45 protein-coding genes and 1 pseudogene (1 of these 46 only partly in view) are annotated in these 56842 nt (G+C 70.5%); 18 read left to right on the plus strand and 28 right to left on the minus strand.

Annotated elements, in window-relative coordinates:
• Positions 1 to 37: 37 nt before the first annotated feature.
• The 3 genes from H537_RS53675 to H537_RS0132245 are packed head-to-tail and all read right to left on the minus strand — an operon-like array spanning position 38 to position 5674.
• Entirely contained in the window at positions 38 to 562 is a 525-nt protein-coding gene (locus H537_RS53675) for a hypothetical protein (protein ID WP_156902071.1), read from the minus strand.
• Positions 559 to 2802 (minus strand): M23 family metallopeptidase, encoded by a 2244-nt coding sequence (locus tag H537_RS51725; RefSeq protein WP_084151107.1) that lies wholly within the window; start codon positions 2800 to 2802, stop codon positions 559 to 561. The genes H537_RS53675 and H537_RS51725 overlap by 4 nt, the downstream gene beginning before the upstream one ends.
• Position 2803: 1 nt before the next feature.
• Positions 2804 to 5674, minus strand: coding sequence for a type VI secretion system Vgr family protein (locus tag H537_RS0132245; RefSeq protein WP_084151108.1), 2871 nt, complete (start codon positions 5672 to 5674; stop codon positions 2804 to 2806).
• 292 nt (positions 5675 to 5966) lie between these two features.
• On the opposite strand from H537_RS0132245, the gene H537_RS46755 reads away from it, so the two are divergent.
• A complete protein-coding gene (locus H537_RS46755) occupies positions 5967 to 8015 on the plus strand; it encodes a hybrid sensor histidine kinase/response regulator (protein ID WP_051243926.1) in 2049 nt (682 codons plus the stop codon).
• A gap of 119 nt (positions 8016 to 8134) precedes the next feature.
• Here H537_RS46755 and H537_RS53680 read toward each other — a convergent pair whose 3' ends face one another.
• The gene (locus H537_RS53680) at positions 8135 to 8467 is read right to left on the minus strand and encodes a hypothetical protein (protein ID WP_156902072.1); all 333 of its coding nucleotides are present in this window, start codon (positions 8465 to 8467) and stop codon (positions 8135 to 8137) included.
• A 31-nt stretch (positions 8468 to 8498) separates the two neighbouring features.
• On the opposite strand from H537_RS53680, the gene H537_RS53685 reads away from it, so the two are divergent.
• The 6 genes and pseudogenes from H537_RS53685 to vapC all read left to right on the plus strand — a co-directional run bounded on the left by H537_RS53685 (position 8499) and on the right by vapC (position 17904).
• Positions 8499 to 8804: a hypothetical protein gene (locus tag H537_RS53685; protein ID WP_156902073.1), complete on the plus strand. Its 306-nt coding sequence runs from the start codon at positions 8499 to 8501 to the stop codon at positions 8802 to 8804.
• A 500-nt stretch (positions 8805 to 9304) separates the two neighbouring features.
• Positions 9305 to 10849: pseudogene (locus tag H537_RS46760) on the plus strand (methyl-accepting chemotaxis protein); the annotation flags it as partial.
• A gap of 423 nt (positions 10850 to 11272) precedes the next feature.
• The gene (locus tag H537_RS0132265; RefSeq protein WP_029001180.1) at positions 11273 to 15922 is read left to right on the plus strand and encodes a PDDEXK-like endonuclease domain-containing protein; all 4650 of its coding nucleotides are present in this window, start codon (positions 11273 to 11275) and stop codon (positions 15920 to 15922) included.
• Between the two features lie 249 nt (positions 15923 to 16171).
• The gene (locus H537_RS0132270) at positions 16172 to 17263 is read left to right on the plus strand and encodes a hypothetical protein (RefSeq protein WP_029001181.1); all 1092 of its coding nucleotides are present in this window, start codon (positions 16172 to 16174) and stop codon (positions 17261 to 17263) included.
• A 48-nt stretch (positions 17264 to 17311) separates the two neighbouring features.
• On the plus strand, positions 17312 to 17506 hold the full coding sequence (locus H537_RS0132275) for a type II toxin-antitoxin system VapB family antitoxin (protein ID WP_029001182.1): 195 nt from the start codon (positions 17312 to 17314) through the stop codon (positions 17504 to 17506).
• Positions 17503 to 17904, plus strand: a complete 402-nt coding sequence (vapC, locus tag H537_RS0132280) for a type II toxin-antitoxin system VapC family toxin (protein WP_029001183.1) — start codon at positions 17503 to 17505, stop codon at positions 17902 to 17904. The genes H537_RS0132275 and vapC overlap by 4 nt, the downstream gene beginning before the upstream one ends.
• Positions 17905 to 17956: 52 nt before the next feature.
• Here the strand turns inward: vapC and H537_RS0132285 are convergent, their stop codons facing one another.
• The 10 genes from H537_RS0132285 to H537_RS0132330 all read right to left on the minus strand — a co-directional run bounded on the left by H537_RS0132285 (position 17957) and on the right by H537_RS0132330 (position 27504).
• Complete coding sequence (locus tag H537_RS0132285; protein WP_051243929.1) at positions 17957 to 18367, minus strand: cupin domain-containing protein; 411 nt, start codon at positions 18365 to 18367, stop codon at positions 17957 to 17959.
• A 170-nt stretch (positions 18368 to 18537) separates the two neighbouring features.
• Positions 18538 to 19215, minus strand: coding sequence for a GNAT family N-acetyltransferase (locus H537_RS0132290; RefSeq protein WP_029001185.1), 678 nt, complete (start codon positions 19213 to 19215; stop codon positions 18538 to 18540).
• Between the two features lie 59 nt (positions 19216 to 19274).
• Positions 19275 to 19979 carry an aspartate/glutamate racemase family protein gene (locus H537_RS0132295; protein ID WP_310733038.1) on the minus strand — a complete coding sequence of 235 codons (705 nt, stop codon included), beginning with the start codon at positions 19977 to 19979 and terminating at the stop codon, positions 19275 to 19277.
• Entirely contained in the window at positions 19972 to 20445 is a 474-nt protein-coding gene (gene frp, locus H537_RS56365) for a fluorescence recovery protein (protein WP_169517135.1), read from the minus strand. The genes H537_RS0132295 and frp overlap by 8 nt, the downstream gene beginning before the upstream one ends.
• Positions 20337 to 21869 carry an extracellular catalytic domain type 1 short-chain-length polyhydroxyalkanoate depolymerase gene (locus H537_RS51730; RefSeq protein WP_029001188.1) on the minus strand — a complete coding sequence of 511 codons (1533 nt, stop codon included), beginning with the start codon at positions 21867 to 21869 and terminating at the stop codon, positions 20337 to 20339. The genes frp and H537_RS51730 overlap by 109 nt, the downstream gene beginning before the upstream one ends.
• A 30-nt stretch (positions 21870 to 21899) precedes the next feature.
• Positions 21900 to 22322, minus strand: coding sequence for a ribbon-helix-helix domain-containing protein (locus tag H537_RS0132310; RefSeq protein ID WP_029001189.1), 423 nt, complete (start codon positions 22320 to 22322; stop codon positions 21900 to 21902).
• 178 nt (positions 22323 to 22500) lie between these two features.
• Positions 22501 to 24633: an alpha/beta hydrolase domain-containing protein gene (locus H537_RS0132315; RefSeq protein WP_029001190.1), complete on the minus strand. Its 2133-nt coding sequence runs from the start codon at positions 24631 to 24633 to the stop codon at positions 22501 to 22503.
• A gap of 146 nt (positions 24634 to 24779) precedes the next feature.
• Positions 24780 to 25763 (minus strand): Bug family tripartite tricarboxylate transporter substrate binding protein, encoded by a 984-nt coding sequence (locus H537_RS0132320; protein ID WP_029001191.1) that lies wholly within the window; start codon positions 25761 to 25763, stop codon positions 24780 to 24782.
• Between the two features lie 26 nt (positions 25764 to 25789).
• Entirely contained in the window at positions 25790 to 26161 is a 372-nt protein-coding gene (locus H537_RS0132325; protein WP_029001192.1) for an AtuA-related protein, read from the minus strand.
• Positions 26158 to 27504, minus strand: a complete 1347-nt coding sequence (locus tag H537_RS0132330) for an acyclic terpene utilization AtuA family protein (RefSeq protein ID WP_029001193.1) — start codon at positions 27502 to 27504, stop codon at positions 26158 to 26160. The genes H537_RS0132325 and H537_RS0132330 overlap by 4 nt, the downstream gene beginning before the upstream one ends.
• A gap of 104 nt (positions 27505 to 27608) precedes the next feature.
• On the opposite strand from H537_RS0132330, the gene H537_RS0132335 reads away from it, so the two are divergent.
• Positions 27609 to 28523: a LysR family transcriptional regulator gene (locus H537_RS0132335; protein WP_029001194.1), complete on the plus strand. Its 915-nt coding sequence runs from the start codon at positions 27609 to 27611 to the stop codon at positions 28521 to 28523.
• A gap of 1 nt (position 28524) precedes the next feature.
• On the opposite strand, the gene H537_RS0132340 is transcribed toward H537_RS0132335, so the two are convergent.
• From H537_RS0132340 to H537_RS46775, 4 genes are all read right to left on the minus strand, one after another.
• Entirely contained in the window at positions 28525 to 29634 is a 1110-nt protein-coding gene (locus H537_RS0132340; protein ID WP_084151110.1) for a hypothetical protein, read from the minus strand.
• Between the two features lie 168 nt (positions 29635 to 29802).
• Positions 29803 to 30480 carry a hypothetical protein gene (locus tag H537_RS55175; protein ID WP_064736084.1) on the minus strand — a complete coding sequence of 226 codons (678 nt, stop codon included), beginning with the start codon at positions 30478 to 30480 and terminating at the stop codon, positions 29803 to 29805.
• Positions 30481 to 30523: 43 nt separating this feature from the next.
• Positions 30524 to 32326, minus strand: a complete 1803-nt coding sequence (locus H537_RS0132350) for a CHASE domain-containing protein (RefSeq protein WP_156902074.1) — start codon at positions 32324 to 32326, stop codon at positions 30524 to 30526.
• A gap of 37 nt (positions 32327 to 32363) precedes the next feature.
• The gene (locus H537_RS46775; protein WP_051243935.1) at positions 32364 to 33311 is read right to left on the minus strand and encodes a helix-turn-helix transcriptional regulator; all 948 of its coding nucleotides are present in this window, start codon (positions 33309 to 33311) and stop codon (positions 32364 to 32366) included.
• A 204-nt stretch (positions 33312 to 33515) separates the two neighbouring features.
• Here H537_RS46775 and H537_RS0132360 point away from each other — a divergent pair, with 204 nt between their 5' ends.
• Positions 33516 to 34205: a helix-turn-helix transcriptional regulator gene (locus H537_RS0132360; RefSeq protein ID WP_029001197.1), complete on the plus strand. Its 690-nt coding sequence runs from the start codon at positions 33516 to 33518 to the stop codon at positions 34203 to 34205.
• A gap of 233 nt (positions 34206 to 34438) precedes the next feature.
• Here H537_RS0132360 and H537_RS53690 read toward each other — a convergent pair whose 3' ends face one another.
• From H537_RS53690 to H537_RS53705, 4 genes are all read right to left on the minus strand, one after another.
• Entirely contained in the window at positions 34439 to 34903 is a 465-nt protein-coding gene (locus H537_RS53690; RefSeq protein ID WP_156902075.1) for a hypothetical protein, read from the minus strand.
• Positions 34904 to 35056: 153 nt separating this feature from the next.
• Positions 35057 to 35422 carry a DUF6984 family protein gene (locus tag H537_RS53695; RefSeq protein ID WP_156902076.1) on the minus strand — a complete coding sequence of 122 codons (366 nt, stop codon included), beginning with the start codon at positions 35420 to 35422 and terminating at the stop codon, positions 35057 to 35059.
• Between the two features lie 77 nt (positions 35423 to 35499).
• Positions 35500 to 35835: a hypothetical protein gene (locus H537_RS53700; RefSeq protein WP_156902077.1), complete on the minus strand. Its 336-nt coding sequence runs from the start codon at positions 35833 to 35835 to the stop codon at positions 35500 to 35502.
• 222 nt (positions 35836 to 36057) lie between these two features.
• Positions 36058 to 36849: a DUF4261 domain-containing protein gene (locus H537_RS53705; protein WP_156902078.1), complete on the minus strand. Its 792-nt coding sequence runs from the start codon at positions 36847 to 36849 to the stop codon at positions 36058 to 36060.
• A 101-nt stretch (positions 36850 to 36950) separates the two neighbouring features.
• Between H537_RS53705 and H537_RS53710 the strand changes: the two genes are divergently transcribed.
• The 3 genes from H537_RS53710 to H537_RS0132375 all read left to right on the plus strand — a co-directional run bounded on the left by H537_RS53710 (position 36951) and on the right by H537_RS0132375 (position 37831).
• Positions 36951 to 37175: a hypothetical protein gene (locus tag H537_RS53710; RefSeq protein ID WP_156902079.1), complete on the plus strand. Its 225-nt coding sequence runs from the start codon at positions 36951 to 36953 to the stop codon at positions 37173 to 37175.
• A gap of 7 nt (positions 37176 to 37182) precedes the next feature.
• Positions 37183 to 37248, plus strand: coding sequence for a hypothetical protein (locus H537_RS56925; RefSeq protein WP_375136349.1), 66 nt, complete (start codon positions 37183 to 37185; stop codon positions 37246 to 37248).
• Positions 37249 to 37453: 205 nt separating this feature from the next.
• Positions 37454 to 37831, plus strand: a complete 378-nt coding sequence (locus H537_RS0132375) for a VOC family protein (RefSeq protein WP_029001199.1) — start codon at positions 37454 to 37456, stop codon at positions 37829 to 37831.
• 108 nt (positions 37832 to 37939) lie between these two features.
• Here the strand turns inward: H537_RS0132375 and H537_RS46780 are convergent, their stop codons facing one another.
• From H537_RS46780 to H537_RS0132395, 4 genes are all read right to left on the minus strand, one after another.
• Positions 37940 to 38239 (minus strand): DUF3072 domain-containing protein, encoded by a 300-nt coding sequence (locus H537_RS46780; RefSeq protein WP_084151120.1) that lies wholly within the window; start codon positions 38237 to 38239, stop codon positions 37940 to 37942.
• Positions 38240 to 38304: 65 nt separating this feature from the next.
• Positions 38305 to 40263, minus strand: coding sequence for a M1 family metallopeptidase (locus H537_RS0132385; protein ID WP_064736085.1), 1959 nt, complete (start codon positions 40261 to 40263; stop codon positions 38305 to 38307).
• The gene (locus H537_RS0132390) at positions 40263 to 40835 is read right to left on the minus strand and encodes an NnrU family protein (protein WP_029001201.1); all 573 of its coding nucleotides are present in this window, start codon (positions 40833 to 40835) and stop codon (positions 40263 to 40265) included. Before H537_RS0132390 ends, H537_RS0132385 begins: the two co-directional genes overlap by 1 nt.
• 100 nt (positions 40836 to 40935) lie before the next feature.
• Entirely contained in the window at positions 40936 to 41388 is a 453-nt protein-coding gene (locus H537_RS0132395; protein ID WP_156902080.1) for a hypothetical protein, read from the minus strand.
• A 436-nt stretch (positions 41389 to 41824) separates the two neighbouring features.
• Between H537_RS0132395 and H537_RS0132400 the strand changes: the two genes are divergently transcribed.
• From H537_RS0132400 to H537_RS46790, 3 genes are all read left to right on the plus strand, one after another.
• Complete coding sequence (locus H537_RS0132400) at positions 41825 to 43894, plus strand: diguanylate cyclase domain-containing protein (RefSeq protein WP_156902081.1); 2070 nt, start codon at positions 41825 to 41827, stop codon at positions 43892 to 43894.
• A 186-nt stretch (positions 43895 to 44080) separates the two neighbouring features.
• Complete coding sequence (locus H537_RS46785; protein ID WP_051243941.1) at positions 44081 to 47332, plus strand: bifunctional diguanylate cyclase/phosphodiesterase; 3252 nt, start codon at positions 44081 to 44083, stop codon at positions 47330 to 47332.
• 329 nt (positions 47333 to 47661) lie between these two features.
• Complete coding sequence (locus tag H537_RS46790) at positions 47662 to 48648, plus strand: alpha/beta hydrolase (RefSeq protein ID WP_051243943.1); 987 nt, start codon at positions 47662 to 47664, stop codon at positions 48646 to 48648.
• A gap of 42 nt (positions 48649 to 48690) precedes the next feature.
• Here the strand turns inward: H537_RS46790 and H537_RS49920 are convergent, their stop codons facing one another.
• Positions 48691 to 49827, minus strand: a complete 1137-nt coding sequence (locus H537_RS49920; protein ID WP_084151114.1) for a hypothetical protein — start codon at positions 49825 to 49827, stop codon at positions 48691 to 48693.
• 329 nt (positions 49828 to 50156) lie between these two features.
• Here H537_RS49920 and imuA point away from each other — a divergent pair, with 329 nt between their 5' ends.
• The 3 genes from imuA to H537_RS0132430 are packed head-to-tail and all read left to right on the plus strand — an operon-like array spanning position 50157 to position 55715.
• On the plus strand, positions 50157 to 51032 hold the full coding sequence (gene imuA, locus H537_RS46800) for a translesion DNA synthesis-associated protein ImuA (RefSeq protein ID WP_238446889.1): 876 nt from the start codon (positions 50157 to 50159) through the stop codon (positions 51030 to 51032).
• The gene (locus H537_RS55180; RefSeq protein WP_029001205.1) at positions 50992 to 52476 is read left to right on the plus strand and encodes a Y-family DNA polymerase; all 1485 of its coding nucleotides are present in this window, start codon (positions 50992 to 50994) and stop codon (positions 52474 to 52476) included. The genes imuA and H537_RS55180 overlap by 41 nt, the downstream gene beginning before the upstream one ends.
• The gene (locus H537_RS0132430) at positions 52473 to 55715 is read left to right on the plus strand and encodes an error-prone DNA polymerase (protein ID WP_029001206.1); all 3243 of its coding nucleotides are present in this window, start codon (positions 52473 to 52475) and stop codon (positions 55713 to 55715) included. The genes H537_RS55180 and H537_RS0132430 overlap by 4 nt, the downstream gene beginning before the upstream one ends.
• A gap of 44 nt (positions 55716 to 55759) precedes the next feature.
• On the opposite strand, the gene H537_RS49925 is transcribed toward H537_RS0132430, so the two are convergent.
• Positions 55760 to 56842, minus strand: partial view of a diguanylate cyclase domain-containing protein gene (locus H537_RS49925; protein WP_051243946.1) — the 3' portion only. Its footprint extends 414 nt past the window's final position; only the last 1083 of its 1497 coding nucleotides appear in the window; its start codon lies beyond the right edge, outside the window; its stop codon occupies positions 55760 to 55762.

The raw sequence follows: 56842 nt of genomic DNA on the forward strand, positions 1-56842 counted from the left end.
TTTTGTCTGTTGTCATGTAATGCGTTGTGTGAAATATCTACTGACATTTAACTCTTGCCGTTCGAGTGGCATGTATGGCGTAGCAGACGGTTTTTTGTTCCTGGTATGCTTGTTTGTTCAGGTCATAGTGATAGTCTGTTTCTGACCACTGTGCGCGGGATTGCCGGGCGGTGGAGCGAATGATGAACATGCCGTTTGATGATGGCTTCAGTAGCTTGATTCCAGATGATGATGTATCGGGGTAAAAGACCAGTCTGCTTTTGCAGTTCTCCATGAGAAATATTGCTGTAAAATAGCTAGTGCCTTTTGTTTTGGGTGTGATCTGTATTGCGTCAGGTGCCGCTGTGTTTGCGTGTAGTTGTATGTTTGAGATTTCCAGTGCATTTGTGAAATTTTCTATCGTGCAGTCGATGTCGGGTCCGCAGATATAATCTTTAGTTTCTCCCATCGTGTACAGTTCTTGTACTGCCGTCTTGATGATTTCGGGGCACGGTTCCTCATGCGCGTTTGTGTTGGTTGTTATTATTATTGTGGCGGCAATGAGCTTTAAGAGACTTTTCATGGGAGTGGTCTCCTTGGTGTCGTGCTTACTTGAATGGTGTGGTCATTGGGCTCGAAGCTGCGTCTGCTTGTGCCGTTTGGCAGTATTCGGGTGCCAGTCCTCGTGGAGGAACGTCGCCAAGTGAATGTGACGGATTCTGTATTGGCTTGTCTTACGTCGTCCATGAGTATGTGCTTCAAATAAATGGCAGCCTGAAGCCGGCCTTCAAGCCCGTTGATGTTTTCGGCACTTACATTGCCGTTGGTGCCCCTGGCTGTTTGCATGAAGTTTTCGATTTCCAAGCCTGCGTCGGCATCTATCAATGCATTGCGCTGAGTAGCCACCGCCCCGGGGTTGATCCAATACACCATGGTGTCGATGCAGTTGGCGTCACTTCCAAGTATGAGCTGTCCAGGATCCCATCCAAGCGGCGCATACAGTCCAGTGGTGATGGTTTTTGGAAAGCGACGATAGTCTCCGAACCATTTGTAGTTGCTGAGGTGCGTAAGCTGTATCAGACCGCGTCCCCACCATGGCGCGTATGGTTGTCCACTGCCTCCGCCCTCTTCCATCAAACGCAAGTATCCGGTTTCCTCCCAGACGTTGGCAAAGGCATGTACCTTTCGATGGTTGCTGCTAATGCCATATTTGCGCAATGAAATATTCAAGTGTGGTATCCATCTTTGGATGCGTTGTCTGATGATTGAATTTGCTCCTATGTTTTCTTCGTGGAAGCTGCTGTTGCGAAGTTTCAGGACTGTGAGAGGGATGGTCTGAGCCGCCTCATTGATGCTCAGCCAGTTGCACGATTTAAGGTGTTTTATAAATTGCTTTGGGTCGAGTGTCCAATGTGCTTCGAATATTTCTTGGCAATCGAAGCACAGTGCGTTTGCATGCTCGGTGAACTGCTTGTATTCCGCTGTCCCCATGGGTCTTTGGTTTGTTTTGTCCCCGTTCTGTAACCACTGCCAACGTGAATTCAGCGTCGTTGCATCCCATTCGCAAGATAACCTGCATATGGCCTTGCGCATACGGTTTGCAGTACCTTCTTGTGTAAGGGCTGCAATGCCGGCGATTGAGTCGATGCTGTCGGAATTGTCCTGATTCAGCCATGACCTCACTGTGGGCGAATCGCAGCGTGCATCGCCGTTCGTATCGTCGGCAATCAACTTCCATCCTTTCCATTGCGGGAAATCAGCATCGGTGTATTTTCGTACGTTTGCTGCGTTGAGATTGATCCAGCCCGTGCCGCCGGCATGAACGATTTGTCGCCAATGAGGTACATCAACTGGTGTCAAGGGGTCGGGTCCGATGACACGTCCAAAACGCAGCAATTCCAGCACGGCACTTGGGGCCGGTTGTGAGGCAGCGGGATAGGAACGGCTGATGGCCATGCTGTCTTGGTACAGCTTGTATTCCGCACCTGCCTCGACCCGTGCCGGTCCATAGGTTGAACCATCCAGCCTGTAACTCGTGACGAAGGCATGGCCACGTTGCTCTGCCGGACCTTGGCCACTGGCATAGCGTAAGCCCACCACCATGGCCTCTGGCGTTTGCGCGATTGGCTGCAGGGCTACCGTGGCTGCTGCATTCGGGCCATTGCGCTCGGCTATCCGAGCCACTGGACTGTTGGACAGCGGGCGTTGCCCGTAGAAAGGTGTATTGGTTGGAATATGGAAATAAATCTCGCCGTACAGCACATCCATGCGCCCATCGCGGTCCAGCGGCACGTCGCCTGAAGTGCGGCCGATAAGCCTTTGCAGGTTCGCTTCGTCGCATCGAATTTCGAAATGAATCTGGTTTGGGGTGCCGTAAATGTGTCCCGCCTGACCAATGGCGTCCTTGCGCCAGACGGGGCGGTTTCTCATCACCGCTGGGCGAATACTGTGCAAATGGTTGTAGACAGAATAAAAACGTACGGAGGTAGGCCGTCCCTGAGCGTCAGCACCGATTTCCGTCTCATGCCGGATCACGACCACGCCATTGCTGGTATAGCCACCGCCATAGCGCAACGGATGTTGAGGGTCATCGGTGGTCATGGGTTCGCGCACAAATACCACCGTGCCGTCGGCAATGGCGCGTACCGGCTCGGTCGTCGCCCCGTTCATTGGCGCCGTCAAGTGAATACCGCCATGCCAATCCAGTTGTGCACTGACCGGGTAGGCTCCCGTCCCGGGTTGGCCACCCTGCATGGCAATTTCAAACCACTGGTCTTCACTCAGGTTCCCACGAGGCGGCAAGAAAGGAGGGCTGATCAGCATGTCAAATTGAAATCCGTCGTTCGTTGGAAAAAGTCAGCGTGCCGCAGGGCATCAGCGGCATCTGGTAATTGAAATTGGCCGGCCCCACGAAACTCCTCCTCCCCGCCCGCACCGTGAGCGTCCCCGGCGCGATGAACTCGACGTTGCCGTTTTCCAGCACCACCGCTGCTCCGCCCGCCGTGGAGATCACGATGCGCTTCACCGCCGCCCAATCGATGGACCCGTGCGCGCTCTGCACGGTCACGTCCTTGGCGGCGGCCACCTGCAGCGGGCCGTCCTGCGCCTGCAGTTCCAGGTCGCCCGCGCCGGCGATCAGGCTCACGCCCGTGCCGGCCGCGTCCTGGCCGGGTTGGATGGCGCCACCCAGGATCCCGATGGCCTGACCGGCGTGGATGCGCGCCGCGCCGCCCACAGCGGCGTCCATGTCGCCGCCGCAGGCCAGGTGCACGTTCTCGCTGGCCGCCACCGCGAAGTCCTGTCCGGCCACCAGGCCCAGCCCAGCGCAGGCCGCGGCGCTCAGCACCGGCGCGCCGCTTAGCGGGACGGCGCCGTCCGCCTGGCTGCCGGACTGCGCTTCCGACACCGCCTGCTCGAAGCGGCGCCCGCTGCCCTGGGCGCCGGCCTGCGCCAGCCAGGCCGGGATCGGCGCCCGCTGGCCGTCCGCCACGCTGGCCCCGGCCTTGACGCTGCCCAGCAGCCCGGACAGGCCCACCGTTTGGTGCGTCTGCGCGGCCTGGTGCAGCGCCCGCGCCAGCGCCTCGAACTGCCGCGCCAGCGCGAGGCCCACGGCGTTGTCCTGTGCCGGCGCGGCCCAGTCGGCGGCGTAGGTGGACAGCAGCAGCCCGCGCGCGGCGCGGATCGCGCCGTAGGCGTCGGTCCTGAGCTCGAACCCGAGGCCGCGGAAGCTGCCGCGGTGGTTGTCGGCCTGGTGGATCAGGTGCCCCAGGTTGAGCTGGCTGGCGTGCTGCGTGGTGGCGAGCTGCAGCCGCTCCTGGCTCGGCGTGTCGTCGTGCACGAGTTGGCTGAAGCCCGATCCGCCCAGTTCCTTGCTCTTGTGGCCCGAGAGGGCTGCGGCGTTGTTCTGCCCGCCGTGGCGCACCAGCGCGGGGCTGGCGCCGTGCCAGGCCGGGCTGTGGCCGCCGCCCGGGTTGCCCTGGCCGGCGGTGCGCGCGTCGCTGCTCAAGGTGAAGACGTCCAGCGGCTGGCGCGGGCCCGTCCAGGCCTTGCCGCCCGGGGTGGGCAGCTCGCCGCCTTCGCCGCGGCCGTCGTAGAGGCTGCACACCACCACCGGGCGGTCGATGTCGCCGTCCATGCCCTGTACCAGCACCTCGTGGCCAATGCGCGGCGTCCACTGCGCGCCCATGGCGCCGCGCCCGCCCGAGCCCGCCAGCGGCTGCTGCACGCGCACCCAGCAGCTGGCGAGGCTCGTGCCTTCGGCGTTGTCCGCATCGCCCTGGAACTCGTAGCGGATGCGCACGCGCCCCAGCCGGTCGGTGTGCACCTCATCGGCGCCGCGCGGCTGCGTGCTGCCGTCCGGTCCTACCACGGTGGCCAGCAGCAGCCCCGGCTGCGGTTTGCGCGGCGTGCGTGAGCCGGCCATGCCGCTGGGCAGCGGCCGCCAGGGCAAGTCCGCCGCAATGGCGTCGAAGGAATTGGCGTAGCCGCGCTGCGCCGCGCGCTCCAGCAGCCCGGCCGGGATGCAGTCCAGCGGCAGCACCGGCTCGTCTCCCAGATGCTGCACCAGCGCGCGGCTGAGCCGGGCGGGCAGGTTGTTGAGGCCCACGTGCAGCACGCGCGTGAGCAGCAGCTCGGCGCCCTCCACGGGTTCGCCGCTGTCCAGGTCCTCCAGCGGATCGGCCAGCCGGACCACGGTGCCGGCCTGAAAGCTGCGCACCACGCCCTGGCCGTGCCAGCCGGCGCAGTGCGCGTCGATGGCCTGCTGCGCCAGCCACAGCGCGCGCTGCGCCTGCTCGGCCGTGGCCCAGGCCTGCGTGCCGGGGCCGTCGTAGCTCTCCAGCGCCGGGGCGTGCGCGCCGCCGCGCGGGCGTTCGGCCTGCACGCGCGCGCCCACGCCGCGGCCCAGGTCCTCGTGATGGCTCAGTGTGCTGAGCACGCTCACGGCGGCGCGGCAGTGGCCGTTGATCTCCTGCAGCGTGTCGCCGCTCTCCTGCGCGTGGGCATGCTGCAACCGCAGCGGGGCGCGTTGTGACGCGGCGTCCTCGGGGCAGCTGGAGCGGCGGCGGCTGTCGGCGAAGAGCACCAGCACGCCGCCGGGCTGCCCGGTGTCCGCCTCCTCGAAGCGCCAGGCGATGCCTTCTTCGGCCAGCAGCCGCTGCAGGAAGTCCAGGTCGCTCTCGCGGTACTGGACGGTGCAGGGCCGCACGCCGCGCTGGTGCGCGCGCTCCAGGTGCGCCTCCACGCACGGCGCCCAGCGCCAGCGCGCCCAGGCGCGGTAGCGGCCCAGGAGGCTGTTCACGATGTCCACCACGCGCTGGTCCTGCCAGACCTGGCTGCGCCGGCTCAGGCCCAGGAACCAGGCCCAGGGCCGCACGACGAGGCGGTAGCGCGCCAGCGAGCCGTCGCAGTCCTCGGCCACGGCCAGGTCCACCAGGCCGCTGCGTCGCTGGATGCGGCCGTCGTCCAGCCGGGTCAGCAGCGCCACGGGTTGGGCGCACAGCGCGTCCAGGTCCAGGCGGGGGTCCTCGCTCAAACAGCACAGCTCCAGGCGGAAGGGCTCGCTGAGTGCCTCCTCGGCCACCCAGGCCTCCACGCGCAGCCTGGAGAGCGCGCCGTCGCCCTGCAGGTGATACAGGCGCGGCTCCTCGTCCATGAGGCGCAGCACGTCCAGTGCCAAGGAAGGCAGGCCGCTCATGGCTTGCCCGCGCCGTGGCGCGTCCCGGTGAAAACGCTGTGCATGGCGCACGCCGACGCCGTCGCATGGTCCATGCGGCCCCCTCCCGTCCAGATGCGGCACCCGGGTGTTGGTTGGTGGAGCGACTGCAACTGCGACTGCGTGTCGGGTGCGCGCTTTATGGTCGGTCGCGCGGTGGTGCGTTGCCCATCGGGGACAACACGCGGGAGGCCGCGCCGGGCCGTGGAGGGGGCCTGGCGCGGGGGGACTAAGCTCCGGGCCGCGGGAAGGTCAATTGCTTCGCGCCACGGTCATGTCGGCATCTGAAATTCCCTTTGATGAAAACCTGGACGCCCAGGCCCCTGCGCCCAGTGCGGCGCTGGTGTGGCACACCAACGCCGTAGGGGCGATCGAGGTCGAGAACCCGTCCTGGAGCGCCTTCACCGGCCAGGATTTCCTGCACTACCGCGGCTGGGGTTGGACCGAGGCGGTGCATGCGGACGACCGGCCCGAGGTGCTGCGGCGCTGGCAGACAGCGGTGGCCAGTGGGGACGTATTCCTGCTGCACTACCGGCTGCGCCGGCGCGACGGCGAGTACCGCGAGGTGATGGCGCAGGGCGCGCCGGTGCTGGCGGCCGACGGCGTGGTGCGCGAGTGGGTGGGCACCTGCGTGGACGTCACGGCCGAGCGCCGCGCGCAGGCGGCGCTGCGCGCCAGCGAGGAGCGGCTGCGCTTCCTGGACAGCATCGGGCAGGCCACGCGCGCGCTCACCGACGCCACCGAGATCATGGCCGTGACCGCGCGCATGCTCGGCGAGCACCTGGGCGCCACGCGCTGCGCCTATGCCGACGTGGAGCCCGACAACGACCGCTTCACCATCCGCAGCGACTGGTCGCGCCCGGGCGTGCCCAGCAGCGCCGGCGTGTACTCGCTGGACCTGTTCGGCCCGCAGGCCACCTCCAACCTGCGCCGCGGGCGGCACCTGGTGGTCAACGACGTGGACCGCGAGCTGGGCGACGACGGCGGCGGGCGCATGTTCAACGCCATCGGCATCAAGGCCATCATCTGCGCCGGCCTGGTCAAGGAGGGGCGGCTGGTAGCGATGATGGCCGTGCACCAGGCGCATCCGCGGCGCTGGACGCCGCTGGAGATCTCGGTGGCGGCCGAGGTCGTGGACCGCAGCTGGGCGCACATCGAGCGCGTGCGCGCCGCGGCCCTGCTGCGCGAGCAGGACCGGCACAAGGACGAGTTCCTGGCCACGCTGGCGCACGAGCTGCGCAACCCGCTGGCGCCCATCAAGTACGCGATCGCGCTGCTGCGCCTGTCCATCGATCCCGCGCGCCAAGCGCAGGCGCACAACATCATCGACCGGCAGACCTCGCACATGGCGCGGCTCATCGACGACCTGCTGGACGTCTCGCGCATCAGCCGCGGGCTGATCACGCTGCAGCGCGAGCAGGTGCCGCTGCGCCGGCTGATGCTGGAGGCGGTGGAGACCGCGCGCCCGGCCATCGAGTCCGCGCGGCACCGCCTGACGCTGCAGTTGCCCGACGAGGGCGTGCTGCTGGACGCCGACCCCGCGCGCATCGTGCAGGTCATCGGCAACCTGCTCACCAACGCCGCGAAGTACACGCCCGATGGCGGCGAGATCCGCCTGGCGGGCTGGGCGGCCGGTGCGCGCGCGGTGGTGGAGGTGGTGGACAACGGCGTGGGCGTGCCGCCGGAGCAGCAGGGCCGGCTGTTCCAGATGTTCACGCAGCTGCACCACAGCGCCGGCCGTGCCAAGGGCGGGCTGGGCATCGGGCTGTCGCTGGTGCGCAAGCTCACCGAGATGCACGGCGGCAGCGTGCGCATGCACAGCGACGGGCTGGACGAGGGCAGCACCTTCAGCATCGAGCTGCCGCTGGCGCAGCAGGCGGCGCCGGTGGCCGGCGGGCCGCAGGGCTTGCCGCTGCAGACGCTGCCGCAGGGCGCGGAGGGCCTGGAAAGCGCGCCGCGCGTGCTGGTGGTGGAGGACAACCCCGACGGGCTGCAGATGCTGGTGTCGCTGCTGCAGGCGCTGGGCCTGCGCGTGGCCTGGGCGGCGGACGGGGCCGAGGCGCTGCGGCAGGCGCAGGCGTTCAGGCCGCAGCTGGTGCTGCTGGACCTGGGCCTGCCGGGCCTGGACGGCTACGAGGTGGCGCGGCGGCTGCGCGCCGACCCAGGGCACGCCGGCACGGCCCTGGTGGCGCTCACCGGCTGGGGTGCCGAGAGCGACCGCCGCCGCACCGCCGAGGCCGGCTTCGACGCGCACCTGACCAAGCCGGTGGAGCCTGACGCGCTGCGCGCGGTGCTGGGGCATTTCGCGCGGGTGGCGGGGTGAGGGGCGTGTCCGCCCCAATAAGGCCCACTGTTCCCGGTGCCGGAACCCGCCTGGTGTGAAATATCACCGCTCCGCCCCCCGGCGCCTTGTCAGGCAAAGCAATTCAAACCGTATTCATATCAAGTCAGGCCGCGATTCGTGAAATATTGCCGGGCCGATGGATTGCTTTGCGGATGGTGATTGATTTGCGAGAAGTGCTTGGGATGGTTTTTGGGGCACTGAGGTGAATTGCCGTGCAGCCAGCAGGCCTCATGCCGGAAATCCTGCCACTGTTTGGTCGGCCGTGAATTTTTTCTCGGATTTCTCTGGGTCGAATCGCTTGCGTCAGTGCCTGTTTTGGCGCGTTCCACGGGCAAACCGAATTTGGCCATGCCGCCGTTTGCCGCGTCCTGGAAGGCTCGGGCAGGCAGCGGGCCGGGGGCAGGCAGGGAATGGGAATGCACCTTGCCCAATGGTGGTTTCCATCACTTTCTGGAGAACACCATGCCTGGATTCCTGATCGGCATCGTCGTCGGCGCGCTGGCGGCGTCCGCCTACCTGAAGAAGAAGGGCGGCACTTCCTTGGCGTCCGCCAGCTCTTCGCCCTCGCGCTCCGCCGAGGCGACCGGCGGCCGTGTGGACGAGCTCTCCAGCGCGGCGCAGATGACCAGCCCTGAAACCGCTTCGCTTAACGCTGGCGACGGCACGCCCTCGGGCAGCTCGGCCACCTCCTCGGCTGCCACCTCAGGCATGAGCCGGCCGACGAGTCCGCAAACGCCGGCCACGGGCCTGTCCGAAAGCCGGCATTGACGCAGTGACACAGGCGCGGGGCCGGGGGAGCAATTGCGCCTCCGGCCCCTGCGCGCGCCCTGCATGCCGCGTCCACAAGGCCCCGCAACGCCCCGGACAAATTCAGGGACACCGCAAGAGTTATTCAATTCTTCCGGCTGTCCGCGAATGATTACACCAGCCTGACAACTCGATTTGACTGCAAGACATCAGCTCGCTTGCGATGGATCAAAGCGCGAGGGTAAATCCCATGAAGACTAAGAAAACAACGTCGTTACATTGACGCTTCGAGTTTGGCTGCTTTCTTGCTCCTGAAATTCGGTCCTGTTGCTTGACATTGGGCAAGCCCATTGCCAGTGAGGCTGCAGCCTCGGGGAAACTGGCTCTTCACACCGCCGCGCGGCCACACCGGGTGGTCACCGGCAGGTTGGTGAAATGGTTTGCATAGGGCAGCAGGACAGGTGTTTCTTGATTTATTTCAAGTGGAAGCAGTTGCCCGACGGCTCAAACATAAAAACAGCATGCGAACAAATTTGCCCATCACAGGCCGCGAATACACCATTCCGGCGGGCGTGACCTTGATGTCCACCACGGACCTCGACAGCCGCATCACCTACGCCAACGCCGCCTTCGTGCAGGCCAGTGGCTTCCAGCGCGAGGAACTGATGGGGCAGCCGCACAACCTGGTGCGTCACCCGGACATGCCGCCGGCGGCCTTCGCCGACATGTGGAGCACGCTCAAGTCCGGCCTGTCGTGGTCCGCGCTGGTGAAGAACCGGCGCAAGAACGGCGACCACTACTGGGTGCAGGCCAACGCCACGCCCATGCGCCGCAACGGCCAAGTGGTGGGCTACATGTCGGTGCGCACGCCGGCCTCGCCGCAGCAGATCCAGGAAGCGGAGCAGCTCTACGCCGATTTCCGCGAAGGGCGCACCAAGGGCCGCAAGCTCTACCACGGCGTGCTGGTGCGCAGCGGCCTGACGGCCTGGATGTCCGTGCTGCAGCTCCTGCCGCTGCGCTTGCGGCTGGGGTCGATCATGGCGCTGTCGCTGTTGCTGGCGGTGCTGCCCGCGCTGCTGCTGGGCGGCGCGAGCGCGATGCAGCTGGGCCTGGGCCTGGGCGGCGCGGTGGCCGCGATGGTGCTCAGCGGCCTGCTGCTGGAGCAGCAGGTGGTGGCACCGCTGCGCGCGGTGCTGGAGCAGGCTAACGCGGTGGCCTGCGGCGAGGCGCGGCGCAGCCCGCCGCTGAACCGCGTGGACGAGATCGGCCTGCTCATGCGCGCCGTCAACCAGGCGGGCCTGAACCTGCGCGCGCTGGTGGACGACGTGGCCGAGCAGGTGGGCGGCGTGGCCGTGGCCAGCGAGCAGATTGCCACCGGCAGCAGCGACCTGAGCGGCCGCACCGAGCAGACCGCGGCCAGCCTGGAGCAGACGGCCGCGTCGATGGAAGAGATCACGCAGACGATCCAGCAGAACTCCGCCACCTCGGTCGAGGCGCGCAAGCTCGCCGAGCAGGCCTCGTCCGTGGCGACGCAGGGCGGTGACGCGATGCAGCAGGTGCGCAGCCACATGAGCGACATCCAGCGCCACAGCGCGCGCATCGCCGACATCATCGGCGTGATCGACAGCATCGCCTTCCAGACCAACATCCTGGCGCTCAACGCCGCGGTGGAAGCCGCTCGGGCCGGCGAGCATGGCCGCGGCTTCGCGGTGGTGGCCGGCGAGGTGCGCGCCCTGGCGCAGCGCTCGGCCACGGCGGCGCACGAGATCAAGGCGCTGATCGGCGAGTCGGTGGAGCGCGTCAACGCCGGTAGCCACTACGTGGAGCAGGCGGGCACCACCATCGACCGCATCATCGAGCAGATCAACCACGTGTCGGCGCTGGTGTCCGAGATCTCCGAGGCCTCGGCGCAGCAGCGCCAGGGCGTGGAGCAGGTGCACCAGGCGGTCTCCGAGCTCGACAGCACCACGCAGCAGAACGCCGCGCTGGTGGAGGAGAGCACCGCGGCGGCGGTCTCGCTCAACACCCGCGCCGGCCTGCTGGCCGAGGCGGTGGCCGTCTATCGCGGCGTGGGCAACGGCACGCCCAGCATCGCGTCCGCGCCGCAGCGCGGCACTGCGCGGCAGCCGTCTCTCGGCCCCGCGCCGTCTGTTAAACCGCGGCTGCAGCGCGTGGCAGCCTGAGGCTCAAACGGCCCACGCAGCCCTCAGGGCTCGGCGGGCGCGGACAGTGGCCTTTCACGGGCCCGGGCTTCATGTCCGGGCCCGTTTCGCTTTGGCGCTGCTGCCTCGCTTCGAACGTGTCCCCACTGGCTCATCCCATGAGCCACCACCTCTGTTACCGTCCGTGTTTCGCCCGTCAGCCGGTTGCCGGGCGGTGGTTCACGGCGGCGCCGGCGGGGCGTGCCGGGCTTGCTCCAGCCCCGGCCGCATCGATGTGCCGGCAGCCCTGGCCCTGGACCGCCGTTGACCCTTTTGGAGCACGCACGCATGCCGACACCCCGGGAGCTCCTCGGCCGGTTGTTCGAGTACATCGCTGAACAGGCGCGGGACGTCGATCCGCGCAGCTTTCAGCTCTCCAGGCACGCCAGCCTCTTCAAGCGCGAGCCCGGCGAGCTCTTGTCCCTGCCGGGCCTGGAATTCGACCTGCTGTCCGAAGGCGAGCCGCTGTGGCTGCGGGTGCCGCGGCTGGAGCCCATGCCACCGCCGGCCGTGGCCGAGCGCTTCAAACGCCTGGTTGTCGTGGGAGACGATCCGGCCGGGCCACCGCCGTCCATCGACGAGGGCAACCTCGCCCGCGGGCTGGAGGACATCGCCCGCTTCGCGCGGCGCCTGGCGCCGGCGGCCACCGCCGAGGAGCCGGCGGCGTCCGACAGCCGCGCGTTGGCGCTGGCTGAGGCCGCGCCGCCCGGTGGCGACGCACTGGGCCAGCGCATCGGGCAGGCGCAGGCGCGCTTTCGCGCCGCGGTGCAGGAGGCGCTGGAGGACGCCACCGCCCGCTGGCAGGCCTGGGCCGCGGCCGAGGCACCCCGGCGGCGAAGCATCGAGATCTACGGCGCCCTTTTCGCGCTCACGCACCAGCTCGAAGCGCAGCAGACCGGCAAGCCGGTGGAGCTGGTCTGGGGCCTGGGCGTGGCGAGCTGGCGCCTGCACTGCGAAGGCCAGCCCTTCGGCTACTGCTACCCGCTGCTGACGCAGGCGGTGCAGATCGCGCTGGACAGCCGCACCCTCGCGCTGGAGCTGCGCCCGCGCACCACGGCGCCGCGGCTGGAACTGGACCCGCTCATCGCTTGCCGCGTCCCCGGCGCGGCCGAGATGGAGCAGGCCGGGCGCGAGTGGCTGTCGCAGCTGGCGGCGCCGCCGTCGCCCTTCCAGCCGGCCGCGATCGAGCCGCTGCTGCGCCGCATCGCCGGCACGCTGGATCCGCAGGGGCGCTACGCCGACGTGCTGGCCCGGGGCGAGGCGGTGCCCGCGCCGGGCGCGCAGCTGGTGGTCAGCGACGCCTGGGTGCTGTTCGCGCGGCCGCAGTCGCACAACTTCCTGATCGACGATCTGCAGCGGCTGCGCGCGCAGCTGGCGGACCTGGACGAGCTGCCCGGCGGTCCGGCGGCGCTGGTGACGCCGCCCGGCGACGCGGCCGCGGCGCTGGCGCCGCCGCGCTTCCGGGGGCTGTCCAGCCGCGCGGAGGACGGGGCCGGCGGCGCGGTGCGGGAGCTGTACTTTCCGCTGCCCTACAACCAGGAGCAGGTGACCATCGTCGAGCGGCTGGAGCACAGCGACGGCGTGACGGTGCAGGGGCCGCCGGGCACGGGCAAGACGCACACCATCGCCAACATCGTCTGCCACTACCTGGCCACGGGCCGGCGTGTGCTGGTGACCTCGCGCGGCGAGACGGCGCTGCAGGTGCTGCAGGACAAGATCCCGGCCGGGGTGCGCGCGCTGAGCGTGGCGCTGCTGTCCAGCGACCGCGAGGGCCTGCGCCAGTTCCAGGGCGCCATCGAGGCGATCCAGCACCGCGTCTCGCAGCTGGAGCCCGAAGCCGCGCGCCAGCGCATCGCCGCCACGCACGAGGCCATCGAGCTGGCGCACGCGGAGCTGGGCCGCATCGACCGCCGTGTGGACGCCATCGCGCAGGCGCAGCTCTGCACCGTGGACCTCGACGGCCGCGCGCTGCGCCCGCAGCAGCTCGCGGAGCTGGTGCACGAGGGCCAGGAGCGCTTCGGTTGGTTCGACGACGAGTTGTCCGGCGAGGCGTCCGCAGCGCCGCCGCTGGACGAGGAGGAGGGCCGGCAGCTGGCCGAGGCGCGCCGCGCGCTGGGCGCCGAGCTGGCCTACCTGCAGGAGCCGCCGCCGCCGGCGTCGGCGCTGCCGGACGCCGACACGCTGCTGGCGCTGCACAAGGCGCTGCAGCGGCTGCGGCGCGTGCAGAGCGAGCTGGCCTGCGGCGCGCTGCCGGCCTTGCAGGGCAGCCTCGACGAGGTGCGCACGCTGCTGGCGCAGGTGGAGGCGGCGCTGGAGCTGGCGCAGGCCTTCGAGAAGGCAGGGCAGGAGTGGGCGCGCACGCTGCGCCGGCGCCTGGGCGAGCCCGGGCTGGAGGTGGAGGCGCAGGCGCTGCGGTCGCTGCTGGCGGAGCTGCCGCGGCTGGCGCAGGCGCGGGGCGAGTTCCTGCAGCGGCCGGTGGACGTGCCCTTGGAGACGCTGGGTTGCGCCCGCACCCGCGAGGCCGTCGCCCGCGCCGTGAGCCATGGCAAGCCTTTCGGATGGCTGAGCTTCGGCGAGAGCGAGGCGCGGCAGCGCGTGGCCGCCATCCGCGTCGCGGGCCAGGCGCCCGCCGGCGCGCAGGACTGGGCGCACGTGCAGCGCTTCCTGGCCGTGCAGGCCGAGCTGCAGGGCATGCGGCTGCGCTGGCAGCGCCTGGCGGACGAGCTGGATCTGCCGCGGGTGCCGGACGATCCCGCCGCGCTGCGGCAGCTGGAGCGCCTGGCGCTGCTGGCCGGCCTGGCGCTGCGGCTGGCGTTGGAGGTGGACGCCGTGCTGCCGGAGCGCGCACAGCTGCTGCTGGCGCACCAACCGCTGTCCGCGCTGGGCGATGCGGGCGTGGTGACGGTGGACGCGCTGCAGCGGCTGCGCCAGCAGCTGCAGCGCCACCTGGCGCTGGAGGCCCTGGAGACGGCCCCGCAGCGGCAGCAGGCCCTGCTGCGCGGGCTCACCGGCGGCGGGCCGGTGGGTGCGCGCTGGCGCGCCTTCGTGCTGCGCGAGCTGGGACACGAGGCGCTGGACGCGCATGCGGTGGCGCATCGCGACGCGATGCTGCGCGCCGAGGTGCAGCGCGTGTCGGCCCTGGCGCCGGCGCTGGAGCGCGTGCGGGCGGGTGCGCAACGCATCGAGGCCGCCGGCGCGCCGCGGCTGGCGCAGCGGCTGCGCACGGTGCCCGCAGCGCCGGAGGGCGACCCGGCGCTGCCCGCCGACTGGCGCCAAGCCTGGACCTGGGCCCGCGCCCGGGCCCAGCTGGCGGCGATCGAGGCGCGCGAGGAGCTGCGGCGGCTGTGGATGCGCCGCGCCGAGTTGGAGCAGGGCCTGCGCAAGCTGTACGAGGATGCGACGGCGCAGGCGGCGTGGCTGTCCACGCGGCTCAACGCCTCGCCGAAGGTGCTGTCGGCGCTGGCGGGCTATGCCAACGCCATCCACCGCATCGGCCACGGCACGGGCCCGAACGCGGCGCGCTACCGGCGCGACGCGCAGGCCGCGATGCTGGACGCGGCGCCGGCGGTGCCGTGCTGGATCATGAGCCACGCGCGGGTGTCGGAATCGATGCCGGCGGACATCGGCGCCTTCGACCTCGTGATCGTGGACGAGGCCAGCCAGTCGGACCTATGGGCGCTGCCGGTGATCGCGCGCGGCAAGAAGGTGCTGGTGGTGGGCGACCACAAGCAGGTCTCGCCCGAAGGGGGCTTCATCGCCAGCACGCGTATCGACGACTTGCGCCGGCGCTTCCTGGCCGACCAGCCCTTCGCCGCGGCGATGACGCCGGAAAAATCCCTCTACGACCTCGCGGCGCAGGTCTTCGCCGGGCAGCAGGTGATGCTGCGGGAGCATTTCCGGTGCGTGGCGCCGATCATCGAGTACGCCAATCGCAATTTTTATGAGCACGCGGTGCTGCCGCTGCGCGTGCCGCGCGCGGGCGAGCGCATCGAGCCGCCGCTGGTGGACCTGTTCGTGGAGGACGGCGTGCGCGACGGGCGCGACCGCAACGACGCGGAGGCGCAGGCGATCGCCGACGAGATCGGCGCCATCCTGGCGGACGATGCGCTGGCGGGGCGCACGCTGGGCGTGGTGTCGCTGCTGGGGCTGGAGCAGGCACGGCACATCGACGCGGTGGTGCGGGTGCGCTTCGACGCGGCGGAGTTGCTGCGCCGGCATTTCACCTGCGGCGACGCGCGCACCTTCCAGGGCAGCGAGCGGGACATCATGTTCCTGTCGCTGGTGGTGGACGCGCGGCAGTGCAAGGCGCTGTCGGGCAACGGCGCGGAGCAGCGCTTCAACGTGGCCGCCAGCCGCGCGCGCGACCGCATGGTGCTGGTGCGCTCGGTGCGGCTGGAGGAGCTGTCGGAGAAGGACCTGCGGCGCTCGCTGCTGGCGCATTTCGAGAACCCGCTGCCGGGCGCCGAGGCGCGCGAGGACAAGCCGCTGCGCGCGCTGTGCGAATCGGGCTTCGAGCGCGAGGTGTTCGACGCGCTGGTGCAGCGCGGCTACCGCGTGCTGCCGCAGGTGCGCGCGGGCGCGTACCGCATCGACCTGGTGGTGGAGGGCGCGCACGACGCCCGGCTGGCCGTCGAGTGCGACGGCGACGCCTTCCACGGCCCGGAGCGCTGGCAGCAGGACGTGCAGCGCCAGCGCGTGCTGGAGCGCGCGGGCTGGGTGTTCTGGCGCTGCTTCGCGTCCACCTGGACGCTGCAGCGCGAGGCGATGCTGGCGGAGCTGCTGGCGCGGCTGGCGGAGCTGGGGATCGAGCCGGTTGGCCGCGAGGGAGAGCCGCCAGCTTCGCTGGTGGAGCGGCGGGCCTGGCGGCGGGCGGGGGTGTCGGCTGAGGCGCGGGAGGTGATGCAGGAGGTGGGGGTGGAGGCGGCGGCGGAGGGTTGATGCTGCAACGGCGAGGCGCTGTGCGGCCCATGGCATCACGCAAGCCGAGCCGGTTCGCTTCCTGATCCGGCACTCCCGTCCAGCGGCCTGCCAGCGTTCGATCACTTTCCCGGGACAGTGGTGTGCTTGCGCCGCAAACCAGTCGCCCTTCACGGCCGCTCCACGACCCGCACCCGGGCCGCCGCCCCGCATCAGGGACAATCCCGCCCTTGCAAGAGCGCGCCAGTGGGATCCAGGGAGTTTTGATCGATGCGGCAAGGAGGACTTTTCGACGCGGAGACGCCGCCGTCCGGCAAGGAAACGCCGGGCCCGTCGCGGCGCAAGGCGCCGGCGCCCGCGCTCGAACTCGTCCCCTACGGCAAGTACAAGGACCAGCCCCTGGGCGTGCTGCTGATGCACGCCGAGTATTCGCTGTGGCTCATGGGTGCGCGGCACTCGCATCTGCGCCGCCACCATCCGCAGCTGCTGCAGTGGCTCCATAAGCACTTCGGCCCGCCGGCCACCACGCCGGAGCAGAACCGGCTGCAGAACCGCTTCCTGCAGCCCGACTTCTGCCTGAAGCTGCTGCTGCGCGTGAACCCCGAGCTGCCCGCGCAGCTGGCCGCGGCCGTGTCGCCCGAAGCCATCGTGCGCGGCTGGCAGGCGCGGCTGCCCGCGCGCATCGCGCTGCGCTACCAGGACTACGGCCTGCACGAGCCGCTGGAGGAGGGCGACCCCATTCCCGAGGCGCACCTGCGCCACAAGTCGCGCGTGCTGCAGGCGCTGGAGCGTGAGCTGCCGCGCCTGGTGGTGGAGTGCCCCGGCACGCCGCTGGACGCCGTGCCGGCCGTCGCGCCCGAGGGCGAGCCGGTGCAGCGCTGGTGGGAGCCGGTGCTGCAGCTCGACCCCGCGCTGTTCGAGATGGACGGCGCGCACGTGCAGTTCACCGCGCGCGCGCAGTGCCGCGTGCGCGTGGACGGCGAGGCGCCCACCGAGGGCGCGCTGGTGGACTTCGGCTTCGAGGACGAGCTGCGCATCGAGCTGCGCGCCTATCTGGGCGACGACTACCCCTCGGTGCTGCGCACCATGCGCGCCAAGCGCTGCAACGTGCTGCTCATCGGCCAGTTCGAGGCCGACGGCGCGTGCTGGGAAGAGTTGATAGAGATCTACGCCCGCCGCGGCATCCGCGTGGCGCTGCTGGACGAGGTGCTGGTCACGGCCGTGCCCTCGGCCGTGCGGAAGCTGAAAGTGCCGGCCCTGGAGCCCGACGCGCTGCTGGACGCGGCGCGCGAGGAACTGGAGCGCTTCGACGCCGAGTGGCTGCTGCGCGGGCGGGGGCTGCAGCCGCGGCTGGGGATGTAGTTTGTGCAGCGCCTATGATGTGTATGAAAGCCCGCCCGGATACACATCATGCGCACCAACATCGACATCGACGACAAGCTGCTCAGCGACGCCATCCGGCTGTCCGGCGCCAAGACCAAGCGCGAAGCCGTGGAGCTGGGACTCCGCACCCTGGTCCGACTGCGTCAGCAGGAGGAACTGCGCAAGTTGCGGGGAAAGCTTGACTGGCAAGGCGACCTGGATGCGATGAGGACCGACCGGTGATCCTTGTCGACTCCAGCGTCTGGATCGATTACTTCAGGGGCACGCCAACGCCGCAGGCGGATGAACTGGACCGGTTGCTGGGCCATCAAGTCCTGGCCACGGGGGACCTGATACTGGCCGAGGTTCTGCAGGGGTTTGCCAGCGAACGTGATTTCAATCAGGCGAAGAAGCTGCTGACTTCGCTGGAAGTCGTGGACATGGTGGGTGCCGACCTGGCAATCCAGGCGGCAAGAAATTTCCGCACGCTTCGCGCACTGGGCGTCACCGTGCGCAAGACCGTGGACACCTTGATCGCTACTTCCTGCATCGAGCGCGGTCACGCCCTGCTGTTTTCCGACAGGGATTTCGATCCCTTCGTGCGCCATTTGGGCCTGGTTTCGGCCTTGCCCGCAACTTGACCGCTGCCACACGGCACCGCATACGGGCCGTGCGGCGCTGGTCTGCCAGTTTTCAGTTCGCCGGCGCCGGGATCACCAGCGGCTTGCCTTTCTCGACCAGGTACACGCCCAGCAGCTTGGCCGTGCCGGTGCCGTCGTTGTGGGCGTCGTGCGGCACGCCGGCCGGCACGGTGAAGGACTCGCCGGCCTTGACCAGGCGCGGCGCCTGGCCTTCCACCGTCAGCTGCAGCTGCCCTTCCATCACGTAGCCGACCTCGTCGCCCGGGTGCGTGTGGCGCCCGGCAGCGGCGTTGGCCGCCACGTCCGCGCGCACCACCACGGCCTCGCGGTTGGGCGCGAAGGAAACGTCGTTGCGCGCAACGAGCGTGCGCGTGATGCCGGAGGCCTGCGCCACCACGGCGCCCACGGCCACCAGCGCGGCAGCGGCCACGACGAGTTTCTTCACGCTGAACTTGTGCTTCATGTTGTATTGGCCTTCTTCTTGAATCAGGGAACGGGTCCGGCGGCGCTGCAGCGCGGCGCGCCGGTCCGCTGCGGTACGGCCTGGGCCGTGCGCCGCAGCGGCCAGGATGGCAGCGCCCCGGCGCAACCGCCTTGACGCCCGGCAACCGGTCCAGCCGGGCTTGAACGGGTTCACGCCGGCGCCACCACCCGCACCACGCTTTCCTTCCAGTCCTTGAAGCCCAGGCGCTGGTAGAGGCCGTGCGCGGCGTGGTTGTCGCTCATGACGTGCAGGAAGGGCGTCTCGCCGCGGCGCATCTGGCGACGTAGCAGTTTCAGCATCAACCGCCGCGCCCAGCCGCGGCCCTGGCAGTCCGGGTGGGTGCACACGCCACTGATCTCGCGCAGCGGCCCTGCGGCCATGCGCTCGCCGGCCATGGCGACCAGCCGTCCGCCCTCGAAGATGCCGAAGTACTCGCCCAGCTCGATGGTGCGCGGCCCGAAGGGCCCGGGCCGCGTGAGCGTGGCCAGCTCCAGCGCCTGCGCGGCATGCGCCGCGCCCAGCGGCACGGCCTCGGGCGCCTCGTCGGCCGGCGGCAGCTCGCCGTCCCAGACCATCTTGAACATGGTCGTCTCGGCCTCGATGCGCCAGCCCGGCGGCGCCTGGCCCGACCAGCCGTCGCAATAGAAATGCTCGCCGGCCTCGCAAAAGGGCCGCAGCGCCTTGAAATCGGGCCGCGCCTGGTCATCGAAGCCCACGATGGGCGAGAAGCCCGCGGCGTAGCGGCGCGCCGTGTCGGTGCCGTCCGAAAAGCGCCGCTGCGCCCCGGACAGGGCGTGCCAGACGATGTTGTCGAGGAGATGCGGCATGGCGTCCTGCGTGCAGGTCCCAGGGGCCGCGATGATGCACCCGCGCGGCGCAGCCCTCGTTACGAAGCCAGCGCCAGCTCCGCGGCCTTCACCGCGTGCAGCGTGGTGGTGTCCAGCAGCGGCACGGCGGCGTCGTGCGGTTTCACGAGCATCGAGATTTCGGTGCAGCCCAGGATGATGGCCTGCACTCCGCTGTCCACCAGCCGGGCCATGATGCGGCGGAACTCGCGCCGCGACTCCGGCAGCACCTGTCCCAGGCACAGCTCCTCGTAGATCACGCGGTGCACGATGTCGCGGTCCGCTTGGTCGGGCACGCGCACCTGCAAGCCGTGGCGCTGGCGCAGCCGCTCCTTGTAGAAGTCCTGCTCCATGGTGAAGCGCGTGCCCAGCAGGCCCACCGTGCTCAGGCCCGCCTGGCGGATCTCCTCGCCCGCCGGGTCGGCGATGTGGAACAGCGGGATGCGCACCGCCGCCTCCAGCTCCTGCGCCACCTTGTGCATGGTGTTCGTGCACAGCACCAGGAAGTCCGCGCCCGCAGCCTGCAGCGATCTCGCCGCGCCGGCCAGGATCAGCCCGGCCGAGGTCCAGTTGCCCTCGCGCTGCAGCTGCTCGATCTCGTGGAAGTCGACGCTGTAGAGAATCACCCGGGCCGAGTGCAACCCGCCCAGGCGGGCCTTCACGGTCTCGTTGATGATCCGGTAGTAGGGCACGGTGGATTCCCAGCTCATGCCGCCGATGAGGCCGATGGTCTTCAAATCAAGCATCCTCCTTGGGGTCACAGCGACGCGATGCGTTGGATGAGTTCCCGCTTTTCCCGAGAGCCTGCCAAGCATGCTCCATGCGGATCTTGCCCTCGCGCAGCAGGCGTACGAAGACGAGGGGCCGCTGGGAATAGCGATCGTCGTATTTCCGGTCGAGCTCGCGCCGCCTGCTTTCAAGATACTCCTGGATCGCCCACACGCCGTCGATGCCGGATGTCGCGGCGGCGCGAGTTTTGAAGTCCGCCACGATTTCCGCCAGATCCGCTTCCACGGCGGCGGCTAAAACTTGTTGCGCTAGCTTCTTTTCAGGCTTGGACCCATCGAGGTCGTGGTACGTGGCGGCTTCCAGGCGGTAGCGATTCAGTCCGGGCGGCGCAGCCGCTGCGCCTCGAAGAACTGCAGCATGGCCGCGGTGGCGTCCGGGCCGCTGGCATCGGTGTAGGAGCCGCCGGGACGGCCGCCGGACCACGCATGGCCCGCCCCGTGCACGGCCCAGTGCTCGGCGCGCAGCCGTCCGGTGGCGTCGTGCCAGACGCGGCGCGTGTAGGAGCGTCCGCCCGGGCTGCTTCCGCGCTCGGTGTGGCTGGCCGCCGCGGCCTCGGTACAGGCGGCCAGGGCCCGCTCGCCGTTGGACGGGTGCACGGTGCCGTCCCGGTCGCCGTGGAAGACGATGGTGGGCGGCACCGGGCCTTGGGCGGCCGGCTTCTCGTTGGCGTGAGCTTCGGCCTCGCCGTCCTCCAGGCCGTCCCAGCCGGGGAGCCCGGCCATGCCGGGCAGCTCACCCAGGTCGGGCATGCCCGGCAGGTCCTTGAGCTGCTTCAGGTCCTTCAGGCCCGGCAGGCCTTTCAGCTCCATCAGGCGTTTCAGCTCGGGCAGGTCGGCCAAGCCCGTGCCACCCGCCATGCCGCCAGCGCCGGCCGGCGCACCCTGCATTGCCGCCAGCGCGGAGGGCAGGTCGCGCGCCGCGCCGGCGGGCAGCCCGGAGTGCACGCCCACGGCGGCGAACAGGTCGGGATAGGCGGCGCCCAGGATGGCTGCCATCGCGCCCCCGGCCGACAGGCCCGCCACGTACACGCGCTGCGGGTCGATGCCATGGCGCTCGACCACGGCGCGCGTCATGCCCGCCAGCAGCGCGGGCTCGCCCCGGCCGCGCCCCTGGTGGTTGTGCTTGAACCAGTTCCAGCAGCGCTGCGGGTTGGCCTTCTGCGCCTGCGCCGGGTAGAGCACGTAGAAGCCCTGTTCGCGCGCCGCGGCGTTCATGCCGGTGCCGACGGCGAAGTCGTCCGGGTGCTGGGTGCAGCCGTGCAGCATCACCACCAGCGGCAGGCCCTTGCCGTGGCGTTCCGGGGGCACGTAGAGCTTGTAGTCGCGCGAGAGGCCGGCCTCGGTGTGGTGGCCGTCGAGAAAGCTGTCGCCGCCCGGGCGGCACGGTGCCTCGGCCGGCGCCCCTGCCGGCTCCGGCTCGGTGACCGGGCGTGGGAAGCCGCCATCGGGCCGGTCCGTGAGCTGCTTGGCAAGGGCGGAGAGCGACCGGCGCAGGAACGCCCCGGCTTTGGCCCTGGCGGGGTCCGCGGCCGGACGGGGAGCGCCAGCCGTATCGCGCGGGGGCGCGTCGGGTGGCACCGGCGTCGCCGCAGCCGGGGGGCTGGCCTCGGCCGCGCGCGGCGCGGCTTCGAAGGCGCTGCCCGGCAGTGCGCCGGGCGGGTGGTCGTCGAGCACGCGCGCCTGGATGTCGATGACGTCCCAGCGCCCGCCGGTCGGTGAGGCGTGAGGGGCCGGCGGCGGCACCTGCCCAGCCAGCGCGGCCTGGATCAGTGCGGCGGCGGCCTGGAGGTCGCCGGCGCGCGTGAGGCGCGTGGCTTCGGCCATGGCTTGCTGGAAAGCGGGGTTCATGAATGTTCCTGACAAGGTGAGGGAAGCGCCTCAGCGCATCCGGGAGGCCAGTGCCGCCTTGACGGCTGCGCTGGCTTGCAGCACGCCCAGCACCACGATGGATTCGATGGTGTCGAGCGCGAGCTCCGGGGTGACATCGGTGCCGATGCTGGCCAGCCCCAGCACCCGGATCTGAAGCCGCTGGCCGGCGGCCTGCACGGCGCGCAGGTCCTCGGCACTGAAGTGCTGGATGCCCAGCACCAGCGTCCGCCGCGTCACCGCCTGCTTCACCGCGTCGGCATGCGACGCGAGCTGGTTGCGGATGGCCGTGCGGATGAGATCGGTGCGGTTGGCATAGAAGCCTTCCTGCACCAGCAGGTCGATCTGGCCCAGGTCCACGACGCCGAGGTTGATGGTGATCTTCTCGTCGGTGGAGCGGGCGGCGGGGGCGGTAGTGGCGCTGCGGGGTGGCATGTCGGCCATCCTACAGGCATCCATGAACCATCCAAGTAGATGGTAATCATGGTGCAATGGGTATTCCGGTTGTGCCGCGACCCAAAGAAAAAGGCCGCCCAAGGCGGCCTGAAGAGCAGGAAACGGAAAGCTTGCGGCCGGCACGGTCGGGTGCCGGCCACCGGGGCGGGTCAGGCGCTCAAGGCAACACCGGCGCTGCCGCCGCCCGCTGCACGATCAGGTCCGCGTCGCGCTGCAGCAGCAGCCGCTGCGACACCAGCTCGGCTGCGGCGGCCTTCACCGCCGCCTCGTAGCCCGCCTGGGTGCCGTACAGCTCTTCCAGCGAGGGCCGCGCGTCGCCGGCCGCCAGGCGCGCCGCCATGGTCTTGTGGAACGGGATGAAGCTGCCGGTGAGGTTGGACAGGTCCACGATGCCCGGCGTGGCCACGTAGTTGAACTCGATGCTCGTGCCCAGCGGCGCGCGCGCCTCCACGCTGCGGATGCCCGCCCGCGTCAGCCCCGTGGCCGCGTCCACCTGCGGCACCAGGATCGCGTAGTCCTTGTTCAGGTAGGCCGGCGGCAGCAGCGTGGCGATGCCGGACTCGTCCTGCGGCCGGTACTGCGGGCCGAAGTCCAGCAGCGGGAAGCCGTTGTAGCGCGCCAGGTACGTGAAGTCCGGGATCGGCGTCGGCGTGCCGCTGACGGGCCAGGTGAGGCCCTTCATCGCGGGGAAGGCCACCGCGTCGGGCCGCACGAGCGTGCCGTCGGCGATCTTCGGCACCTGGCTCGCCGGCGGCTCGGTGCCGCGCACCACCCAGTCCTCCAGCGCCAGGAAGAGGGCGCGGAAGGTGTCGTTGAAGTGCACCACCGTGCCGGCCGGGTACACGTTGCGCGTGGGCGCGTAGCTGATGCTGCCCACCCCGCCCGCGCCGCCGTGCTGCGTGCTGCTGTAGTAGTAGATGCGCGCGTTGCCCGGCTGCGCCAGGTCGCGCAGCCCGTTGGCGTCGGTGAGCACCGGCGAGCCCTGCAGCTGCCAGAACTCGGTGCCCGAGAGGCCCAGGAAGAACTTGGGGCAGGTGGCGGTGGCTTCGCAGCGCGCCATCACGCCGCCCTTGCGGCCGCTGACGTCGTCCACGTAGTCCTTGTCCAGCCCGCGCGGCGCGGTCTGGCCGAAGGCGGTGTGGTCGGTGCGCAGCCCGCCGCCGCCGCCCGGCACCGCGAAGCGCGTGTTGATGTGGGTCTGCCGCGCCGCCACGTGCGCGTACAGGCCGTCGAACACCTTGGAGCCGTCCAGCGCCTGGTTGAAGCCCAGGTGCAGGAAGGTCTTCATCGCGTTGCCCGACTGCGAGGTGCCCTGGCCGATGGTGCTGGTGATCTTGCCCGCCAGCGGGTTGGCGGTGCCGGCGGCATCGGCCACCGCGCCGCGGAAGAAGCTCACCGTGTCGCGCAGCGCCGCCAGGCCCACGCCCATCACCTTCGGGTCCTTGGCGACGTAGACCAGCTCGTACAGGTACTTCGGGTCGAAGCCGCCCTTGAGGCAGACGCTGGCCGGGTTCGGCGTGCCGGGGAAGGGCGTGGCCGCGTCGCAGGCGGCGAACTTCCAGTCGCTGGCCGGGATCAGCACGCGCGGGTCGGTTTCGTTGGCGCGGCGCGTGAGCGAGAAGCCGGGCTGCGTGTTGTCCAGCGTGGCGGGCTCGTAGGGAATCATGCTGCCGTTGAACACGCCGCCGGGCAGCGTCATCGCGGGCGTGGCGGCGCTGGGCACCAGCTCGGCGCGGTAGGGGCCGGTGATGCTGCTGCCGTCCGGGTTCTTCGCCACCGGCACGGTGGCGGTGAGCCGCGCGGGGCTGCTCTTGGGCACGTCGCCCTGCCACGCGGCGTAGAGCATCACGTAGCCGCGCTCCAGGTACACGGCGTCGCTGGGCGTGGCCGCCGGGTTGAGCATCGTGAGGATGTTGCCGCGGTTGGGCGCGTCGTAGCGCAGCACGCCGCTGGCCTTGCCCATGTCCTTGGGCTTGAGCATCACGAACTCGGTCTTGTACTCGACCATGCCGCGCGCGTTCACCGGCGCCAGCGCCAGATCCTGGATCACGGCGTTCTTCGGGTCCTTGGGATCGACCTCGCCGCTGATGACGCCGCTGACCTTCTCGTACGCGCCCACGCTGCCGTAGCTGCCCGGGAAGTCCTCGGTGGCGGTGACGGACAGGCGCAGCTCGGGCTTGGCCGCGGGCGCGGCGGGTGCCGGCGCAACCGGCGGGTCGTCGCTGCCGCCGCAGGCGGACAGCAGCGCGGCGCTGGCGCACAGAGCCAGCAGGCTTTTCTGGAATCGCATGGAGTCTCCTTGGGATGAGCGCAGCCACACCGCCGTGCCGGCGGTGGCTGGAAGGGGCCTTCTTCTGTGGAAGGCCTTGGGGATGAAAGCGGTGCGCTCGCGGCGCCAAGGGCCGCCGCGGGCGCCGGGCCGTCAGGCGCGCGGCATCACTCGGCCTCGATGCCGGCGGCCTTGATCACGCGGCCCCACTTCTGGGTTTCCTCGGCCTGGAACTTCGCCAGCTCCTGCGGCGAGGCGGTCCAGGGTTCGGCGCCGCTGCTCTCGAAGAAGGTCTTGGCGGCGGCGCTCTTCACGGCCACGCCCAGCAACTCGTTGAGTCGCGCCACCACCGGCTGCGGCGTGGCGGCGGGCACGTAGGCGGCGAACCAGTAGCCCATGTCGTAGCCCTTGACGCCAGCTTCGGCGATGGTGGGCACGTCGGGCAGCATCGGGCTGCGCTTGGTGGTGGAGTAGCCCAGCGCGCGCAGCTTGCCGGCCTTGACCTGCGGCACGCCGGTGGCGGTGTCGGTGATCATCAGGTCGATCTGCCCGCCCAGCAGGTCCGTCACCGCCTGCGGGTTGCTCTTGTAGGGCACGTGCAGGATGTCGGTGCCGCTGAGCTGCTTGAACATCTCGCCGGCCACGCGGCTGGACGAGCTGCCACTGCCGAAGCTGAGCTTGCCGGGTGTCTTGCGCGCCTGCGCCAGCAGGTCGGCGACCGTCTTGTAGGGCGCGTCCGCCCGCACCACCAGCACCTGCCCGCCCTTGCCCAGGCCGGCGACGGGCGCGAAGTCCTTCACCGGGTCGTAGGGCAGCTTCTTGTACAGGTGCTCGTTGGCCGCGTGCGTGGTGTTGGTGGTGATCAGCACGGTGTAGCCGTCGGCCGGGGCGCGCGCGGCGGCCTGCGCGGCCATCATCCCGCTGGCGCCGGCCTTGTTGTCCACCACCACGGGCTGCTTGGTCTGCTCGGTGATGGACTGGCCCAGCGCGCGCGCGAGCTGGTCGGTGGCGCTGCCGGCGGCGAAGGGCACCACGAAGGTGACCGGCTTCTCCGGGTATTTCGCCTGCGCCTGCGCGGCGGGCGCGCCCAGTGCGGCGAGGGTGGCGGCGGCGATGGCCGCGAGGGCCTGGCGGCGGGGGAAATGGGTCATGGCTTGTCTCCTGGGGTCTTGGTGTGTCAGGCCGGTTGCCGCAGCAACGGCGCCAGCTCGGCGGGAACGTCGATCTCGATCTCCAGCAGCAGGAAGGCCAGCGCCTTGCCGTGGCTGTCCAGGTTCAGCGCGTCGTTGACGCCGCCGTCGAGCACGCCCTCCAGCACGAAGTTCATGGCCTGCAGCTTGGGCAGCAGGTGGCGCGTGACGCGGCGCGGCCGGCGGTGCGCGAACTGGCGCGCCACGGCCTCTTCCGTCACTTGTGCTTCCAGCAGCGGGTACAGCGCCGGGTGCCAGGCGATGACGCTGATGTTGGAAATGTTTCCCTTGTCGCCGGTGCGGCCGTGGGCCAGCTGCTGCAGGGGCACGCGCAGGGCGCGGTCGGTGCTTGCGCTCATTCGAAGAACTCCAGTTGCGCGCTCACGCGCTCGCGCGGCACCAGGCAGGACACGGTGCCCAGCCGCTGGCGCAGCCCCGTGCGCACGCCGCCGCCGCCGGCGGGGCCGCAGGTGTAGAGCGCGGTCACCTCGCGCGCCAGCCGCTCGGCCTGCTGCTTCTCGGTGTGGTTGAGCGCCACGCGCAGCCGCACGTCGCGCGCGTCGCCCACCGGCTGGCTCGACAGCCACTGCCCGGCGTCGTCGCCGAACACGCTGGCCACGCCGATCAGGTCCACCCGCAGCGGCCCGCACTCGGCCAGGCGCCGGCGCAGCACGTCGCCCGCCAGCCGCGCGCGCGCCTCGGCGCCGCGCCCGGCGTAGGAAATCTCGCCCTCGGCCAGCCAGCCCTGGGCGTGGAACACGTTGGCCTTGAGGTGCGTGGGCCGCGCGTGGCCGCGCACGCCGTGCAGCCGCACGCGGTCGGGGCCCACGGTCTCGACCCAGGCCTCGGTGATGTCGGCCACCACGTCCGGCGTCAGGTAGGCGGCCGGGTCGTGCAGCTCGTACAGCAGCTGTTCCTTGACGGTGTGCTCGTCCACGCAGCCGCCGGTGCCCTCGGCCTTGCCGATGACGCAGCCGCCGTCGGCGTCCAGCTCCGCGATGGGGTAGCCGACAGTGGCCAGGTCCGGCACGTCCTTGAAGCCCGGGTCGGCGAAGTAGCCGCCGCAGACCTGCGCGCCGCACTCCAGCAGGTGCCCGGCCATGGTGGCGCGCGCCAGGCGGTCCCAGTCGTCCCCGGCCCAGCCGAAGTGCGCCAGCGCCGGGCCCACGGTCAGCGAGGGGTCGGCGACGCGGCCCGTGATCACCACGTCCGCGCCCGCGCGCAGCGCCTCGGCGATCGCCTCCGCGCCCAGGTAGACGTTGGCGCTGGCGATGTTCAGCCCCTGCGCCGCCACGCCCAGGGCCTCGTGCAGCAGGCCGCGGTGCGCCTCGTCCGAGAGGTCGTCGCCGCTGACCACCGCCACGCGCGGCGCGCGGGTGCCGAGTTCGCGCGCCAGCGCCAGCACGCGGCGCGCGGCGGCCTGCGGGTTCGCCGCGCCGAAGTTGCCCACGATGCGGATGCCGTGCGCCAGGCAGTCGGCCAGCACGGGCGCCAGCATCTCGGCCAGCAGCGGCTCGTAGCCGGCTTCCGGGTCGCTGCGGCGCGCGAGCTGCGCCAGCGCCAGCGTTCGCTCGGCCAGGGTTTCGAAGATCAGCACGGCGGGCAATCCGCGCCGGATGAGTGTGTCCACCACCGGTCGGGCGGCGTCGGTGCGGTCGCCGGAAAAGCCGGCGGCGCAGCCGATGAGCAGGGTGTCGGTCATGGCTCCTGGGGCTGGGTGGCCTGTTCAAGGCCGATGCAGCCACTGTAGGCAGCGCGATTCAATTGGAGAATTCGTTTGTTTGGATCAATTCATCCGTTTTTCAGATGAGCGACACCGATGTCTCCACGCGCCAGCTGCGCGCCTTCGTGGCGCTGGCCGAGACGCGCAACTTCACCCGCGCCGCGGCGCGGCTGCACCTGTCGCAGCCGGCCTTCAGTGCGCTGATCCGGGCGCTGGAGGAGGCCGTGGGCGCGCGGCTGTTCGACCGCAGCACGCGCCACGTGGAGCCCACGGTGGAGGGCGCGCTGTTCCTGGAAAGCGCGCAACGGCTGCTGCGCGACCTCTCGCTGAGCGTGGCCGACCTGGGCGAGCACGTGGCGCGCCGGCGCGGGCGCGTGGCCCTGGCTGCGCTGCCGGCGCTGGCCGCGGGCTGGCTGCCGCCACTGCTGGCGGCGTTCCGCCGGCGCTACCCGGACATCGAGCTGGACGTGGCCGACGCGCTGTCCGAAGGCTGCGTGGAGCGCGTGCGCGCCGGCCATGCCGACTTCGCACTGGCGGCGGTGCGGGCCGTCGCGCCGGAGCTGCTGGTGGAGCCCTTCTGCGCTGACGGTTTCCACCTCGTGTGCCCGCGCACGCATGCGCTGGCCCGGCGCCAGAGCGTGCGGCTGCGCGACCTGGCGGGCGAGCCCTTCATCCACCTGGCGCGCAACAGCAGCGTGCGGCAGCACATCGAGTCGGCGCTGTGGCCGGGGGCGCTGGCGCTCAAGCCGGTGATGGAGCTGGAGCAGCTCAGCACCGTGGCCGGCATGGTGCGCGCCGGGCTGGGCATCACGGTGGTGCCGGCGCTCACGCTCTTCCACTTCGAGCACCCGGAGCTGGTCACGCGCCCCGTGGTGGACGCCCCGGGGCTGCGGCGGCAGATCTACAGCATCCGCCGCCGCGACCGCAGCCTCTCGATCGCGGCGCAGGCGCTGTTCGACGAGCTCATGGCGCAGCGCCCGGCGCTGGAGGCGGCGTGAGTCAGGGCTTGGGCACCAGCATGTAGCCCTCGATGCGCCGCGAGCCGGACGACGAGACGGTCTGGCCGGTGCCGACGATCACGCCGGTGTCGCTGATGGCATTGGCGTCGCCCAGCGCGTACCAGCCCCGGCTCAGTGCCTCGGGCAATTCGGCCAGCGACACCGAGGTCGTGCCGTTGTCGCGCCAGACCCGGCCGCGCCCGCGCGGATCGGCCGTGCCCTCGAATTTGTAGCCGGCGACCTCGCGGAAATTGTTCAATCCCCGCGCAAAGGTCGGAAAGCCCGGTTCCGCGCGCAGGCGCTTGTAAGTGTCGCCCAGACGCAAAAATGCCATCGCGCTGAAAAGCTCGCCCGTGGCACCGGCGTACATATACCCGGTGATGTCGCCGTTGTCGTTGATCCCGGTCGGCACCAGGTTGTCGGAACCCGTGGGTATTCTCAGGATTTGGGGTGTGCGCCCTTTCAATTTCCGGACACCCTGCTTATACCGAATGCCGTTCGTCTCGACTTCCCGGTAGCCGACAATGTCACCGTAACGGTTTATTGCGGTGGCCTGGGCCGACAGGCCGCCCCAGGTGCCCAGGTCCGTGCTGGCCGTGCCTTTCCAGAGCATGGCGTGGCGCACGCCGGGCGCGGACTCGGACCAGCCCACGATCTCGGATTGGTTGTTGATCGCCGCCGCGTAGGAGCTGCCCCCGCCCAGCGAGGGCAGCGTGGTGATGGCGCCGGTGTCCAGCCTCCAGCGGAAGGCCTGGGTCTGCGCGCCTTGCGTGAACCAGCCGACGGCTTCGCCCAGGTTGTTGACGCCCCGCGCCTCGCCGGGGCCATCGGTGTAGATGACCTTGGGCGCCTGGCCCGGCACGAAATAGGCCGGGCGCATATTGCCTTCGATGCTGAACCAGACGTTGCCCGCCGCCGCCTTGCCGTTGCGGCTCAGGGCCAGTCCGAAACTGCTGCCGCCTTGCACCGTGCCCAGCCTCAGCACACGATAGCCGTTGGTGCCGGTGGCCAGCGCCGCGGATTCAGGAACCTCGTCATCGATTTCAACCGCTTGCGCCGCCTGCATCAGGCCGGCGGTGAACAGGGGAATCAAACAGAAAAGCCGCTTCATGAAACCCTCCGGGAAAAATGCCGCACGCTCCGCTCGTGCCTGAATCAGGCTAGCGGTGTGCCTTGTTTTTCCCACCCCCGAGGCGGGCCATGTGTTGTTTTACAGGATTGGAATTATTTGAATATCCAGCCCGGGATATTCCCGGGCTTCAATACCCCGCGCAGGAGATCAGCGCGGATGGGGCGCCAGCGCGTTGGCCGTGGGTTGGAGCGAGGCGGCATCCGGCAGCAGGCGCTTGACGCCGTTGGCCGGCAGCGGTGGCGGGCAGGCCTGCGCCAGGGCCACGCCCTTGAGGAAGGCGCGCCGCACGCTGCCCGCGGTGATGGCGGCGGCGACGTTCTTCGCGTGGCGCTCGGCGCCGGTGAGCTTGCGGATCCAGCCGCGGAAGGGGATGGCGCCCGACACCGCCCCCTGCACCGCGTTCACCGCGGCGTTGCCCACCTCGTCCACGCCGCGCTCCAGCACCGAGGGACGGTCCGGCGAGGCGGGGGCGTCCAGGTCCGGGCCGAGTGCCGCGTCCAGGGTGGCGATCTCCACCGCCAGCGCGGCGCAGTCGTGCGCGGCGGGCAGCTGGTAGGGGCCGGCGCGCGCCGCCTGCAGCACCGGCGGGATGTCGTCGCGCAGGAGGTTGAAGTCGCCCAGGGGCGAGACCACCGCCGAGCCCACGCCCTTGGCCACCTTCGGCGTGGCCGGTGCGGGCGCACCGGCCGGATCGGGCGCCGGCAACGACGGCGGCGGTGCCTCCGCCGCGGCCGTCGCCTTCGACTCCCCGGACGGCGGCGCCTTGCCCGAAGCCGCACAGCCCGCCAGCGCCACCGCGCCCAGCAGAACCCAGACTTGCTTCATCGATCTCCCCCCTCGTTTCGCTTCTTTCCTGAATGGCGCCGCCTCACGCGGCCGGCTCCGCCACCTCCAGTGCCAGGGTGACGCTGAAGGTGCTGCCCTGGCCCGGCGCGCTTTGCAGGGCCACCTGGCCGCCCATCATGGCCACCAGGCGGGTGACGATGGACAAGCCCAATCCGGTGCCGCCGAAGCGCCGCGTGGTGGAGGCGTCGGCCTGCGTGAAGGGCTCGAACACGGCCTGCTGCTGCTCAGGCGAGATGCCGATGCCGGTGTCGCTGACTTCCAGGCACAGCCGCGCCCGCGGCCCCTGGCGCTCCAGCAGCCGCGCGCGCAACGTCACCTGGCCCTCGGCGGTGAACTTCACGGCGTTGCCCAGCAGGTTCGAGAGCACCTGCCGCAGCCGCAGCGCGTCGCCGCGCAGCCACGCTGGCAGCTCGGGATCGATCTCCAGCTGCACGCGCAGCGGCTTGCCCGCGGCCTGCGCCTCGGCCTGGGCGTGCAGCACCTGCAGCAGCGGCCACGGCTCGAAGGGCTGCTCCTCCAGCCGCATCTCGCCCGCCTCGATCTTGCTGAGGTCCAGCACGTCGTTGACCAGCGCCAGCAGGTGCGTGCCGGCGTTGGCGATGTGCTGCACGTACAGGCCCTGCTTCTCCTCCAGCGGCATGCGCTGCAGCAGCTGGCTCAGGCCGATGACGGCGTTGAGCGGGGTGCGGATCTCGTGGCTCATGTGCGCCAGGAAGGCGCTCTTGGCCCGGTTGGCCGCTTCGGCCTGCTCGGTGCGGAGGCGCAGTGCCTCCTCCTGGCGCTGGCGCTCGGCCGCGCGCAGCATGCCGTGCAGCAGCAGCGCGAGCACGAAAAACGCCATCGCCACGCCCAGCCCGGCCACCGCCGGCGACAGCAGCTGCAGCTGCCGCAGGAAGGCCGGCCGCGCCTGCACCTCCAGCAGCCACTCGCGCCCGAACACCGGCAGCTGCACCTGCTGGGTCGGGACGTGTCCGCGCGGCTGCCAGCTGTTCGAGGTGTAGAAGCGGTCGGGCGCGTTCCAGGGCTGCAGGTCGCTCAGCGCCAGTGCCAGCGTGCCGAACTGCGCCTCGAAGTCGGCCAGCACGTCGTTGGCCACCAGCAGCATCACGGCCCAGCCGTAGGTCGCTTCCTCGCGCTGCGCGCGCGTGAGGGGGCCGCCGTGGGTGTAGATGGGCAGCGACAGCACGAAGCCGTGGCCTGCGGGCGTGCCGGGCAGCAGCAGCGACAGCGGCGCCGACAGGCGCGGCTCGCCGCTGAGCATGGAGGCGCGCAGGCACACGCGGCGCCGGATCTCGGTGGCCAGGTCCAGCCCTTCGACGTCCCGCCAGTCCGTCGAGGGGGGCTCCATGAACATCAGCAGGAAGCGCTCGGGCGCGTCCAGCCCGTCGGGCTTGAGTTCGCGGATGCGGAAGCCCGGCTCGCCCTTGTGGCGCATCTCGGCCATGAAGGCGTCGTCCTGCTCGCGCAGCGTGCGGCGCACGAAGCCCACGCCGCTGGCGCCGGGGAAGCGCTCGCGCAGGTCGAACGAGCCGGCGAAGCGGCGGAAGGCGTCGCGCGTGAGCGCCTCGGCCGAGGTGCCGGCCACGCGCACGGCGCCGCGGGTGGCGTAGAGGGCGTACTCGTAGGACTGCATGCGCTCGCGCAGCCGGCCGCTCACCTGCGCCGTGGCGGCCTGCAGCTGGGCCTGGACGCGGGCCTCGTTGCCGCGCCACTGCAGCCAGCCCACGGCCACGCCGGCCACCAGCCCGACGAGCAGCACGGCCAGGCTCCAGCGCCGCGGCTCCAGGGGAAGCGGCTCTGCGGGCGGTGCGCTGCGAGACTGCATGCCCCCATTAGAACAAGGGGGGCGGGCACTTCGGCGTCTATTCGCTGCGCTCTCCGCCGCCCTGTTGGCTGCCGGGGACGGCCTGGCCGCCGTGGTGTTCCGCGTCCGTGGCGTCCGCGAGGCCCAGGTACTGCGCCAGGCCCTGTTCCAGCTCTGCCTGCCAAGCCTCGGGGCTGAGGATGCGCAGGTGCGGCATCCAGTAGCGCACGATGGGCAGCACCTGGCCGGCATGCGCGGCCTGCAGCGAGACGACCAGGCTGCCGTCCTCCAGCGCCTGCTCGATCTTCTGGCTGGCGATGAGCTTGCGCCGCCGGAAGTGCGGCGCCGCCTGCGCGTCGATGCGCAGCAGCACGCGCTGGCGCGCCTGCCACAGCGTGTCCTCGTCGGCGAGCTGTCGCTCGGTGCCGGGGTCGGGGCTGAAGCTCTCGCGCGACACCCGCAGCGCCCGCATGCGCGCCAGCGAGAAGGTCTTGAACTGCCCGCGGTCGCGCGCCGCGAGGTACCACGCGCCCTTGTGGCGCAGCAGCCGGTAGGGCTCGATGCCGGCGTAGGCCTGCACCAGGCCTTCGTCCTTGAGCAGCTCGAAGCCGATGCGCCGATGGGCGACGATCGCGTCCTCCAGCGGCCGTGCCAGCGCGTGCCGCTCCTGCGGCGCGGCGCCGGCGAGGATGGCGCGCTGCACGCGCGCCTCGAACAGCTCGCGCGCCAGCTCGTCGCCGGGCAGCGCGCCGCGCACCGCCGCCAGCGCGGCGAGCTGCTCGATGTCGCGCGTGCCCAGGCGCCCGGCGAAGGCCGCGTCCAGCCGCCAGCCGCCGCGCTCGCGCTCCAGCGGCAGGAACGCCAGGCGCCGTGCCAGGTCGCGCCGCAGGGTGGCCGCGCTCACGCCCAGCTCGGCCGCCAGCGCCGAGGGCCCCACGCGCTCGCCGTGGTTGAGTTTCATGAGCAGCAGCGCCAGGCGGCGGGCGAGGGCGTCGTGGTCGGACATGGAGTGACTGCGGTGGAGTGGGGCGGAAGCCGCCAGGCGCGCTGCCCAGGCGTCGGCAGGAAGGCTGTGCAAGCGGCGTGCGTGGGAGCGCTGCGCCGGACTTCACAGGTGGGGCTGGCGAAGGCGCTTGCAAGCCGGCGCCGTCAGCCGCGCGCAGGCCGGCGTCTGCACAATCGCCGCCTTTTCCACTGCCCTTGCACGCTCTTGTCCCGTTCCGAACGCCTGCTCGACCTGCTGCAGCTGCTGCGCCGGCACCGCCGCCCGGTGGGCGGGGCGGCGCTGGCGCAGGAGCTGAACATCAGCCTGCGCACGCTCTACCGCGACATCGCCACGCTGCAGGCGCAGGGCGCGGGCATCGACGGCGCGCCCGGCCTGGGCTACGTGCTGCGCGAGGGTTTCACGCTGCCGCCGCTGATGTTCTCGGTGGAGGAGATCGAGGCGCTGGTGCTGGGCTCGCGCTGGGTGATGGAGCGCGGCGACGCGCGGCTGGCCACGGCCGCGCGTGACCTGCTGGCCAAGGTGGGCGCGGTGCTGCCCCCGCCGCTGCGGCGCGAGCTCGACGACAACGCGCTGCTGGCCGGGCCCGGCGCGCCGCTGCAGGACAGCGGCCAGCACCTGGCCGCGCTGCGCGAGGCGATCCGCCAGGAGCGGCGGCTTGAGCTGGGTTATCGCGACGCCGGGGGCCGCACCAGCACGCGCACCGTCTGGCCCTTCGCGCTGGGCTTCTTCGACCAAGTGCAGGTGCTGGTGGCGTGGTGCGAGCTGCGCGAAGACATCCGCCACTTCCGCACCGACCGCATCGACGCACTGCAGCTGCTGGCCGAGCGCTACCCGCGGCGGCGGCAGGCGCTGCTGCAGGACTGGCGGGAGCGGGAGGGTGTGCGGCAGGCGTAGGCAGGCAGGGTGCGCAGGCACGCACGCGGTACGGGCCTGGGCATGGGTCGAATCTGGACGGAAATGGATTGCGGCGCTCTGGTCGAATATTTCTGCCGCTGAATATCCGTTCCTTCATGGCCTTGCGGACATATAACCATCTGCGCGTGCAGAGGATTCAATGCGTCTTCTTGATGGCGATAGTCCCTGTCAACGTACTGGCTCAGCGGCCGCCGAAGCGATAGATTGAGGATTTATACTGTCGGTAATGGGGTTGCATGTTGATAAAGAAAGGCTAGAAAACCAGTGCGACACCCATCTACAGTGCCGAATTGATCGTAACGGGCCAAGTAGAGTGAATCGTCAATATTGTCAAAATCGTAGTAGATTTGCTCATCCAGTTCGCAGTGTCTGCATATCATCATTGCTTTGCGAACTGCCTCTGCCAACCCCTCTATTGATTGAATGTCGGCTTGTTGCAGCCTTGCCAGAAGCCACTTTCCTGCCTTGGTCGGGTCTCGCTCTCCAGGAACCTCGTTGAGCGCGGAAATTATTTCCTGCTGACTCCGGCTCAGCGCGATCGCAATAAACTCGTAAGGCGGTTTATCTGTATCTGCAATAACCGAGTCAGCCCATGCCACGGCCTGCTCCGGTGACAGTATCGTCGTCTCAATGCCTTTAGAGAAGTATTCTGCGATGTCGGCGGCTGTCGGCGTCATGGTTGACAAATAACCCGATGTGTGACGTCACGTGCGGCCATGGGCCATCGCGTGAAGGAAAGATTTAGCCACGAACTGACATTCCCGGCTTGAACATTCTGCGCAATTAAAAAATTGGGTGTGGATGTACATGGATCGCGCCAGACGCCTGAGTTAAGCTACGTCGCGAGGCGGTGTCGGTTTGAACGAGTTGTTAGGCGGGCCAGCCATCAGCTCTGCACGCAACGGGCAGCCCACCGTCGGCGCAAAGTCTACTCGCCAGATGTCGATCTCAAATGGTCTGCCATCCTGATCGAGATTGAGTTCTGCGGAAACGGAAACGCCATCAAGGTCGTGGAAGTGGCACTCTGCAGGCGATGATCCAAGTTTACGAGAGCTGTCGAAAGACGCGATGAACAAGCTGCCCATGCCACCGGCCGACATGGGTTTTACGATGAGCGCATCGATGTCAGCTGAAATGCCGGCAAGCTCGAATAGATACGCGACTATAGGACGCTCGTGCGCGAGAAGATGTCTCATGGCCGCCTAACGTGGAAATTCAGCGATCGCCAAAGCGGTCCGCTGCAAGGGTGGGTCAGAGAACATGGGTCACATTTTTACACGACAAATCTCCGCACTGCGGCGAGAACAGCGAATGCGAGACCTGCACCGCAAAGCCAGCAAATGCCACGAAGGGCTATTTCTTTGAGGGCAAGCCAGTAAGGCCGGCAAAGCATGTCTTTGAATCCATACGCAAAGTACTCCAAACCGACCACAAAGAGGATGACTGGAACGAAGAAGAGCAATGTGAGAGCGACTACGAACTGAAATTGCACTGACTCGTCAACAACGCCTGTAGCCGACTGCCATGCATCCAGCGCCGGCATGCCAAGCCCAACAACCAACCCGCTGCCTGTGGCAGAAAGACGAGTGGCAGATGGAAGAAGTTTCATGTGCTCTAACATTGAAATTCAGCGACTGGAAAAAGTGCAGCTTTTGCCGGTCCGCTGCAATGCCCAGTTGGGCGGCGAGCTTCCGGTACAGCCTGAAAATTGCGCACGCCGTAGGCGAAGCCAAGAACAAGTTTTTTGCCGGCTGATAAGCTCTAACGTTCGACATGAGCGGCGGCTTCTGGCTGGCGCAGCCAGCTTGAAGACGCCCGTTCGATGGAGGGTTTAGGATGCATGAAGTTGCCAGACGCCGTGTGGATTGAAGGAGGGATGATTTGGCTCGTGCCGTGTGTCCGGCTTTCGATGCATGGCAAAGCGCGGGGCTTCCTGTGCCACGCTAAACGTGTGGCCGTCTGCAAGAGCCGGATTCTCGGCCGCCTGCCAGAAGTTGAATCTGTTCATTAAATCAGCCGCTTCCGCAACAGCGAATGAGTTTGAAACCTCGCATTCAGGCAAACCGAAGTGATGCATGCCGCATGAGTAGTAGGACCGCTCGTCTCCAATCAGCGTCACCAAGGCGCTGTATTGCTCGAATGGCGTGCCGCCGAGGAGGTCCATCCACCGTTCCCACGGATGGGCAACGCCAGAGGACTCGACCTTCACCGCGATGCCGCCCGCGCTTCGGATGATTTGACTGAAACTCACAATCCGCTGGCGCTGGGATGCCATGTCCGCCGGAAAGTGAAGATATGCAGCCGACTTGTGCTGCTGCAAGGAGTGCATCACTTCTGGCGGTAACCTCCCTTGGCCAGCCAGTTTGAAGGCTTGTGCCATATGTGGATCGGCGGAATGTATTTCTAGTGGGACGTGATCCTTGGCCACGAGGTCCGCCAAGACCAAACCGGCAAACATGTAGCGCCCTTTCGGCTCAAGCGTGATAACAGCGCGAAGGAACTCGCTTCGGTCGGCCCATGGGCCAGGGATGCAGAGAATCATTTCGGTTGCCACATGGGGTCTTACGCCAATTAAACCTGTCGAGCCTTCTTCCACGATGCGGCCTAAGCGGTTCACCTTCACATCCTCCTCCAGCCGCGCTCTCTAACCAAAACGGTACGCCCAGCCCCTGATTTCAGCGCGTCGCTTTAGGCCGCCTAGAAAAACGCGAGTGGACACCAGCGATGCAAGCGACGATTTCCATGGCCTGGAAAGCGCTGCATTTGGGCTGGGGAATAATTTTTGGTCACCAGCAGCAAATTTTCGGATACCAAGCTCAAACCGCTCCGCCTGCTATCTCTTTTGTGCGTGGAGATCCGCCTGCGCCACTGTTCATCGCGCACGAAAGAAGGCTACGCCGGCTGGGCGCGATGATTCATCCTCTTTCACGGCAAGCGCCATTCAAATGACTTGGGTGTGGAGGAAGTCACGCAATTCCTGTCCTGGCTGGCCACCAAGCGGCAGGTTTCCGCCGCCACGTAAAGACGGGCTCGGTACCAAGAAGCGCGTCCTACAGGCTCAGCGCTTGATGCACGAGTTGGAAACGTCAGGGCGTGAAGAAGGCGGGCCAGCCACTGGCCGTCCCCGGACGGCCCCAGTCACGCTGCTGACGGAATCTGTCAGTGGCTGCCACGAGCATGGAGGCCTTCAACAACCAACCCGCTTCACGCGCCAAGGGAGAACCCAGATGACCACCCGCTTCGAACCCAACTTCGTCCTGCTCTACGTGCACAGCCCGCTGGAAAGCGTCGCTTTCTACACCGCGCTGCTGGGCAAGCCCCCGGTGGAGAGCTCGCCCACCTTCGCCATGTTCGCGCTCGACTCGGGCGTGATGCTGGGGCTGTGGGCCGCCAGCGGCGTGCAGCCCGCCGCCACCACGCCCGGCGGCTCCGAACTGGCCTTCGCCGTGGAGGGCGTGGACGCGGTGGAGGCGCGGCACACGGCCTGGAAGGCGCAGGGCATTCCCGTCATCCAGCCGCCCACGGCCATGGACTTCGGCCACACCTTCACGGCGCTGGACCCGGACGGCCACCGCCTGCGCGTGTTCGCACCGCGGATGGAGTGATTGAAGGCGCCGCCTGCGCCGCGCCCAAGGCCGCCGGCGCACGCGGTGCCCGTGACCGGTGTACCGGCGGCGCAAAGCACACCGCCTGCGCCAGCCCGCCAGGCGGCGTCAGTCGCCGCCGCCGTCCCCGCCGCCTCCGCCGTCCCCGCCTTCGTTGTCGCTGCCGTTGCCGTCCCGCCCGCCGCCCTGGGGCTTGCCGCGCCCGGTGCGCTCCTGCAGTTCGTCGATGCGCCGCGAGGCTTGGGCCTTGGTCAGCGTCTCGTCGAAGGGCTCCTTGGCCTCCTCGCTGAGCGTCTTGAGATAGGACTTCTGCGCCCCGGTCATGGGCTCGTCGCCCGTGACCCAGTCCTGCGGGTCCTTCTGCATGTTGCTCTGCTCGGCCTCGGCTTGCATGTGCTTGTCGGTCATGGACATCTCCAGGGTATGGATGGATATCCAGTAGCGGCAAGCGGTGTGCCGCTCAGCGGGCCCGTTCACCGCCGGGCCGACAGCGCATTGTCCGCCGCCACCGGCCACAGCCCCTGGTCCAGCAGCCGCGCGCCGTCGAAGCGCACCCAGCTCTGCGCGCCGTAGTGGCGCAGGGGCCGCAGCAGCGCTTCCAGCGCGGCGCGGTCGGCGGCGGCCACCGCCACGGTGGGCGCGGCGGCGCCGGGCACGGCCCAGGCCAATGCCGATGCGCCGGCGCCCGCGGATTCGGCCGGCAGCGCCGGCGGCGGCAGGCCCAGCGCGGCAGCCACGGCCTCGGGGCGGCCCACGCCCAGCAGCAGCGCCGGGCGGGCGCGGTCCCAGGCGCCGGGCTCCACCGGCGCGGCGGCATCGGGCAGCAACTGCGCGGCCAGGGCCTGGGCGGTGGGAATCGCGTCCGCCGGCACGCCGGCCAGCACCGCCTGCGCCGAGGGCTGCAGCAGCAGGTCGCGCAGGATCGGCGCGCGCTCGCCGGGCACGAGGCGGCGGAACAGGTCCGCCTGCGCATCGACCTGCAGCCCCACGGGGCGGGCGCGGGTCGCCAGCTCGACCCGCGCGGCGGCGCCCTCCAGCGTGACCCAGTGCGTCTCGCGCCCGAGTTCGGTGTCCACCGCCACGGGCACGCGCAGCGCGTAGGGCGCGCCCGCCTGCGTCTGCGCCAGCGACAGGCTCAGGCCGTCGTCGCGCCAGGCCACGTCCCGCAGCGCCAGCGCGGGCGCGCCGGCGCGGGTCAGCCACTGACGGAAGAAGGCATCTAGCCGCTGTCCCGAGGCCGCTTCGAAGGCGGATTGCAGCTCGGCCCAGCCCGCCTCCCGGCCACGCTGCGCGGCGTAGAAGCGGCGCAGGCCGGCGTCGAAGGCCGGCGTGCCGAGCTGCTGCTCCAGCATGTGGAAGACGAAGGCGCCCTTGCCATAGCCCACGACCTGGTCGCGCGCATGCGCCTTGGTGACGAAGGCGGTGAGGGGCTGGTCGGCGTCTGAGGGCAGTGCGGCGTGGTCGCGCAGCCATTCGCGGCGCATGCGCTCGCGCGCCGCGGCGTCGGCCAGGCCGTAGTCGCTCTGGTAGGTGGTCAGGCCCTCGGCCCAGTTGCCGCCGCCCGTGCGCACGCGCACGCCGTTGCCCCACCAGGTGTGCAGCACCTCGTGCGGCAGCGAGCGAGCGCGCATGAAGGGCAGCGGCAGGATGGCGCGCGACACGTAGGTCAGGCCCGGATAGCCCAGCCCCACCGGGTCCGGGCCCGAGAGCATGTCGAAGCCGGCATAGGCGTAGGGACCCAGCTGCGCGGCGTAGCGGTCGATGTGGCGCGCCGCGTCGTCGAGGTAGGCACCCGCGAGCGAGGCGACCTCGGCGTGGAAGCAGGCGCGCAGGCGCAGGCCCCGGTGCTGGCGCGCCTGGCACTGCCAGGGGCCGGCGAAGAGCGTGGGCGGCTCGCCGGGATAGGCGGCGTAGACGGCGCGGGTGCCTTCGCCCGTGTGGTCCTCGCGCCGCAGCGCGCCGGTGAGCGCGGCCTGCTGGCCGGCGGGGGTGTGCACCTCCACCTGCAGCGCGTCGGACCAGTCCAGGCGGGGATACCAGGCGAAGTCGCCCGGCAGCCAGCTGCCCTCGGCGGCGATGCGCGGCGCCTCGGCGCCGGCCAGGCGCCCCGTGTAGCGCAGCTCCAGCGAGGCGGTGCCCGGCGGCAGCGCGATGCGCACGCGCTCGCCCTCGCGCGTGAAGGGCAGCGCGCGGCCCTGGGCCGTGGCGGACTGCAGCTCCAGCGCCTCGCCCAGCTCCAGCAGCAGCGCGCCGCGGTACCCGGCCGGCAGGGTGAGGCGGTCGTGGCCCTGCAGCCGGCCGGCGGCGGGGTCGAGGTGGAGCGTCAGGTGGTGGGCGGCGGTGGGCGGCGGCGCCGGGGCGGCGGCCGCGGCCAGGGGCAGGGCGGCGAGCAGGGCCGCCAGGCAGGCGGCGGCCATCGGTTGCGCAGGCATCAGGCCAGCGGCGACACGCCGATCAGCCAGGCGTGCGCCCCGGCGATGAACAGCACGTACAGCAGCAGTCCGGCGCCCAGCGCGATGAGGTCGTTGGCCGGGCGCGGCGGGGCGCCGGGCACGGGGCCGCGCGGGTGGCGCTTGGCGGAGATGCGGTCGGCCACCGCCCAGGCCAGGAAGCCGCCGAAGAGCAGCACGTCGGCCAGCGTGCCGTTGGCCAGCAGGTGCGCCAGCGCCCACAGCTTCACCGCCGCGAGCATCGGGTGCTTGGCGGCGGCCTTGATGCGCCCGGGCAGGTACGCGGCCAGCAGCAGCGGGAACACCGGCAGCATCAGCAGCAGCGCCAGGTGGCGGGTCCAGGTCGGCGGCGTGTAGAGCACCACCGGCGACTGCCGCGCCCAGCCGTAGCCCACGATCAGCAGCACGAAGCCGACCAGCGACACCAGCGAGTACAGACCCTTCCACGGCTTCTCGCCGTGCCGCGCGATCCAGCCCCGGCGCCAGTCGGGCGCGAGGATGGACACCGAGTGCGTTCCCAGGAACAGCAGCAGGCCGAGCAGCAGCAGGGTCATGGCGGGCTTCTTTCGCGTCAGGGGGTGCGCCGGATCATAGGCGCGCTCCCAGATGCGCCCGCAACCTCAAGGGCCGCGCGCCGGCCGCGGCCCCAGGGCCCTACTCCCGCCCCTCCTGCAGCTGCCACATGCGCGCGCACAGGTCGATGGCGCGGGCCATGGACTCCAGGCGGTTCTGCAGGATGCAGTAGTCGGCCATCTTCACCGGGCCGGAGAAGAAGCGGTGCACCTGCTGCTCCCAGTCCGCCACCGCGTTGCGCGCGCGTTCCAGGCCCTCCACGGCCTGATCCGGGCCGAGCACGCCCACGCGCTCGATGAGCGCCTGGATCTCGCGGATGCGGTCGCGCCACAGCGCCTCCAGGCTCTCCGCCGCCAGCGCCTGGCACAGGTGCTGGATGCGCGCGCGGTTGAGCTGCATCCAGAAGTGCTGCAGCAGGTCGGCCAGCGATTCCAGCTGCGCCGCCTCCTCCGGCCGCATGCGGGCCGCGAAAGGTTGGCCGAAGAGGGAGTGGGAAGGGGGCCGGTAGCGGGCCCGGGGGCGCAAGCTGGACATGGCGGTGCAATCTCGGGAATTCGGACGGTCGGTCGCCGTGCCGCGCCGGCAGGCCTGGGCGCCAGGCCGCAGCGCGCCATGGGCAGCCGCTCGCGGGCGGCGGCTTGGCGGCAGGCGGTCGGCGCTTCGGCGGCGGTGTCCGGGGCGGAGCAGCGGTGCTTGCATCGGGATATAGCAAGTGGCTGACCCGCATCCTGGGGGTCCCGGGCACGGCCCGGATTGCCACGCAGGCACCTCGCCAGCGGTGCCGCGGGCGCTCACTCCCCGGGGCGGTGTGCGAATTCGCGGCCTTTGGACGGCGGGCCGGCCTCAAGTCTGGCCAGGAGATGCCGATGGGAAAGCAGTCGGCGCTCCCAGCGCCGGCGCGCCGCGCCGTACCGGCACGCCACCGTTGTTGCCGGTCGGGCTGTGCGTGCTGCGGCATGTTTTCCATGCCATGACCTCTGCCCATTCCGATTCAGCACCGATTCAGGCCGCGGCGCCCGCGCTGGGCCCGCGCGCGGCATTGCGCGTGGGCGCGGTGCTGCTGCTGGCCTGTGTGGCGCTGGTGGCCGCGGCCAGCGCCTTCATGTGGCAGGCGCGCGAGAACGCGCTGCGCCAGGCGCAGCAGACCAGCGCCAACCTGGCGGAGTCGGTGCTCGACCACATGGAGGCCACGCTGCGCGAGACCGACGCCTTCATGGCCGTGGTCTCGCGCACGGTGCTGGCGCCCTACGAGGACGGCGGCGGCCCCACGCAGGCGCTGCGCGACGAGATCCTGCGCCGCGTCAACCTGCAGCCCGCGCTGCACGACCTGTACGTCTACGACGCCAAGGGCAAGCTGCGCGTGAGCTCCTACGCCGGGCAGCGCTACGAGGCCTCCGCGCAGGGGCGCGAGTTCTTCGAGCTGCACCGCGCCAGCACGCGCGACGACCTGATCGTGGGCAAGCCCTTCCGCGCCGAGCCGCACGGCGACTGGGTCGTGCCGCTGTCGCGGCGCCTGGCGCACGCGGACGGCCGCTTCGCCGGCGTGGTGGTGGGGGCGCTGTCGATGAAGTACCTGCAGCAGTACCTGGACCGCTTCGAGCTCGGCCGCGACGCGCTGCTGTCACTCTGCACCCGCGACGCCACGGTGCTGGTGCGCCGGCCCTACAGCGAGGTGGCGGTGGGCATCGAGCTCAAGGAGTCGGTGCTCAACCGCGAGCACTACTCGCGTGCGCGCTCGGGCACCTTCACCGCCGACTCGCCGGTGGACGGCCTGCAGCGCCAGTACAGCTTCGTGCACTCCCAGGCCTACGCGGTGATGGTGGTGGTGGCGCTGTCGCGCGACGAGGTGCTGGCCGCCTGGCGGCACTCGGCCTGGCTCAATGCGGCTGCCGTGGCCGCGGTGGTGGCGGGGCTGGTGCTGGCGGGGCTGCTCAACCACCGCACGCTGCGGGCGCAACAGGCGCTCACGCGCGAGCTGCAGGGCTCCAACCGGCGCCTGGCGGAACTGGAGCACGCCATCAACGAGCACGCCGTGGTGGCGGTCACGGACGTGCGCGGCGTGATCCTGAGCGTCAACGAGCGCTTCTGCGCGCTGTCCAAGTACAGCGCCGAGGAGCTGATCGGCAGCCCGCACAGCATCGTGCGCTCGGACCGGCACCCGGCCTCGTTCTTCAAGCACATGTGGCGCACCATCGCGCGCGGCGGCGTCTGGCAGGGCCAGGTCGAGAACCGGGCCAAGGACGGCAGCACCTACTGGGTGGACACGACCATCGTTCCGCTGCTCAACGAGCGCGGCAAGCCCTACCAGTACATCGCCATCCGCACCGACATCACCGAGCTGCGGCGCACGCAGCTGGAGCTGCAGACGGCGCACGAGCAGCTCGCGCGCAGCAACGAGGAGCTGGCGCGGCTGGCGGCCTTCGACCCGCTCACCGGCCTGGCCAACCGGCGCCGCTTCGACGCGGCGCTGGAGGACGCCTGGCGCGTGGCGCAGCGCCAGCGCGAGGCGTTGAGCCTGCTGATGATCGACGTGGACCGCTTCAAGCAGTTCAACGACAGCTACGGCCATCCTGAGGGCGACGCCTGCCTGCGCCGCGTGGCGATGGCGCTGCGCGGCGTCTCGCGCCGCCCGGGCGACCTGGTGGCGCGCTGGGGCGGCGAGGAGTTCGCGATGCTGCTGCCCGGCACCGATGCCGATGGCGCGCGCGTGGTGGCGGAGCTGGCGCGCCGCGCGGTGGTGCTGCTGGCCATCGAGCACCGCCACGGCGTGCAGGGCCGCGTGACGCTGAGCGTGGGCACGCACACGCTGCTGCCGGGCCCCGGCGCCCGGGTGCAGTCGCTGGTGGAGGGCGCCGATCGCGCGCTCTACGTCGCCAAGCAGGGCGGGCGCAACCGCGTGGCCTCGCTGGCCGAGGTGGAGGCGGCCAGCGCCGCCGGGGTGCCGGCGGCCCCGCCGGCGCCGGCCGTGCTCCCGGCGCCGCCGCGGCCGGTGGCGGACGCCCATTCCGAGCGGGTGGACGGGAACCCCGCCACGGCGTGAACAAGTGCACGCAGGGGCCTGGGCATGACCGTTGCGTCCCGCCCGGGATCGTGTAGGGCCCGGGCCACAATGCAGGCTGAGCCGAAGCTCGTGGCTTGAGGAGCCGCGGGGGACGGTGCCGGTCGTGGACGGCGGCGGGTTTTCGTCAAGCCGTCCCGGCGCCCTCGGCTCGTTGAAGTTCCTGCCATGCCGCGCGTCCTTTCGTCACTCCTCGGCCGCCTCAGCGTGGGCCGCAAGCTGCTGGTGATGAGCCTGCTGCCGCTGGTGGTGGCGCTGCTCGCCGGCAGCGTGCTCGTGCGCGACCGGCTGCGCATCGTCGCGGAGGCGCAGCAGGAGCTCGCCGGGCTGGTGTGCATCGGCGAGGTCAACCGCATGCTGCAGGCGGCCGCGGCGCCGGAGACGCCGATGGTCTCGCGCCAGGCCACGGCGGTGCTGATGCAGGTGCCGCAGTGCGCCGAGGCCGTCGGCGCGGCGCTGCGCCAGGCGGTGGAGCGGCTGACCAAGGATCCCGCCCAGCAGAAGCCGGACGCGCAGGGGCGCGCCACGCTGGCCGTGCTGCGCGCGGAGGTGCTGCGCCAGGGGCAGCTGGTGGTGTCGCAGCTGGCCTTCCAGTCCGGGCTGGGCGACAGCCCGGCGCTGGCCGACGGCCGCTACGTGGTGCCGATCATGGTGGCGCGGCTGCCGGAGCTGCTGGTGCTGGCGCAGCGCGTGAGCGAGCTGCTGCTGAACGCCGCCGCGGCGCTGCCGAAGGAGCCGGTGGAGGACTGGCGCAACCGCTACTTCATGCTCGAAGGCCAGCTCGTGGGCCAGGCGCGGCTGATGGAGCTCGACGGCCAGCAGGCCAAGGTGCGCGTGCTCGACGATCCGGTGCTGGGGGCGCTGGCGGTGCAGGCGCAGGCGCTGGCGGCGGTGGAGGCCTTCAGCCGCGAGGCCCGCGCGCTGGCGCTGGCGCCGAACGCACCCGGGGCCGAGGCGCTCAAGCCGCTGCTGTCCACGCACCAGGCCTTGCTGGTGCAGATCGACGAGTACGGCTCGCGGCTGGCGGCGCCGCTGCGCGGGCTGCTGCAAAAGCGCATCGACGACCGGCGGCAGAAGCTGGTGCTGCAGCTCGGCGGCGGCGCCCTGCTACTGCTGGGCGCGCTGGCCTACGCCTGGGCCGCGGCGCGCCAGATCCTGAAGCCGCTGCAGCACATGGCCGACGTGGCGCGCACCGTGCGCCGCGGCAACGACGTCAGCCGCCGCATGGAGTGGGACAGCCGCGACGAGTTCGGCGCCGTGGCGCAGGCCTTCAACCACGTCCTGTCGCGGCTGGGCAGCCACCACCAGGAGCAGCAGCAGCTCAGTGCCACCCTCAACGCGCTGCAGGCGCGCCAGCGGCTGTCGGACATCACGCCACTGCCCATCATCGTCACGGCGCTGCCCACGCACGAGCTGCTGCACGCCAACGGGCCGGGGCTGGCCTGGATCGGCCAGCGCCACAGCGACCCGCTCAGCGCGGGGCTGGAGCCGGCGGCGCGCGTGCAGCTCCAGCGGCTGCTGACCGAGCGCGGGCAGGTCGATGAGCTGGAGGTGCGCTGGCACGGCGGCGCGCATCCGGGCTGGGGCGTGCTGTCGGCGCGTCGCGTGGCCTACGAGGGGCGCGACGCGGTGCTCACCGTGTTCACGCCGGTGGACCAGCTCAAGCGCGCCGAGCAGGGCCTGTCGGTGTGGATGCAGGTGTTCGAGAACGCCACCGAGGGCATCGCGATCTGCGATGCCTCGCGCCACGTGGTCTCGCTCAACCCGGCGCTGTGCCGGCTCACCGCCTGCCGCACCGACATGGTGGTCGGGCGCGGGCTGGAGCAGCTGCTGTCCGAGGACATGGGGCGCGGCTTCATCGAGCGGCTGTGGCGCGTCGTCGAGACGCAGGGCCGCTGGCAGGGCGAGGTGTGGCTGCACCGGTCCGACGGCAAGACGGTGCCGGCGTGGCTGTCGGCCACCGTGGTCAGCGAGGGCGAGGCCTCCGGCACGCCGCGGCGCCACACCATCTTCAGCGCCCTGGACATCAGCGAGCGCAAGGCGCAGGAGCAGCGCATCCGCTACCTGGCGCACCACGACGCGCTCACCGGGCTGCCCAACCGGGTGCTGTTCGTGGAGCGGCTGCGGGCCATGGTGCAGCGCGCGCGCCAGGGCGAGCAGCAGGTGGCGGTGCTGTGCATCGACCTGGACCGGTTCAAGCACGTCAACGACACGCTGGGCCGCCCGGCCGGCGACGCGCTGCTGCGCGCGGTGGCGCAGCGGCTGCTGGAGACGGTGCGCGGCGGCGACGTGGTGTGCCGCCTGGGCGGCGCGGAGCTGGGCGTGGCGCTGGGAGGCATCCGCGACGGCGAGGAGGCGCTGCGCCTGGTCGAGCAGCGCTTCCTGCCGCAGCTGCGGCATCCGCACGCGGTGGGCGGCTCCGAGGTGCACCTGAGCTGCAGCGTGGGCGTGGCGCTGTGCCCGCCCGAGGAGGAAGTGGACGAGGCCATGCGCCGCGCCGACGCGGCCATGATGCAGGCCAAGGCGCGCGGCGGCGACGCCGCCTGCCTGTTCACGGCCGAGCTGCACGAGCGCGCGCACCGGCGCGTGCTGGTGGAGGTGCAGCTGCGCCAGGCGCTGGAGCGCAACGAGTTCACGCTGCACTACCAGCCGCGGGTGGCGGCGCACGACGGCGCACTGTCGGGCCTGGCGGCGCTGCTGCGCTGGCACAGCGCGCGGCTGGGCCCGGTGGGGCCAGCGGAGTTCGTGTCGGTGGCCGAGTCCTCGCGGCTGATCGTGCCCATCGGCGCCTGGGTCATCGACGAGGTCTGCCGCCAGCAGGCGCAGTGGAAGGCGCAGGGGTTCATGCCGGTGCCGGTGACCATCAACCTCTCGCCGGTGCAGCTGCGCGAGCCGGGACTGGTCAGCGCGCTGCAGGCGGCGCTGGAGCGCCATGGCGTGGTGCCGCGGCTGCTGGAGCTGGAGCTGTGCGAGTCGGCGGTGATGGAGGACGTGGAGTTCATGCTGCAGCAGCTCCTGGCGCTCAAGCGGCTGGGCGTGGAGCTGGCCATCGACAACTTCGGCACCGGCTATTCGAGCGTGCCGCACCTGCACCGCTTCCCCATCGACGCGCTCAAGATCGACCGCACAGTGGTGGCGGAGCTGGCGCTGGACCCGACACACCTGGCGGTGCCGCGCGCCATCGTGGGCATGGCCCACACGCTGGGCTTGCGCGTGGTGGCCGAGGGCGTGGAGGACGAGTCCACGGCCATGGCGCTGCGCGGCGTGGCCTGCGACGAGCTGCAGGGCTACCACTACGCGCAGCCGCTGCCGCCGCACGACCTGGAGGCCTGGGTCGCGCAGCAGCAGGCCTCGCAGGCGGCCCGCACCGAGGCCGCCAAGCCCAAGCTGCAGCTGCTGAGCAAGAGCGACGCGGCCTGAGAGGGCGCGGCGCCGCTGCGCCGGCCTCGCCCCCGGCGCGAGGCCATATTCCTGGAGAGAAAGTTTTTGTCCATGCAGGGTAATTCCCGGGCTTCCTGATTCCAGGAGGTGCGTGGCCGCGGGCCAGAATTCCGGGCCGCTGTCTGGTTATGCCGTCACCAGCCTCGGCATCGCGGCCCGACGTGATTCAGGGCCATCCGCAAAACTTGCTGATTTCAATCAACAGCCCGGCCGGCATCGGCTGCAGGCAAAAGGAGGGAACGATGAACAGGCTTGATTCCATATATTCCTGGGAAAAATCGAATGCAGTGCCGGAGGCTGAGGCCGGCATGAAATTGCCGGCCCGGCGCCAATTCGTGCGCCTTGGCGTCGCGGCCGGCCTGGGCCTCGGGGCCGCCGGGGTGGCGGCCCAGCACGAGGCGGGCACGGCAGGCCGTCCAGGGCCGCTGGTCTGGATGGACTACGACCAGGCCCGGCTGGATGCGGCCTACGACCAGCAGTTCTGGGCCAGCAACATCCAATCGCTGCTGAGGCGCACCACCACCAACAGCCAGCGTGCACTGGCCTATCTGCCGCCCAAGCAGGTGTGGGCTTATGGCACGCAGGCCGACGAAACCATCGAGGGTTTTCTGGCGCCCGGAAAGCGCCATGCGCCGATCCACGTCTTCGTCCACGGCGGGGCCTGGCGCGGCGGGGCGGCGTCCGACGCCGCTTTCATGGCGGAGAATTTCGTGGGCCGCGGCGTGCATTTCCTGGCCCTGAATTTCAGCAATATTCTGGACATCAACGGCAATTTGATGGTCATGGCGGCTCAGGTGCGCCGCGCCCTGGCCTGGATCGCCCGCAATGCGGCTACCTTCGGCGGCGACCCGGCGCGTCTCTACCTCAGCGGCTTTTCCTCGGGTGCCCACCTGGCCGGCGTGCTGCTGACCACGGATTGGACCCAGGGCTTCGGGCTGCCGCAGTCGCTGATCAAGGGCGCCGTGTGCATCAGCGGCATTTACGACCTCCAGCCGGTGCGGCTGTCGGCGCGGCGCAAATACGTGGCCTTCACCGACGAGATCGAGGCGCAGCTCAGCCCGCAGCGCCATGTCGCGCGCGTCCAGGCACCGGTGGCGCTGGTGCACGGCAGCCTGGAGTCGCCGGAGTTCATGCGGCAGTCCCGTGATTTCGCGTTGGCGCTGGAAAAGGCCGGCAAGAAGGTGTCGCTGAGCATCGGCGAGGAATACAACCACTTCGATGTCGCTGAGACCCTGGCCAGCCCCTACGGCATCGCGGGGCGGCTGGCGCTGGCACAGGTTCTCGGCGAGGGCTGAGGCGCCGCGCACGGTGCCCGAAGGCGGGCACCGCGGCCCGGCTCACTGCGCCGTCGGGCTCGTCAGCGCGGGGATGGGCACCAGCATGAAGGCGCGCATGAGCTGTCCGCCGCTGGCCGGGCGGATGGCGCCCTGGCCGACGATCACGCCGTTGTTGTTGATGTCGCTCGGCTCCGACAGCCGCCACCAGCCCGCGGCCAGCGCCTCGGGCAGCGTGTAGAGCGAGATCTCCTGGGCCGCGGTCACGTCCCACAGCCGGCCGAGTTCGGAAGGGTCGGCCAGGCGGTCGAAGCGGTAGCCCACCACCTTGCGGCTGCTGTTGAGCGAGTAGCCCACGCTGCCGAAGCAGCAGCCCGCGGGCGTCAGTCGCGTCACCGTGGTGCCCGAGGCGCCCTTGACGATGAAGGCGGCGGCGTCGAAGGGAAACTCGCTGGCATTGAGCGACATGGAGCCGGCCAGGTCGCCGGTGTCGTTGATTTCCGTGGGCACCAGGTTATCGAAGCCGGCCAGGGGCTTGATGATCTGGCGGGTGCCAGTGGCCTTCAGGCGCACGCCCTGTTTCACCCACTGCCCATTGACCTGTATTTCCCTGAAGCCGGCAATATCGCCGTTGGCATTGATGGCCGTGGCCTGCGACGAGCGGCCACCCCAGTTTCCCAAATCGGTCGTCACGCCATTTTGATGGCGGAAGGCATGCGTGATGCCCGGAGATACTTCATACCAGCCCACCACCACGGAGCTATTGTTGATGGCCGCGGCATGGCTCTGGCCGCCGATGGGGGAAAGGATCGTGGTGATGGCGTTGTTTTTCCATATGAATCCCTGGCGGCTGGCGCCTTGAACGTACCAGCCCACGACTTCGCGCAGGCGGTTGATGCCGGTGGCTTCGCCCCGGCCATCGGTGAAGATGGGCACTGGCGCCTTGCCGCGCTCGAAAATCGCCGGACGCTTGCCGCCGATGATGTTGAAGCTCACGTAACCGGCCGCCTTGCCGTCGCTGCTGACAGCGCGCGCGAAGCTCTCGCCGCCTTCCACCGAGCCCAGGCTGTAAACCTGGTATTGCGTGGCCTGGAACTGCGCGCTGGCCGGCTGCGGCACGAATGTCTCGCCGTCTTCGGCAAATGCGGGCTTGAAAATGGAGGCAGCAGCCAGCAAGGCTGCGAGAAAATATGGCTTCATCACGATTCCCCAGCAGAACCTGGTCTGCGCGGCAAGCTTAGTCAGTACAAAATGAATTTTTATCCCTCTTTTTCAGGAGGTGAGAGGGATTTATGTCGCCGGAAACCGTGACCAAGGTCGGTGGTATTTCGGGCGAAGAGCTATCTCGGCAATTGCCGTTCCCAAAACATCGAGCGACTTCTCAGGACTGTCCCGCAGGCGCGCGCACGGCCGAGCCGCCCATGCCTGGCGGGACCACGCTTCAAAAAAAGTTGTTGCGCACGCACCACCGGCGTGCAAATTCGGCTTCAGGTGGTGGATACTGTATGAAAACACAGTATTTGCCCTCCATGTCCACTGTTCCGCTTACCGGCGCTGCCACCGCTTTGAATTCATTGCCGCCGGCCGTGGCGGCAGGTTTGTGGCGGGGCAGCGAGTTGGGGCAGGCCGGCGCGGCCGCCTGGGCCACGGGTTTCGAGGCGCTGGACCGCGAGCTGCCCGGCGGCGGCTGGCCCGGCGGGGCGCTGACGGAGCTGCTGCAGCCGCAGCCCGCCGTGCTGGAGTGGCGGCTGCTGGGGCCGGCGCTGGCGGCGCAAGGCGGCCGCGGGCGGCGCGTGGTGCTGGTGAACCCGCCGCGCCCGCCGCACGCGCCGGGCCTGCTGCAGGCGGGGCTGGACGCGCAGCAGCTGGTGTGGGTGCAGGCCGACAGCCCGGCGCAGCAGCTCTGGTGCACCGAGCAGCTGCTGCGCTCGGCCGAGGCGGTGGTGCTGGCCTGGCTGCCGCAGGCGCGGCCGGAGCAGCTGCGGCGGCTGCAGTTGCATGCGCAAGGGTCTCCGTGGCCGGCCTTCGTCTGCCGGCCGGCCGCGGCGCGGCACGAGCCATCGGCGGCGCCGCTGCGGCTGCTGGCGGCCCCGGGTACCACGCCGTGGACGCTGAAGGTGAGCATCCTCAAGCGCCGCGGTCCGGCGCACGAGGGCGAGATCGAGCTGGCCAGCATTCCTGACGGGCTGCGCGCGGTGCTGCCCGTGCGTGCGTACCGGGCGCCAGCCACCCCGGTGGCCGCCGTCCGGCGTCCCGGCACGGTGCGGGTGGCGCCGATGCCGCATGGCGCCCTGGCTGCGGCGTCGGCGCGGCGCGCGGGCGAAGAAGCCCAGGCCTCCTCTTCCACTTCCACGGAGCACGCCGATGCTGTGGGCCGCCGCCTGCACGCCCGCGCCGCCCACTGAGGGGGCCGCGGCGGCGCCGGCACTGGCGGCCCTGGTGCACTGGGCGCTGCAGTTCACGCCCCGCGTGGCGCGGGTGGAGGAGGCGGTGCTGCTGGAGCTGCGGGCGAGCCTGCGGCTCTTCGGCGGCGCGGCGGCGCTGCAGGCGCGCGTGCGTGCCGAGGCGCTGGAGCTGGGGGCCGTCACGCTGAGCTGGGGCGCGCCCACGGGCCTGGCAGCGCTGGCGCTGGCGCGTGCGGGGCATCCCGGGCTGGCGGAGGACGAGTCCGGGACGGTGGCGGCCGTCTTCGCGCCCACGCCGCCCGATCTTTTCGGCCCGCCGGTGCCGGGCCCGGCCGAAGGGAATGCCGCGGACGGGATGCCGTGGGGCCCGGACGGCGCCTCGGGTGCACTCCGGGACGCGCGCCCGAGTGAAATCCTGCTGTGCGGCCTGCTCGACGAGCTGCCGCTGCAAACGCTGAGCGCTGCGCGGGCGCACGTGCCGACGCTGCTGCGCACCGGCTGCGGCACGCTGGGCGCGCTGCGGCAGCTGCCACGCGGCGGGTTGTCGCGGCGCTTCGGCGCAGAGCTGCTGCAGGCGCTGGACCAGGCCTACGGCCTGCGCCCGGAGGCCTGGCGCTGGGAGACGCTGCCCGACGCCTTCGAGCTGGGGCTGGAGCTGCCCTGGCGCGTGGAGCAGGCCCCGGCGCTGGCACAGGCGGCGCGGCGCCTGCTGCTGGCGCTGTGCGGCTGGCTGGCGGCGCGCCAGGGCGGCGCCGTCGCCTTGCGCCTGCGCTGGGCGCACGACGCGATGCGCAGCCGCACGGCCGGCGAGGGTGGGGAGCTGGCGCTGCGCGTGGCCGAACCCACGCGCGACCTGACATTCCTGCACCGGCTGTTGAGCGAGCATCTGCACCGCACCGAGCTGCGGGCGCCGGTGGGCGCGCTGCAGCTGGGCCTGCTGGAGTGGCAGCCGCTGGCACCCGACAGCGCGGAGCTGCTGCCGCCCGCGCAGGCGCCGGGCGAGCCGATCGCGCAGGTGCTGCAGCGGCTGTCGGCGCGGCTGGGCGGGGAGCGGGTGCGGCGTCCGTTGCTGCTGGCGGACCACCGGCCGGAGTGGATGCAGCGCTGGCTGGACGTGCACGAGGCGCCGCCGCGCGCCGCCGCGCTGCCGCCGGCGCAGGTGAGCGCGTTGCCGCAGCCGGGCTTCGTGCTGGCGCAACCGCTGCGCCTGGCAGTGCAGGGCGAGCGGCCGGACTACCAGGGCCCGCTGCAGCTGCTGGCGGGGCCGCACCGCATCGAGGGCGGCTGGTGGCAGCGCCTGCAGGGCGAGGCCGGCGAGCACAGCGGCCACGTGCAGCGCGACTACTGGCTGGCCTGGAGCCCGCACGCCGGGCTGCTGTGGATCTTCCAGACCCGGCTGGCCGACGACGCGACGGCCTGGTATCTGCATGGGTGTTTTGCTTGAGCCTGCCCGACTACGCCGAGCTCTGGTGCCTGTCCAACTTCAGCTTCCTGCGCGGTGCCAGCCACCCGGAGGAGCTGGTCGAGCGTGCCGCGCAGCTCGGCTACCGCGCGCTCGCGCTGACCGACGAGTGCTCGCTGGCCGGCATCGTGCGCGCCCACGTGGCGGCCAAGCGGCATGGGCTGAAGCTGCTGGTGGGCGCGCAGTTTCGCGTGCAACCCGATGAAGGCTTGGAGCCCGGCGCGCAGGCGCCGTCCGGCTGCACCTTGGTCGTGCTGGCCTGCAGCCTGGCGGGCTACGGCAACCTGTGCGAATTCATCACCCGGCTGCGCCGCGCCAGCGGCAAGGGCACTTACGCGCCGCCGCGGCTGGCGGACTTCCATCCCGAGGCCCTGGCCGACTGCCTGCTGCTGGCCGCGCCGGACCGCGGCGCCACCACGGCGCAGATCGAGGCCCTGGCGTGCTGGCAGGCCGAACGCTTCAACGGCCGCTGCTGGCTGATCGCCAACCTGCTGCGCCAGCTGGACGACGCGCTGCACCTGGAGCGGCTGCGCGAGGCGGCCGAGCGCGCGGGCGTGCCGCTGGTGGCCGCGGGCGACGTGCACATGCACCGGCGCTCGCGCAAGCCGCTGCAGGACGTGCTCACCGCCACGCGGCTCAAGCGCCCGCTGGCGCTGTGCGGCTTCGGCCTGCAGCCCAGCGCCGAGCGGCATCTGCGCACGCGGCTGCGGCTGGCGCAGACCTGCGCGCCGGAGCTGCTGGCGCAGACGCTTGAAGTGGCCGGGCGCTGCAGCTTCTCGCTCGACGAGCTGCGCTACCGCTACCCGGGCGAGCTGGTGCCGCAGGGGCACACGCCGGCATCGTGGCTGCGCCAGCTCGCCTGGGAGGGCGCGGGGCGGCGCTGGCCGCAGGGCATTCCGGAAGCGGTGCAGGCGCAGGTGGAGCACGAGCTGGCGCTGATCGAGGAGCTGCGCTACGAGCACTATTTCCTGACCGTGGCCGACATCGTGGAGTTCGCACGCTCGCGCGGCATCCTGTGCCAGGGCCGCGGCAGCGCGGCCAACTCGGTGGTGTGCTTCTGCCTGGGCGTGACGGAGGTGGACCCGGCGCGCATGAGCCTGCTGTTCGAGCGCTTCATCAGCCGCGAGCGCAACGAGCCGCCGGATATCGACATCGACTTCGAGCACGAGCGACGCGAGGAGGTCATCCAGTACCTCTACGGCAAGTACGGCCGCGAGCGCGCGGCGCTGGCGGCCACCGTCATCACCTACCGCGTGCGCAGCGCCGTGCGCGACGTGGGCAAGGCGCTGGGCCTGTCGGACGAGGTGGTGCAGGCGCTGGCGCGCGACCACCAGTGGTGGGACGGGGCGCAGTTGCGCGCGCAGCGTTTCAAGCAGCTGGGGCTGGATGCGGACTCGCTGCTGATGCGCCAGTTCACGACCCTGGTGGGGCAGCTGGCGGGCTTTCCGCGGCACCTGTCGCAGCACACCGGCGGCTTCGTGCTGACGCAGGGGCCGCTGGCGCGGCTGGTGCCGATCGAGAACGCCGCCATGGCCGGGCGCACCGTCATCGAGTGGGACAAGGACGACCTGGACGCCGTGGGCCTGCTCAAGGTGGACGTGCTGGCGCTGGGCATGCTCACCGCGATCCGCAAGGCGCTGGATTTCATCGGGCAGCTCCAGGGCCATGCCTTCGCGCTGCAGGACGTGCCGGCCGAGGACGAGGCCACCTACGACATGGTGTGCCGCGCCGACACGGTGGGCGTGTTCCAGATCGAGAGCCGGGCGCAGCAGGCGATGCTGCCGCGCCTGCGGCCGCGCTGCTTCTACGACCTGGTGATCGAGGTCGCCATCGTGCGCCCGGGGCCGATCCAGGGCGGCATGGTGCATCCCTACCTGCGCCGGCGCGAGGGCAAGGAGGCCGTCACCTACCCCGGCGAGGGGCTCAAGCGGGCGCTGGAGCGCACGCTGGGCGTGCCGGTGTTCCAGGAGCAGGTGATGCAGGTGGCGATGCTGGCGGCCGGCTTCTCGCCCGGCGAGGCCGACGCCCTGCGGCGCAGCATGGCGGCGTGGCGGCGCAAGGGCGGGCTGGAGCACTACCACGACCGCATCGTGCGCGGCATGACCGAGCGCGGCTACGACGAGGGCTTCGCGCGGGCGATCTTCGAGCAGATCAAGGGCTTCTCGGAATACGGCTTCCCGGAGAGCCACGCGGCCTCGTTCGCGCTGCTGGTGTACGCGAGCTGCTGGATCAAGTGCCACCACCCGGCGGCCTTCCTGGCCGCGATGCTGAACTCGCAGCCGCTGGGCTTCTACACGCCCTGGCAGCTGGTGCAGGACGCGCGCCGCCACGGCGTGGAGGTGCTGCCGGTGGACGTGCTGCACAGCGACTGGGACTGCACGCTGGAGGCGATGGTGCCGGCGCTCAGGCCGGGCCCCTTCAAGCCGGAACTGGTCGAGGCGCTGCGGCATCCGCGCGCGGCGGAGCCGGCCGCGCCGTACCTGAAGGCGCCGCGCCCGGAGGAGGGGCCGCGTGCGCCGGCCGTGCGCCTGGGGCTGCGCATGGTGGCCGGCTTCGGCGAGGAGGATGCCCGCCGCATCGCCGAGGCGCGGCGCGTTCAACCCTTCGACGACGTGGAGGACCTGGCGCGCCGCGCCCGGCTGGACGCGCGCGCGATGCGGCTGCTGGCCGGGGCCGATGCGCTGATGAGCCTGGCCGGGCATCGCCGCCAGCAGGTGTGGGAGGCGGCGGCCTGGAGCACGCCGCCGGAGTTGTTGAGCGAGGCGCCGGTGCAGGAAGACTTCATCGAGCTGCCGCCGGCGCCGGAGGGCGAGGAGATCGTGTTCGACCACGCCGCCACGGGGCTGACGTTGCGCCGGCACCCGCTGGCGCTGCTGCGTCCGCTGCTGGAGCAGCGGCGGCTGATGACGGTGGCGCAGTTGCTGGCGCAGCCGCATGGGCGCCTGGTGCGCGCCTGCGGGCTGGTGACGCTGCGCCAGCAGCCCGGCACGGCCAAGGGCGTGGTGTTCGTGACGCTGGAGGACGAGACCGGCGTGGTGCAGGTGATCTGCTGGAAGCGCATCCGCGAGCGCCAGCGCGAGGCGCTGCTGCGCTCGCGGCTGCTGGCGGTGCACGGGCGCTGGCAGCGCGAGGGCGAGGTCTGCGCCCTGGTGGCGGGCTGGCTGCAGGACCTCACGCCGCTGCTGGGGCGCTTCGTGGCGGGGAGCCGGGATTTCAGGTGAGGGCGAAGCCGTGCGGCAGCGGCGTCCGGGTTGCCACGGCCGGGTCAACCAGCCTCGAAGGACTTCAGCGTGAAACAGGCCGTTGTAAGGTCGTTCGACTCCGAGGCCGACTCCGCGGCAGCCTCGCGCCCGGCCGGCGGCACCCGGCCATGAAAGACCACGGTGCCGCGCCCTTGCTGCTTGGCCGCGTACATCGCGTGGTCGGCCTGCTGCAGCAGCTCGGTGGCGGTGCCGTCCGGGCCGGCCAGCGCGATGCCCACGCTGCAGGACAGGCCCGAGGACGGCATCGCGCCCACGACGGCTTCCAGCACCTTCTGCGCCAGGGCGCGGGCCGGCACCTCCTCGCCGATGCCGTCGGCCAGCAGCACGAACTCGTCGCCCCCCAGCCGCGCCAGCACGTCGTTGGCGCGCACGCACTCGCGCAGCCGGGCGGCCACTGCCACCAGCGCCTCGTCGCCGGCCTGGTGGCCCTGCGTGTCGTTGAGCCGCTTAAAGCCGTCCAGGTCCAGGAACAGCAGCGCGGCGGGCACGCCATGGCGGTCCTGGCAATGCAGGGACTGGTTCAGCGCGTCCATGAAGGCGCGCCGGTTGAGCAGGCCGGTGAGCGCGTCTTGCCGCGCCATGGCCTGCAGCGCCGACTCCAGGCGCTTGCGCTCGGTGATGTCGCGCATGAAGCCGGTGAACTCCCAGTGGCCCTCGACGTGCGTGCCGCTCCAGCTCAGCTCGATCATCATCTCGCGCCCGTCGCGATGCACGGCCTGCAGCTCCAGCCGGCTGGGCTTGGCGTCGTCGTTGCCCTCGCGAAAGCAGCGCAGGCCGTCGTCGTGGCAGTCGCACAGCGGCTGCGCGAAGATCAGCGCGGCCATGGAGCGCCCCACCGCCTCCTCGGCGCTCCAGCCGAACAGCTGCTGCGCAGCGGGGTTCCACTCCATCACCACGCCCTGCGCGTCCATGGACACGATGGCGTCGTGGGCGTGCTCCAGCATCGCGCGCAGCCGCGCCTCGCTGGCGTGCAGCCGTGTCGCCATCTGCATGCGCAGGTCGAAGGCGACCTGGCGGCCCAGCGCGCCGCCCAGGCTGGCGGCCAGCAGCTCCAGCGTCTGGAGGTCGTCCGCGTCGAAGCCCTG

Origin of the sequence: Azohydromonas australica DSM 1124 (assembly GCF_000430725.1) — a bacterium.
Lineage (GTDB): Bacteria > Pseudomonadota > Gammaproteobacteria > Burkholderiales > Burkholderiaceae_C > Azohydromonas > Azohydromonas australica.

Excerpts from the sequence above, each read along its gene's own strand:
- H537_RS53675 (WP_156902071.1), bottom strand. The coding sequence starts at position 562 with ATGAAAAGTCTCTTAAAGCTCATTGCCGCCACAATAATAATAACAACC.
- H537_RS51725 (WP_084151107.1), bottom strand. The coding sequence starts at position 2,802 with ATGCTGATCAGCCCTCCTTTCTTGCCGCCTCGTGGGAACCTGAGTGAA.
- H537_RS0132245 (WP_084151108.1), bottom strand. The coding sequence starts at position 5,674 with ATGAGCGGCCTGCCTTCCTTGGCACTGGACGTGCTGCGCCTCATGGAC.
- H537_RS46755 (WP_051243926.1), top strand. The coding sequence starts at position 5,967 with ATGTCGGCATCTGAAATTCCCTTTGATGAAAACCTGGACGCCCAGGCC.
- H537_RS53685 (WP_156902073.1), top strand. The coding sequence starts at position 8,499 with ATGCCTGGATTCCTGATCGGCATCGTCGTCGGCGCGCTGGCGGCGTCC.
- H537_RS0132265 (WP_029001180.1), top strand. The coding sequence starts at position 11,273 with ATGCCGACACCCCGGGAGCTCCTCGGCCGGTTGTTCGAGTACATCGCT.
- H537_RS0132270 (WP_029001181.1), top strand. The coding sequence starts at position 16,172 with ATGCGGCAAGGAGGACTTTTCGACGCGGAGACGCCGCCGTCCGGCAAG.
- H537_RS0132275 (WP_029001182.1), top strand. The coding sequence starts at position 17,312 with ATGCGCACCAACATCGACATCGACGACAAGCTGCTCAGCGACGCCATC.
- H537_RS0132285 (WP_051243929.1), bottom strand. The coding sequence starts at position 18,367 with ATGAAGCACAAGTTCAGCGTGAAGAAACTCGTCGTGGCCGCTGCCGCG.
- H537_RS0132290 (WP_029001185.1), bottom strand. The coding sequence starts at position 19,215 with ATGCCGCATCTCCTCGACAACATCGTCTGGCACGCCCTGTCCGGGGCG.
- H537_RS0132295 (WP_310733038.1), bottom strand. The coding sequence starts at position 19,979 with ATGCTTGATTTGAAGACCATCGGCCTCATCGGCGGCATGAGCTGGGAA.
- H537_RS51730 (WP_029001188.1), bottom strand. The coding sequence starts at position 21,869 with ATGAACCCCGCTTTCCAGCAAGCCATGGCCGAAGCCACGCGCCTCACG.
- H537_RS0132310 (WP_029001189.1), bottom strand. The coding sequence starts at position 22,322 with ATGCCACCCCGCAGCGCCACTACCGCCCCCGCCGCCCGCTCCACCGAC.
- H537_RS0132315 (WP_029001190.1), bottom strand. The coding sequence starts at position 24,633 with ATGCGATTCCAGAAAAGCCTGCTGGCTCTGTGCGCCAGCGCCGCGCTG.
- H537_RS0132320 (WP_029001191.1), bottom strand. The coding sequence starts at position 25,763 with ATGACCCATTTCCCCCGCCGCCAGGCCCTCGCGGCCATCGCCGCCGCC.
- H537_RS0132325 (WP_029001192.1), bottom strand. The coding sequence starts at position 26,161 with ATGAGCGCAAGCACCGACCGCGCCCTGCGCGTGCCCCTGCAGCAGCTG.
- H537_RS0132330 (WP_029001193.1), bottom strand. The coding sequence starts at position 27,504 with ATGACCGACACCCTGCTCATCGGCTGCGCCGCCGGCTTTTCCGGCGAC.
- H537_RS0132335 (WP_029001194.1), top strand. The coding sequence starts at position 27,609 with ATGAGCGACACCGATGTCTCCACGCGCCAGCTGCGCGCCTTCGTGGCG.
- H537_RS0132340 (WP_084151110.1), bottom strand. The coding sequence starts at position 29,634 with ATGAAGCGGCTTTTCTGTTTGATTCCCCTGTTCACCGCCGGCCTGATG.
- H537_RS55175 (WP_064736084.1), bottom strand. The coding sequence starts at position 30,480 with ATGAAGCAAGTCTGGGTTCTGCTGGGCGCGGTGGCGCTGGCGGGCTGT.
- H537_RS0132350 (WP_156902074.1), bottom strand. The coding sequence starts at position 32,326 with ATGCAGTCTCGCAGCGCACCGCCCGCAGAGCCGCTTCCCCTGGAGCCG.
- H537_RS46775 (WP_051243935.1), bottom strand. The coding sequence starts at position 33,311 with ATGTCCGACCACGACGCCCTCGCCCGCCGCCTGGCGCTGCTGCTCATG.
- H537_RS53690 (WP_156902075.1), bottom strand. The coding sequence starts at position 34,903 with ATGACGCCGACAGCCGCCGACATCGCAGAATACTTCTCTAAAGGCATT.
- H537_RS53695 (WP_156902076.1), bottom strand. The coding sequence starts at position 35,422 with ATGAGACATCTTCTCGCGCACGAGCGTCCTATAGTCGCGTATCTATTC.
- H537_RS53700 (WP_156902077.1), bottom strand. The coding sequence starts at position 35,835 with ATGAAACTTCTTCCATCTGCCACTCGTCTTTCTGCCACAGGCAGCGGG.
- H537_RS53710 (WP_156902079.1), top strand. The coding sequence starts at position 36,951 with ATGCAAGCGACGATTTCCATGGCCTGGAAAGCGCTGCATTTGGGCTGG.
- H537_RS0132375 (WP_029001199.1), top strand. The coding sequence starts at position 37,454 with ATGACCACCCGCTTCGAACCCAACTTCGTCCTGCTCTACGTGCACAGC.
- H537_RS46780 (WP_084151120.1), bottom strand. The coding sequence starts at position 38,239 with ATGACCGACAAGCACATGCAAGCCGAGGCCGAGCAGAGCAACATGCAG.
- H537_RS0132385 (WP_064736085.1), bottom strand. The coding sequence starts at position 40,263 with ATGCCTGCGCAACCGATGGCCGCCGCCTGCCTGGCGGCCCTGCTCGCC.
- H537_RS0132390 (WP_029001201.1), bottom strand. The coding sequence starts at position 40,835 with ATGACCCTGCTGCTGCTCGGCCTGCTGCTGTTCCTGGGAACGCACTCG.
- H537_RS0132395 (WP_156902080.1), bottom strand. The coding sequence starts at position 41,388 with ATGTCCAGCTTGCGCCCCCGGGCCCGCTACCGGCCCCCTTCCCACTCC.
- H537_RS0132400 (WP_156902081.1), top strand. The coding sequence starts at position 41,825 with ATGACCTCTGCCCATTCCGATTCAGCACCGATTCAGGCCGCGGCGCCC.
- H537_RS46785 (WP_051243941.1), top strand. The coding sequence starts at position 44,081 with ATGCCGCGCGTCCTTTCGTCACTCCTCGGCCGCCTCAGCGTGGGCCGC.
- H537_RS46790 (WP_051243943.1), top strand. The coding sequence starts at position 47,662 with ATGAAATTGCCGGCCCGGCGCCAATTCGTGCGCCTTGGCGTCGCGGCC.
- H537_RS49920 (WP_084151114.1), bottom strand. The coding sequence starts at position 49,827 with ATGAAGCCATATTTTCTCGCAGCCTTGCTGGCTGCTGCCTCCATTTTC.
- imuA (WP_238446889.1), top strand. The coding sequence starts at position 50,157 with ATGTCCACTGTTCCGCTTACCGGCGCTGCCACCGCTTTGAATTCATTG.
- H537_RS55180 (WP_029001205.1), top strand. The coding sequence starts at position 50,992 with ATGCTGTGGGCCGCCGCCTGCACGCCCGCGCCGCCCACTGAGGGGGCC.